The sequence below is a fragment of the Acinetobacter sp. YH12227 genome, from assembly GCF_013417785.1.
GTDB lineage: Bacteria > Pseudomonadota > Gammaproteobacteria > Pseudomonadales > Moraxellaceae > Acinetobacter > Acinetobacter gandensis.
Genome location: NZ_VPDH01000019.1, coordinates 1 through 52,570 on the forward strand (window position 1 = coordinate 1; position 52,570 = coordinate 52,570).

Sequence of the window (52,570 nt, forward strand, 5' to 3'; positions counted from 1 at the left end):
TAAAGACCTTTAGAATTCTTGCTGAACGTTATCGCAATCGGCGTAAACGCATGGGTTTACGCCTTAATTTGATTGCTGCAATTTACAACATGGAATTGATTAAAAAATGATTTTTGCAAGAGGTCTACTGTGAATATAAGCTTGTTAAAATATGCTTATGTACAGATTTTAGGTAATGTCCCATTTCTATATATTTTTACAGATATGCAACATTATATATCGACAGAGTTGCTCGGCTTTGATTTGATATATCGTGAATTATCAAATATTTATAATTTTGATGATAAAGCATTTTTTGAGGCAAGTAAGGCCAATGTAGACGATACTAAAGTAAAAATTTGGGCAAAAAAGATTGGTCGAAACTATACAATTTTGGATGAGTATTTGGCTGATGGTGATTTAGGTTATGAAGTATATTCTGAACCTAAGCAGATGATATCTTGGGATACAACGTACGAGCAGTTAGAAAAACTAGGTTTGGTTGAAGCTTATTTTACTGAATATGGAACTCAATATTTACGGTTTATTTATAAAGTGAGAATAGAAGGAATTGTGGTTGATCAATTAGAGTTATATGCAGAAAATGTAATTTCTAATAGGCCAGTGCAAGAATTCTTTGTTGATTTATATGATAAAACTAATACCGATGCTAGTTATAAGGAACTACGTGAATTGTGGTTAGACGAGGATATTGATGTTGATCAGTATGGTTGGGAAAGGCAAGATCAATGTTATTTGAGATTTGTTTTTGCCAATGGTATCGATGCTTCAATTTGTTACACCTATGATGAAGAGTCTGGAGATGATGATGGCAGTACATCACTCCATTTTTACAATAATCGAACATATGAATATTTTTTAGAAAACAACGAATATGAAGAAAATATTGAGATTACTAAATTTATATTATTTAAAAAGAAAATTGATTTGAATGTGAATCATATTGAGCATGATGGAGTTAAGTATATTCCTAAGAAAGTAAAGGAGTTAATGGGTGAGAATAGTGGAATTTGGTTAGACTATTTGAATAAAAAAATAGGTTTTGTTGGTGTAGAACGTGCATTAATTTTAGATATTAATCAGATTAAAAACTTTTCATTTCAAAATATTTTACCAGCAAGAGGGCCTGGTTATTCTGATTTTATGGTCCAACTTAAAAAGGGTGATTATCTAACAGTTTTTATAGATGATACTTTTTATTTTGATCAATTTTCAGAGCAATTGAAAAAAATGACACAAAAAAACGTTCAAATACCGGAGGCATATCCTAACTGCTAGGCTAGGTTGTTTTATTGCATATTTTTTATATTTAAAGCTCACCTGTTCATCGAAAAGTCATGAACTCAGCAAAGTCATAAATACAATATGGTCGCAACGAATTGGATTAATCTATGTATTGGGTAATGGTGTAGATCTAGATTTAAAGATGGCAAAAAGGTGGTATCACTAGGCTGCAAATGCATTTAATGTCGATGCTCAAATACGCTTAGATAAATTAATCGAAGCTTTAAAAGCTTAAATTATTCACTTGAACAGAATGTATTCAAGAATTTGATTGTTCAGTTTTTTAGCTAATAGCATCATAGATATACGTATTAAAAGTAATGCTTAACAATGTAAAAATTCATAGCCTTGATGTAAGATAAAATCCATTACAGATTATACGTATTTCGAATGCCTCTCCTGAATTCGAATACAACATAAAAAAGGATCAAAGCATGCAGCAAGAAGTCATCATTGTGGGTGGTGGAATGGTCGGACTGAGTCTGGCTCTGATGTTGGCAAAAGCAAAGATTGGCGTAAAGCTACTCGAAGCAATCAAATACCCCAATTATGATGATGCAAACCTTGCCCCATATCACTCAAGTTTCGATGCGCGAAACAGTGCATTGTCACGCCGTACCGTGCAAATCTACCAAGAACTTGGCTTGTGGAGCGCTTTGCAAGAACATGCAACGCCTATTTTAGAAGTTAACATTACTGAACAGGGCAGCTTTGGTAAGGCGCGTTTAAAATCAGATCAAGAAAAAGTCGAAAGCTTTGGGCAAGTGATTGAAAACGCATGGCTCGGTCGCGTATTGCTCACGGAAGTCAAAAAACAAACACTCATCGAGTTGATAGATGGTGTGCAAGTCACATCACTTACGCAAGATGCAGACCATGCCTATATCGAAGCACAGCGCGGTGAAGAACAACTCAAACTACAAGCAAAAATTGTGATTGCTGCAGATGGTCGTGATTCATTCTGCCGCAAAGCCTTAGGCATTGGCGCATCTGTGCATGACTATGACCAAGTTGCTATTGTGACCACAGTCCAAACCTCTAAACCGCATAATCATGTAGGTTTTGAACGCTTTAGCCATTTAGGGCCTCTGGCACTATTACCTTTACCGGGTGAATACCGTCGTTCTGTTGTTTGGCCTGTTGCTAAAGGGACTGAAGGAGAATGGTTGGGTGATGAAAATGATCAACATTTCCTTGATGCATTACAACAAACCTATGGCGACCGTGCAGGTAAGTTTCAAAAAACTGGTAAACGCTTTAGCTTTCCATTGTCACAAGTGCTTGCTGAGAAACAAGCAGTTGGACGTGTAGTGTTGATGGGTAATGCAGCACATACCATTCATCCAGTGGCAGGTCAGGGCTTCAATCTTTGTATGCGTGATGCCCATGTATTATTACGTTATTTAACAGAACAAGTGAGCAACAATGCAGATTTAGGCGATGCCGCAATGTTGTTAGATTACGAAAGATCACGTCTAACCGATCAACAGCGTGTGATCAAATTCTGTGATTCTGTCGTACGTGGTTTTAGCAATCGCAATCCATTGTTGAAGTTTATCCGTAATACTGGATTGGTGGCCTTTGATACCATTCCGGGCGTTAAACCACTGGTTGCTAACTACGCAATGGGGTTAAAAGCATGAGTGTAAATCAGTCTGATGTTTTAGATGTCGTAATTGTCGGTGGTGGCCTTGTTGGTGGTTTAACGGCTCTATTACTCGCTCAAGGTGGTGTGCAAGCGACGGTACTTGATGCAGCACCCATTTTAGATGCTGAAAAAACCAAAAGCGTCGCCAATCCACGTGTACTTGCTTTAAGCCAAGCGACGATTCACTTATTAAAAACAGTGCAAGTATGGGAAAAACTTGCACGTCAGCAGCCGTATACGGGTATGCAAGTTTGGAATAAAAATGGCTACGGTGAAATTAACTTTGGGCATGTTTCGGAGCAAACACCGAGTGTCGAGCAAGCTTTAGGCTCAATGGTCGAACCGAGTCTATTGAACTTGGCGATTCAACAACAATTGCTCGAACAATTGCAAGATTATCGTACCCAAGTCAAAGTGAATCGCGTTGAGCAAGGTGTAGGTGTGTGGATCATTCATCTTGCTGATGGCACGCAGCTGAAAACTAAATTAGTCATCGGTGCAGATGGCGCAAACTCCTTTGTACGTGAACAGGCTTTTATTGATTTAGATGTCCTAGATTACAAACAAGCAGGGGTGAGTTGTGCCATAAAAACCGCCCAACCGCATCAGCATGTGGCACGTCAAATTTTCTTGGAAACTGGGCCTTTGGCATTCTTGCCGATGGCAAGTTTAAAGCCGGAAGAAAGTGGTTATTGGCAGTCTATCGTTTGGACTTTGCCAGATGATTATGCCGATGAATATGTGGCTTTAAATGACACTGAATTCACTCAATTATTGACACGTGAAAGCCATCACATGTTAGGCGAAGTACTAGAAGCAACACCGCGTGCTAAGTTTCCGCTCAAAGCGCGTGCTGCACAGCAATACGTGCGTGATGGCTTGGCTTTAATTGGCGATGCTGCACATGTGATTCATCCATTAGCGGGGCAAGGTGTGAATATTGGTTGCTTAGATGCTGCGGTGTTATGTGATGTGCTCTTGAAGGATAAAAAGCGTGGTGTTTGGGCACATGAGCAAACTTTGAAACGTTATGAGCATCGTCGTAAAGGCCAAAATGATGCCATGATGCATAGCATGTCAGCAATTGGTTGGTTGGAAACCACGACTTTATCACCTGTGGTTTGGGCGCGTAATATTGGTCTCAAACAAGTTGAAAATCAGGCAGTTCTGAAAGATGCCTTCATGGCTCAGGCGAATGGCTTAAGTATTCTCAAAGACACGATCTATGCTTGATAATCGAAAAATAGATAATTTTTAAGCAATCGTTTATACAAGGTTACGATTTTGATTAAAAAAGATACGATTTTTTGATCTTAGGCACTATGCGAAAAGCTCAGAGATTGTTAAATTTCTTTTAATTTAAAACCAGCCATCCACTGGCAAACATAAGTCATTAGCGGGGAGAACACGATGACTGATATGAACGATTATGATGATGCTGAAGACTCAGTAGTCGACGAAGACGAAGCGCAAGCTGCTGAAAAAGGCGCGGGTGATGCAGCTGATTCTGCAACGGATGGCGACACTGCAGAAGCAGAAACGCTAACAGTGACTGCAAAGCTTAAACAGCGTCAAGCACTTGAAGATGAAGTTGCGGCATTCTTAGCTCGTGGTGGGCGTATTACTGAAGTACCTCCAGACGAGTCTGCAAAAGATTAAAATAAAAAACACCACATCAAGTGGTGTTTTTTTTGTGTTTTGCCCAAGAACTTGTTGTGACAGTTATTCTATTTTTGAGCGTTCTCAATTTACTTATACAACTTTAATTTTTTTGCGGTTTCATATATTTTCGACTAATCGCATAGATTGGATAAAACACAAAATGTAGTAATAGTAGAAACATAGAATTGATAATAAATGCTGCCCAGTATGGCGGTGAATGCATAGCACCAATAAATGCAACAAAGCTTTGAAACATTAAAACAGTACTCAGAATCAAATAAGACAGGTAACGACGGCGCGGCCAGAATCCAGTGTACTTCATCATATTGCCAGCAATGAAATACAATGAAAGCAAGATCATGGTCATCAATACAGCATGCGGGTCAGCGCTGATCAGCTCTTCAAAGCGATAGTGACGATAAGGTTTTAGACCATAATAAAGAATATGCGCAAGCATGATGAACCAAACTAGATTAAATACAATCCACACAGCATTATTTTTGAGAGATTGTTTTATCGACATTTTATTCATCACTATTACATATTGTTTTTGAAGTTGTTTATTTAATTATATCGTTTATGGAATCCGAAGATTCCATAAGTTTATAAAGATGAAATAAATGTAAATTTAGTCGTTTGCTTGCGTTAACTCTAAAGCGCGTTGGTAAGCCACTTTCTTTTTAATACCTGTTAAATCTGCGGCCAATTGTGATGCAGCTTTGACTGATAAATCTTGAAGTAAGCGAGTTAATAATTTATCTAGCTTTTCCTGGTCTAAGTCTTTTTCAACCGTAGCACCACCAATCACCAGTACGATTTCACCTTTTTGTTGGTTGTGATCAGACTCTACAAACTGTACCAATTCACCCAAAGCCATTTTTTTAATGGTTTCAAATGTTTTGGTGATCTCACGTGCAAAACCGACAGGACGATCCGCACCAAAAACCTCAACCATATCTTTTAAGCTATCGACAATACGATGTGGCGCTTCATAGATAATCATGGTTTGAGTTTCATCTTTAAGTTTTTCTAGTGCCAATAAACGTTGTGATTGTTTAGAAGGTAAGAAACCTTCAAAACTAAAACGGTCACTAGGTAAGCCTACAGCACTCAGTGCGGCAATTGCGGCACATGCACCTGGAACTGGAATAACACGGATATTTTTTTCTTGTGCAGCACGGACTAATTTAAATCCTGGATCACTGATTAATGGCGTACCAGCATCACTGATTAACGCCATATTCTCACCATTTTCAATACGTTCAATCAGTTGATCAATTTTGTTATTTTCGTTGTGATCATGACATGCAGTTAAGGGGGTTGAGATACCAAAATGCTTAAGTAATTGTGCAGAAGTTCGTGTATCCTCAGCGGCAATAATTTTAACCGACTTCAAAACATCAATTGCACGATAACTAATATCATCTAAGTGCCCGATTGGAGTCGCAACAACAAATAACTGAGCACTCATAGGTTTCTCCATGTTGGATAATAAGAAAAAAATAATGGTTTTTTGCTTGCTAAGCAGTTTAATTTCAGCAGCACAAGCAAATGTATTGGTCATTCTACCCGAATCTGGCCCTATGGCGCGAGCCGCATCCAGTATTAAGCAAGGTTTCAACAGCGCATATAATTCATCCGACTATAAAGTACACGTAAAATTTATTAATTCGGATCAAAAGCAGATAGCAGCTTTATTAAAAAAACACGTCAATAAAAAAACACAACTGGTCATTGGACCACTTGCACGTCAAGACGTCGAAGCCTTGGTCAAGGCCAAACCGAAAGTCCGTGTACTTGCATTAAATGAATCTTCAAATCAAATGGCCAATGTTTGGCAATATAGTTTGGCCAAACGTGATGATGCTGTAGCTTTAAAAAATGTTTTTGAAAAAGATCAATTAAAAGAAGTGATGGTGTTCAGGCAGCCAGGGACAGAGGATGAGCATGAACTGATGTTAATGGTGCTCATGAGTCAAACACCTCTGCCATTACATGTTATTGATCAATTGCCTGCAAAAATAAAGAAATATCAGGGGGTGTTATTGCTCGGTAATAATCAGTGGTTAAATAGTCAAAATAATTTACCTAAAAAGCAAATTTACACGTTGGCCAATGCAATTGAGGCCGATCAACCAGTACCAATGGGGGTGAAGTTTTGTGATGCACCAGCATTGTATGATGCGAAGTGGTCAGATGTAATGCGGGCTTATGAACATAATCCTGTTGCGATGCCATATCAACGTTTAATGGCTTTCGGTGGTGACGCGTGGCATATCGCGAAGCAATATTTACAAGAGCCCAAATTAAAAAGTTTAGAATTTCAGGGCAGGACAGGATTAATTAAAATCAGTGACAATCAAATTCACCGTATTCCACATTGCTATCAACGAACTAAAAAGGGTATTGAGCCGATTTCAATTTAATAGGAAAAGTTAGATTGAGGGTGTGGATATGATGAACTTAGGCCAGTGGGCAGAGCAGCAAGCGCTAACATGGGCAGAGCAGCAAAATTATGTCTTGGTACAACGTAATTTACATAGTCGTTATGGCGAAATTGATTTGATCGTAGCTCGAGAAAAAGACTTGGTTTTTATTGAAGTTAAAGCGCGTTCAAATACCCAATATGCACAAGCGATAGAAACAATCTCGATTCACAAACAACGTAAAATGATGAAGACCGCGTTGCATTTTTTAAATGAACAGTCACATTTTTATGATTATTATTGTCGCTTTGATGTGATTTGTTTTGATTTTTATCAACACTTTGCAAAAACACTACAGCAAGACTTTTCAAAATACCCGTATGATCAGCAATGGATTGAAAATGCTTTTACTTTTGATCAAGAGTTGATTAATCTCTGATAAAAGAAACTGTGTAAATGCATAGAAAAATACCGGTGTAAAAATTTTAGGAGTTGTGCTGAGTGGTTAAGCGTATTGCAATGACGATGCTTTGTGTCGCGAGTTTATCAGGATGTGCGAGTTTTATTTCAAATGGTACAGGCTCAGCACCTGTAGGAACGGAAAGTGGTGCACGCTCTTTGGGGCAAGTATTTATTGACTCATCTATTGTTCGTACTGCAAAAATTAATTTATATAAATTAGATAGTCGTTTTAAACAATCTCGTGTCAATATTGAAAGCTTTCATGGCAATGTGTTGTTAACAGGCCAAGTGCCTGATAATCACTTAAAAGAATTGGCTGAAGAAAATGTTCGTTCAATGAGTGATGTTAAAACCGTACATAATTATATTACTGTGGGCAACCAAATTAGCTACAGCACTATTATGCAAGATACAGCTGTAACAGCTAATACCCGTGGGCTAATTATGAAAGCGCCTGTGGTATCTGACAGCAAAGTACACATTCATACTGAAGATGCTGTTCTTTATGTGATGGGCCGTTTAAACAGTGCGGAAATCACAGACTTAAATCAAATCTTGCAACAAGTGGGTAATGTAACGCGAATTGTCACTTTAATTGACAATGTTGAACAAAGCTCAAATCCACAAGAGCGTAGTATCAACTCGAGCTTTACCACACCAACTGTTAGTGATGTGCAACCTGAAGTACAAACGCCCGTTGCCATTGACCCAGATGCAGTTGATCCAAATTACGCACAATAAATCTCAATTATTTAGTATCGAAAATCTATGTCGAGCAAGTTTCAGCTTTGGTCACAACAGCTTCAACAAAAGGTGGAGCTGGCAAAATCACTTTATCGAGACTTTAGAATCTATGATTTTGGTAGTCTTGCACTCAATCGGCTCACACCTAAAAAAGGTTATAGCATCCAAAGTAATATTGCGTATGGCTTAAAAGCCCGTCATCGTTTGGATTTATATCGTACTGAGCAACCACGTCAAAAGCGCCCACTGATTGTATTTGTACATGGTGGCGCATGGATGCATGGTGATAAAAAAGACTATGGTTTTATTGGTGAAGCCTTTGCTAAAGAAGGTTTTGATGTTGCGGTTATAAACTATCAACTTGCACCAGAACATATTTTTCCTGCATCAATTGATGATTTGAGTCTAGCATTAAACTATTTGACGCAATCACAGCATAAGTTGCAGATCGAACTAGAAGATTTGGTGTTGATGGGGCATTCAGCAGGGGCATTTAATGTCATGTCTGCGCTGTACCATCCTCAGCCATATCAATTACAAATCCGTGAAAACATTCGTGCCATTGTCGGCTTGGCTGGGCCTTATCATTTTGACTATAAAGGTGACCCAATTTGTGCTGAGGCTTTCGATCAAGATGTCCCATATCAGCAAGTGATGCCGTATTATTTTGTTGAATCTAACAAAGTAAAACACTACTTATTTACTGCCGCGAATGACGATATTGTTGGGGTAAATAATAGTGAAGATTTAGACCGTCAATTAAAGGCATTGGGAAATCACAGTCAGTTAATAGAAATTCCTCGTGTCGGTCATATCACGATGATTGGGTCAGTATCGAGCTTATTTAGTCGTTTCTTTAAAACCAAAGCTGAAATTATGCGTGTTTTAGATGAAATTAGCCCGAAGGTTTAGAGAGCTGTTATTGGTATGAATAAACCGCAAATCTATTGCGGTTTATTTTTTTGTAAATACCTTTTGCTGCTTGATTAAAGCCAAGCCTCTGTATCATCAGCTACCGCTGTTCCATGTATCGCATGCATAATCATGGCGTGGGCAATACTACCTTTAAAGGGGATTTCTGGCAGATGATCAAACTTGAAAAATGCGGCATCCGCAATTTCTTCTTCTTGTAACTGTAATTCACCAGCTGCATATTCGGCTTTAAAAGCAATCATTAAATTACTCGGGAAAGGCCAAGGTTGGCTAGCTAAGTACTGGATATTTTTAACCTGTATGCCAACTTCTTCCAAGGTTTCGCGACGTACAGCTTCCTCTAAAGTTTCGCCAACTTCAACAAAACCGGCAATTAAGCCATACATTTGCCGTGCGTTACGCGCATTTTTTGCTAAGAGGATTTCGTCCTTGCCACGTGTAATAACGGTAATGACGCAGGGATTGACCCGTGGATATTGGTGATAGCCACAGGCAGGGCATACCATTGCATATTCAGTCGCGTGAACTTCAGTTGCTGTACCGCAATGGCTACAAAATTTATGATTACGACGCCATTCTAAAAGTTGAATTGCACGACTAGCTTGTTCAAACTCTTTGACATTCCAGAGTTGCAAAAGCTGACGTATTGGAATGAGTTGTAAGCCTTGAGGAATAGGCTCATCTTCGAGGAGGTCACGGGCAATCACTTGATCACCCGTACCTATATTTAAATCACTTGCGAGTTGCTCAACTTCTGGAAGTTGAAAGTTTTCATCGACCAACAATTGCTGTTGTTTAAAGATATAGGCAAGTGACAATTTAGACATTAGGCTGCTGCAGATTTCAGTTTTTCGCTACTGTCCAATGCTACCTTAAACATCGTGTGTAATACAGGTTGTTTGTTCTTTAAATTGTCAATGAGCATGTCAGCACTTGCGAGTGAATCGAGCGCTTGATTGATTTCCACTGCATTGATTGCAGTAGCTGTATCAACTCGAGCTTGAATAAATTTCGCTGTGGTATTTAATGCATTTTGTGCAGCATCCGCATTTAAGAACAACATTGCACCACCAATTTCACGTACTTGTGTCGCTGTGGTTGCAATATTTGTTACATCACCATCTTTCAAGTACTGCGCCAAAGATTGGCTGGCTGTATCAATTAAGACTTTGGTTTCGTTCAGCAATGCAGCATGGGCTTCATCTAAGCGATCAAGCGAGATGTTCATGTTATTCACACGCAGCTGCAGGCGGCTTGAGGTATGGTGACGCTCTAATACACCAATTGAGTTCATTGCTGAAAGAATGGTATTCATCAATTGCTGAGCAAAGTTTTCATCTTGCAGAATTGCAGTATTACCGAGAGAAGCTGCTTGACGTGATAAATCGTTATGCGCTTCATTCAGGTTGAGTACTTTGAAGATGTTCGCTAACTCATTCAATTTGGTTTGTAGTTCCTGAGTCTTTTCAGGTGTCATGTTTTGGTAGTTGAACTCAATGTCATTGCGAATTTGGGCCATCTCACTCGTCACTAACTCACCAATGGTATGCATGGTGTCAAAGTCAGGGCCATATAAATGACGGCTAAATACTTGTAGCTGTGTATCAGTTAATAGATCTTCGCCAATGTTGAGCTTGCCACGAATATGATGCGATATGACATCTTCTTGACTGATGCAAAGGCTCAGGACGTTGGCAAGATCTGCAATACTCGCTTTATAACGTTCTGGTGCATCAAAAAATTGAGCCATGTTGCGTTCAATGCTGATTAGCGTGCGTAAACGCGCATCGGTAATTAATAGTTGATCAATTTGATTGAGTGCAACAAAAACCAAGTTCCAATATTGTTTACTTGGGTGCTTTTCAGATAATCCAGCTAAATAAGCACCGACCAATTTCATCGCTTGTAGGTCAAGTTCGCTTTCTTCTTGCTTTATCAATTTATTCAGCGTGAGTTTGTATAAGCGATGAACATATTTAGATTTTTCTAAAGCAGGTGCTTGAGGTAATTCAAAATCAGGTGTAATGCAGTCGAGTAGTGACTCAATATGCTGACCTTCAGTTGTTACCGGCTTACCTAAAGCAAGTTCTAAGCGGTTTAAGCTGTCGAGCAGGAATTGTGGGATTTTAACTTCACGCAGACAGATAAATTCAATATAGCGTTTTAGCATGGTGGTGCCTTCGCTCAATGCGATGACATCTTGAGTATTAATTTGCGCTGGATTCCCCATGATCTTGCGCATTAATTCTGCTGAATATTGGGCAATCTTTGCCAAACTTGGCATATCGACCAATGCTAAAACTTGTGCACACTGTTCAAATTGAGTCAGTGCATCATCAATCCCGAAAGGTAATGTTTGATCTTCAACTAGGGTGCTGACTGCTGATTCGACTAATTTGATCGAGTTATCAACTTCATTTTTTATTATCAGCAAAGCCGTTGGATCAAAATGAATAGAGGTTTGGTAAGACATGTATCTGCACCTTTCCTTGATGTTATATCTTGTTTATAAACCGCCGGTTAAGGCGGTTCATGTTTATGGTTTTACTATAACGTATGTATGAATTGTTTAAATACAAAAAGTAACACGAAATTTAGTTTTTATTTGGCAAAAAGGCAAGGTGATCCATGTTTTTCTTCATATTGTTTGATCCATGTCTCATGTGCCTCAAGTTCATCTGCTGAAGGTAGAATGACAGGAAGTTCAATTTCTACTGCAGTTCGGGTTTGTGAACCATCAGCATTTTGGCTGTGGGTCAAGGCATCCATATCAAATGAAACCTGACCACCAGTCATCGCTAAGTAAACATCAGATAAAATTTCAGCATCGAGTAAGGCACCATGGAAGGTACGATCACGTTGTGGAATTTCATAACGACGCACTAAAGCATCAAGAGAGTTTTTCTGGCCAGGGTGTTTGGCTTTCGCCATTGCCAAGGTGTCAGTTACTTCACACACGTCCGAAAGCGCAACAAATCCTGCACGCTTGAACTCCATATTGAGGAAGTTCATATCGAAGGTAGCATTATGCGCAATAATTTCTGCCCCTTTTAAATAATCAAACAGCACATCGGCAATTTCACTATATAAAGGTTGATCTTTTAGAAAGTCATCGCTGATACCATGGATATTTTCAGATTCACCGACGGGTTTTTGTGGATTGATATAAATGTGAATTGAGCTACCCGTCAATTTACGGTTAATCATTTCCACAGCGCCGACTTCAATAATGCGGTCACCATCTTGGAAATAGAAACCTGTCGTTTCTGTATCGAGAATCAGCTGACGTGGGCCAGTGACATCAACAGTCGCAGGCGTGATCACGATTTTAGGATGAATCACTTTATTTGTTAAATCGGCACTCTGTTTTAAATGATCTGCTTTTTTATTTTTCGTTTCTGGGCTGAATACTTTTTCAACGGCAACATCGGTATCTGTTACAGCTGTATTTGATACGATGACAGGAATTTCAGTTGTATCATCATGAATGACTTCGGCTGTAACTGTAGATGTATCTTCCGGTGGTTCTTCATCGTCTTCATCACCAGCAAACTCAAGTCCAAATGGATCATTGAGCAACCAGTCTAATTCAGCTTTTTTTTTAGGGGCTTCAGCTACAGTAGCTGGGGCTTGCTTGAGTGCTTCTAAAGTTTTGTCGGCACCAAGATTGGCCAATTGATCGGCCATTTCATTGCCAGGATGTCCCGCATGACCTTTGATCCAGTTCCACTCAATATCACGACCCTGACATGCAGCATCAAGGAGCTTCCAAAGGTCAGGATTTTTAACATCTTTCCAATTTTTCTTTTTCCAACCATGAATCCATTCAGTGATGCCTTGTTTCACATAGTTGGAGTCAGTCCAAATAATTAACTTATCATCGGCTGAACAATGCTTAATGCCTTCTATGGCAGCAGTCAGTTCCATGCGGTTATTGGTGGTATTTTCTTCACCACCACAGATTTTCTCTTCGCCGGATTCACTGATGATATAAGCTCCCCAGCCACCCAAACCAGGGTTGCCGCGACATGCACCATCAACATAAAGCGTGATTGTTTGAGACATAAATCAAATCCGGACAAAAATTATCAATCTGAGTTGTATATTGTATATCGCAAATGCGGCTGATAAAGCCATATCGCGCGTTTTTTTTAATTTCTTGTAACATTTATACTGAAATAGCGTTAAATTAACGCCTTGTGTCTGAAGCCTGCTTCACTACAATGGCATATCTAAAAAATAAATTTTATACGAGTTGTCTGGATTTTTTTATGTATAAATCAACTGCGACTGAATGGCAGCCTACTTTACCTCAACTATTTAAATTTACAGTGTTAGGTTCGGCACTTGCAGCACTGGGTCTCACGGGCTGTGCATCGTCGCAAACAACAACTCAAAAAGCGGGCTCGAAGCAGGCGGGTTCTAATTTTCTTGATGCCAACAGTTTAGACTCGCTAGAAGATTTACTGTCTGCAACAGATATGCGTGCAGTAGAAGGCGATCGTTTATTGGTTCTAAAACATGGTGATGTTTGGAAGCGTATGACGGTTGGTTTTAAGATGGATTTAAACCATTGGGATAGCCGTATTGAAGCGCAACGAGGTTGGTTTATTTCGCGTCAACCTTATATCGATCGTTTAAGTGCACGTGCATCGCGTTATTTATATCACACCGTAAAAGAAGCAGAGCGTCGTGGTTTGCCGACAGAATTGGCTTTGCTCCCTGTGATTGAAAGTTCTTATGATCCAGCAGCAACCAGTAGTGCAGCAGCAGCAGGTTTATGGCAGTTTATCCCTAGTACAGGTCGTATCTACGGTTTAAAACAAACTTCTTTATATGACGGTCGTCGTGATGTAGTTGAATCAACACGTGCTGCTTATGAGTTTTTGGGTGCATTACATAACCAATTTGGTTCTTGGGAATTGGCATTGGCTTCTTATAACGCAGGGCCTGGTCGGATTCAACAAGCCATTAACCGCAACCGCGCAGCAGGCCTACCAACAGATTATTGGTCGTTAAAATTACCGCAAGAAACCATGAATTATGTGCCACGTTTCTTAGCTGTTGCGCAAATAATTAAAAACCCGGGTGCATATGGTGTAAGTTTACCGCCAATTGCAAACCGTCCGCATTTCCGTGAAGTTGCAGTTGGTCCTGTCAATCTAAATGAAATTGCATCAATTACTGGTTTGAGTCGTGCTGAATTGTATTCATTAAACCCCGGTCATCGCGGTGATGTGATTGATAGCAGCAGTCCAATGCGTATTTTGATTCCAGCAGATGTGAGTCCTTCTGTTGATGTGCGTTTGAAAAAATTACAGGCAGGTGGATCTTCAGGTTATTGGGCAAGTAATTCAAACTTACCGAAAAATAATGTTGAAATTACGCCTTCACGTGTGACTCCGCCTGAGTTAAATACCAAAACGATTCAACCTACGAAAGTCACGCCGCCACCTTTAAAAAATCAGCCATCAGTTGCAGCTGTCGTAACACCACCAGCTAAAACAGTTACTACACCTGCGACAACGACAGTTACATCTACAGCAAGTCAAGTAAAAGTGAAAACGCCTGTGGGTTCTTCTGCATTGGCTGCTTTCGCTTCAAATACGGATATTCCTAGTGCGCCGCGTATTCCTGTTGCAGTTTCACCAAGTACACAAGTGAAACCTGTTTCTGTCGAGCCGCCATTATCTGCTAATGAACGTGAACAAATCATGGCAGCGATTAAGGCGGATGGTGAAAATAAAACAGTTGATGAAGTCTTAAAACCGGTTGCAACCAAAGCAGAACAAGAAGAAGTTGTAGAAGAAATTAAAGCCCTTGCACCTAAAGGTACTGAAATTGTCGATCCATACGATGGCAAGATTAAGCTGACTGCAATTCAGACCAGCCAGTCTGTTGCAGAGCAGCAAGGTAAAGAGTTAACAAAAGGCTTTTCTTATCCGAAAAGTGTCGCTGAAAATACCAGCTTAGATTCTGAAGAGGCTAAACGTAACCAAGGCAAAAATGTGATCCGTACGGATTCAGAAATCGTGGTGGTACCACCGAAAGGTAAACGTAGTACTTATACGGTTTTGTCGGGTGATACGTTGGCATTGATTGCGATGAAAAATGGTGTCAACTGGCGTGATATTGCACAGTGGAACCAAATTTCCCCAGATTCAACTTTATATGTAGGGACAACAATTTATTTGTACGATGCTAAGCCGATTGTACAAAATAATGAAGAATCGAAAGCGAAAACAACGCCAGATCAATATGTGGTTAAAGCCAATGACAGTCTAACCGCAGTTGCGAGCCAGTTTGGATTAACAACTAAGCAACTTGCTGACTACAATGGTTTAACTACAACAAGTGGTCTATTTGTCGGTCAAAAACTTTCATTGAAAGAAACGGCTGCATCCAAAGCAAAACTTGAGGCTGATAAAAAAGCGATAGCGAGCCAGACGGCTGAAAAAGTGCAAAAAATTCAGACCAAGTCTTATGTGGTTAAACGTGGTGAATATCTAAAAGTTATTGCAGACCGTTATGCACTGTCAAATCAGGAGTTAGCCGACTTAACACCGGGTCTAACTTCAAATAGTAGCTTGATGGCGGGTCAAAAAATCAATGTGCCTGTAAATACTGTTGAGACTGATGAAAAAGTTGAAAAGTTAGACAGTAAAGTCGTTAGCCGTATTGAAAATGTCAAAGTTGATCCTGCTTATAAAGTTGAAACTTATAAAGTTCAACGCGGTGACACGCTTTACAGTATTGCATCACAATCAAAAATTAGTCTGTCTGAATTAGCAAATCTGAATAATCTAAATAGTAATAGTGGATTGCAAGTTGGACAAAGTTTGAAAGTGCCAGCAGGAAATTCAGTACCTGATACCTATGTTGTTCAGTCAGGTGATACCCTAACAGGTATTGCAAGCCGTTATAATTTGGGCATGGATTATGTTGCTAATATCAATGGTATTGAACGCAGTTCTGGGCTTCGCGTTGGACAAAAGTTAAAACTCACCGGTGATGAGTCAACAAAAGTTGAATCTAAAAATGAGTCTAAGGCTGTGAGTCGTGTATCAAATGAAATGAGCGACACACATGTAGTTAAATCCGGTGAAAGCTTAGGTCAAATCGCGAATAAATATAAACTTCAATTAAGTTATTTGGCAGCCTTGAATGGGCTCAGTACCAATAGTGCTATACGTGTTGGTCAAAAACTTAAAATTGATGGTGAGATCCCATCTGACCTTAGCAATAAAACTTTAGACACTAAAAAGTCAGCAGTTAAAACTTCGACAAATTCAGTTAAAACGAATAATACGGAAAGCTACAGTGTGAAATCTGGTGAATCCCTAAATTCGATTGCGAATCGTGTAGGCGTTAGCGTTTCTGATTTGGCGGAATTGAATAATTTGAGCCCTCGCGCAGGTTTACGAGTTGGGCAGAGCTTACAAGTTCCTAAAACAATTTCGGAATATCGTATTAAACGTGGTGATACTTTAATTGGTTTAGCGAGTCGTTACGGTATGGAGAGCTCAGCTTTAGCTGAAATGAATGACCTGAAACCATCGGCTCAGTTAAGAATTGGTGATGTAATTAAGGTGCCGAACTGAGTCGTACTAAACAGGAGTTAAGTTGAATGTCATATGCTTCAACTTCAATCTGGTTAGCCGTATCTAGTTTAACTTTAGTAACACAAGGGGCGTGGGCTGCATTGCAGACCACGCCTTTTCTTGCGATACATAGTCAGCCTAAATATAGCCAACTATCAGCAATGCCTTATGCCAATGTTTATGCCGCAAAAGGAGGTTATTTAACTACATCAGTTATAGGTGGTTTTGATAATTTAAATAGCATGAATGGCAAAGGAAGCTCAGTCGAAGGTGTGAATTATTTATTTGATACCCTGATGAGTTCATCTTTAGATGAACCCGGCGTGTTATATCCATTAATTGCTGAAAAAATTACTTTTGACCCTGAGCATACTAACTTTGCAGTTTTTCATCTTAATCCTAAGGCACGTTTTAGTGATGGCTCGGAACTGACTGCTGAAGATGTGAAATTTAGTTTTGACACTTATCAAACGAAATCTAATCCTGGACTACAAATGTATCTAGCAGATTTGGATAAAACTGAAGTGTTGTCAAAATATCAGGTCAAAATGACATTTAAATCAGGCAATAATTCGGATATGCCACTGATATTGGCGCAGATGCCAATTTACTCAAAAATGGATTGGGCAAAAAAAGATTTCACTCAAATTACCATGCAACCTATTTTAGGTTCTGGCCCTTATTTGATTCATCAGATTAATTCTGGACGCAGTATTAGTTATAAACGAAACTTGAAGTATTGGGCAAAAGAGCTTCCGGTGAATAGAGGCCGATATAATTTTGATATTCTCAAGTTTACTTATTATCGAAGCGCAGATATTGCTTTTGAAGGATTTAAAGCTGGGCAATCAAGTTTATATGAAGAAAAAATAGCACGAAAATGGGTAAGTGATTACCAATTTCCAGCCGTTAAAGCGGGTTTGGTGGTACAAAAACGTATCGCACATGAGCGACCAATACCCACAAAAAGCATGGTATTTAATACGCGCCGAATGCCATTTCAGGATATTCGCTTTCGTCAAGCATTAACCTATGCCTACGATTTTGAGTGGCAAAATAAAGCCTTGTTTTATGGACAATATCAGCGCTTACAGAGTTATTTTTCAAATAGCGTATTGGAAGCCAAAGGTTTGCCAACGACTGCAGAAATGGAAGTTTTAAAACCATTATTAAATGAAATGAGTCCTTTAGAGCTTAAAGGCGTATTGGCCAATTGGAAATATCCTGTGTCAGATGCGAGTGGTTTTAATCGTAGCAATCTACTGACTGCACGTCAGCTATTATTAAACTCAGGTTATCGGTATCACAATGGTGTGCTTGTTGATCAAAATTTAAGACCAGTACATTTTGAGTTTTTAATTCACCAAAGTGAAATGCAAAGAATAATCTTACCCTATATTCGAAATTTGAAACGATTGGGGATTACGGTCACTATCCGTAAAGTCGATGATGCGCAATATACAGAAAGATTACGTCACACTGATTTCGATATGATTATTGATGAAATGCCACAATCCCTGATTCCATCTAGTGAACAAGCACAATTTTGGGGGAGTGAAGCCGCTGATCAGGTTGGAAATTATAATTATGCAGGCATTAAAAGTGCTGTGATTGATAACGTGATTCAACAAGTGATTGATGCGCCGAATCGTGATCAACTTATTGTTCGTACTCGGGTACTAGATCGGCTTTTACGGGCAGGTTATTACCAAATTCCAACTTATGGAAAAGGGGAAAATTGGTTTGCCTATTGGAACATGTATCAACAACCAAATATAAAACCAAAGTTATCCACGGGTATTGATTACTGGTGGAGCAATGCAGTTGAAGCAAAAAAAGTTACGCAATATTTGCGTCAACAATAACGACAACTGAATTACAAGGAAAGTCATCTTAAACATGGGCACATATATATTAAAGCGTTTGCTCCTGATTATTCCGACGTTGTTTTTCATTTTATTGATTAACTTTGTGGTAATTCAGATTGCTCCGGGTGGGCCAGTTGAGCAAGCAATTCAGCAAGCCGAAGCTTTTCAGGGTATTGGGACAACGAGCGGTGGCGAAACAGCAACGTCTAGCATCAAATATCAAGGTGCCAAAGGCTTAAGTGAAGAAATGGTCGCAAAAATTGAAGCGCAATATGGTTTTGATAAACCGCTGTTGGAGCGTTTTTGGTTAATGTTGAAAGGTTATTTAACCCTCGATTTTGGTACCAGTTATTTTAAAGATAAGGCGGTGACACAATTGCTTTGGGAAAAATTGCCGGTGTCCTTGTCTTTGGGGTTGTGGAGTACATTGCTGATTTATTTGGTTTCCATACCATTAGGGATTAAAAAAGCTCGTCAACATGGCATGTTGTTTGATAAAAGCACCTCTATTTTATTGGCGATTGGTTATGCCATTCCGGCGTTTGCTTTTGCGATTTTGCTCATTGTATTTTTTGCCGGTGGTTCTTATTTTCAATGGTTCCCGTTACAAGGCTTAGTTTCTGAAAACTTTGCCGAACTGAGTGTGTTGGGCAAAATTGTGGATTATTTTTGGCATATGGCGTTGCCTTTATTTGCCATGGTGATTGGTAGTTTTGCGAGTTTAACCTATCTGACCAAATATTCTTTTATGGACGAATTGAATAAACAATATGTCTTGGCGGCGCGATCTAAAGGCTTAACCGAATCAAGAGTGTTGTATGGGCATGTATTTCGCAATGCCATGTTGATTGTGATTGCTGGCTTACCTGAAGCGCTGATTGGCATTTTCTTTGTTGGTAACCTGTTTATTGAGATTATTTTTAACTTAGATGGTTTGGGTTTATTGGGCTTTGAAGCAATTGTACAACGTGATTATCCTGTTATTTTTGGCACATTATTCATCTTTACGTTAATGGGGCTGATCCTGCGTTTAATCAGTGATGTGATGTATCAAATTATTGATCCGCGTATTAACTTTGATTCACAGGGGGCAAAATAATGTCTCCAATTATGCAAGCACGTTTACAACGATTTAAAGAAAATAAACTTGGGTTTGGCTGCTTTATTGTTTTTGCCCTGATTTTTGTTTTGTCCTTGGCAGCAGAATTGATTGCTAATGATAAGCCTTTGTTAGTCAAGTACGATCAATCCCTCTATATGCCGGTTCTCAAGACCTATCCAGAAACCACGTTTGGTGGAGTGTTTGAAACCGAAGCAGATTATAAAGATCCAGTCGTTCAACAGCTGATTAACGATAAAGGTTGGGCGGTCTGGCCGCTGATTAAATTTTCCTACCAAACCCCAAATTTAGAATTGGCAGTACCTGTGCCATCTGCACCGACTGCACAAAACTGGTTGGGTACGGATGACCAAGGACGCGATGTGTTGGCGCGTATTCTTTATGGTTTACGGGTGTCTTTATTATTTGGTTTTACATTGACAATGGCCTCAGCTCTATTGGGCATCATGGTCGGTGCTGTGCAAGGCTATTACGGCGGTTGGGTGGATCTGATTGGACAGCGCATATTGGAAGTCTGGGGCGGTTTGCCGATGTTGTTCATGGTGATGATTTTGGTCAGCATGTTTACTCCAAGCGTATATTGGCTTTTTGTGATTATGCTGCTTTTTGGCTGGCCGACCTTGGTGGGATTGGTGCGTGCGGAATTTTTGCGTGCGCGAAATTTTGATTATGTCCGTGCAGCCCGCAGTTTGGGGGTGACCGATCGCACCATCATGTTCAGGCATATTTTACCAAATGCCATGAGTTCCAGTTTGTCTCAATTACCATTTATGTTAACTGCAAATATTACTGCACTGACTGCTTTGGATTTCTTGGGATATGGCTTACCGCCAGATGCGGCATCTTTAGGTGAATTATTACTTCAAGGTAAAAATAACTTGAATGCGCCTTGGCTAGCTTTATCGGGTTTCTTTACTTTAACCATAGTGCTGTCTTTATTGATTTATGTTGGGGAGGCGACTCGAGATGCATTCGATCCAAGACGCCAATAATAAGAATGATGCATATCAAGAAGTACTCTGTGTTGAGCATTTAAACATTGCACATCAGCAGCAGGTTTTGGTGCAAGATCTGAACTTTCGTTTGCATGCCGGTGAAACGCTAGCGATTGTCGGGGAAAGTGGTTCCGGGAAATCCATCAGCAGCCTCGCTATTTTAGGCTTGCTGCCGCGCAATTTAAGTATTCAAGGCAATGTGCAATTTGAGGGTCAGGCATTGCTTGGTCTGAGTAGTGCACAGCATCGCAAGATTCGGGGGCAAAAGATTGCCATGATTTTTCAGGAGCCGATGACCGCGCTGAATCCCTTGCATCGAGTGGAAAAAATCATTGGTGAAACTTTGCTGTTGCAAGGGTGGTCTAGAGCTAAAACGCGACAACGAGTCATCGAATTATTAACAGATGTTGGTATTCCTGAACCTGAAGAAAAAATGCGTCGATATCCACACGAACTTTCAGGTGGGCAGCGTCAACGGGTGATGATTGCGATGGCATTGGCACTTGATCCCGAGATATTAATTGCTGATGAGCCAACCACGGCTTTAGATGTCACTTTGCAAGCGCAAATCTTAAATTTATTAAAGTCGCTACAACAGCAGCGCAATATGGCGATGATATTAATTAGCCATGACCTGAATTTGGTCAAGCGCTATGCCGAACATGTGATTGTGATGAATCGTGGACAAGTGGTGGAACAAGGAGATGTACAGGAAATTTTTGAGCAACCGACGCAGGCGTATACCAAAAATCTATTAGACCATGATTTTGGTAAAGCAATACAGGTTTCGCAAACTCAAACACTTTTAGAATTACGCCAGTTAGTAGTGAAGTTCCCAGTCAAACAAGGCTTATTGAACCGCATCAAAGATTATGTCATTGCGGTAGAAGCTTTGGATTTAACAGTGGCTGAAGGTGAGTCGATCGGTATTGTTGGAGAGAGTGGTTCTGGGAAAAGCTCCCTAGCATTGGCTATTGCTCGGCTCATAGAAAGTGATGGTGATATCTTCCTTCAAGGCCAATCCATAAATCATTTGTCTGAAAAACAATTGCGACCTTTACGCAGTAAATTTCAAATTGTCTTCCAAGATCCATTTAGTAATCTGAATCCACGTTTAAATGTTGAACAAATCATTGGTGAGGGTCTGGCGTTAAAGCAGTTATCGGCAGTTGAAATTGGTCAATGTATTGATGAAGCTTTAGAAAAAGTGGAGCTGCCAATTTCGTTTAAACAGCGTTATCCGCATGAACTTTCAGGTGGGCAACGGCAACGTATTGCCTTGGCGCGCGCATTGGTGCTACGACCTAAGCTGCTGATTTTAGATGAACCGACTTCGGCGTTGGATCGAACCACACAGCGTTCGATTGTTAAACTGCTGCGACGTTTACAGCAAGAATTTAACATCAGCTATTTATTTATCAGTCATGATTTGCAAGTGGTCAAAGCCTTGTGTCAAAAAGTGTTGGTACTACGTCATGCCAAAGTCATGGAATTTCAAGACACTGTAGATCTATTTGCGAGACCACAAACGGACTATACCCGTAAATTAATTGAAGCCAGCCAATACTAAAATCAAACTTATGGATATTTTGACAAGTGTCATTGTCAAAATATCCTTGACCTTTAGAAAATAATAATTAGAGTAAATACTCAGGACTTATTATTTCATTTTGGACATTGCCATGAGCCATTTAGCTGAAAGCTTTAAAATTCGTAATACCACATTTAAAAATCGCATCATCAAAGGTGCAATGAGTGAAGCATTGGCCAATACCGCAGGCCAACCCAATCACTTACATTTTGGGTTATATGAAGCTTGGGCGAAGGGTGGTTTAGGCTGTGCCATTACGGGTAATGTCATGGTGGATTTTCGTGCTAAAAATGAGCCTGGGGTTGTTGTCGCTGAAACTGAGCGAGATTTAGTACAGTTAACACAGTGGGCTGAGCTAGGCAAGAAGCACGGCATGGTGCAATTGGTTCAACTGTCGCATCCAGGTCGTCAATGTCCGAAAGGATTAAATCGAGAAACTGTAGCACCATCAGCGGTACCATTTAGTCCGATGTTGGCAACGACTTTTGGTACACCGCGTGAATTACGTGAGGATGAAATTCTCGATATTATCCAACGTTTTGCTACAGCAGCACAGCTATGTGAAAAAGCCGGATTTGAAGGCGTTCAACTGCATGGTGCACATGGTTATTTGATTAGTCAGTTCCTCTCACCTTTAACCAATAAACGTCAAGATCAGTGGGGTGGTTCAAATGAAAATCGCATGCGCTTTTTGCTTGAAATCTATAAAGCAGTTCGTGCAGCGACGACCGATGATTTTATCATTTCGGTCAAACTAAATTCTGCTGATTTCCAACGCGGCGGAATTAGCGAAGCAGATGTGATTGAGGTCTTTAAAGCAATAGATGCCGCAGGGATTGATATGATTGAAATCTCGGGCGGTTCCTATGAAGCGCCAGCGATGGCGGGTGCTAAAGAAGAAAAACGTAAAGCCAGTACCATTGCTCGTGAAGCTTATTTCCTCGATTTTGCGGACAATATCCGTAAAGAGGTAAAGTGTGCATTGATGGTTACAGGTGGGTTTAGAACCGTCCAAGGCATGAATGCTGCATTAGACAGTGGGGCTTGTGATTTTATTGGTATTGCACGTCCATTCGCTGTAGAAGTCGATTTGGCTGATCGTTTATTGGCGGGTCAAGATGTTCGTTACGGTGTGGACAAAATTAAAACTGGCATACCGATGATTGATAAAATGGCGATTATGGAAATTATTTGGTATGCCGCTCAGTTTAAATCGATTGGTGAAGGAAAACAGCCAAATCCTAAACTTTCACCCTTAAAAGTGTTTTTTAAATATCTCAAAGGCAATTTAACCGCGGTCATTAAAGGGCAAGTCAATTCACGTAAGTCGGCTTAATCAATCATTGAATTTTTAGAATCAGGGCAACCGACATATATTCATGTTATGGTTGCCTTCATTCATATCAATATTGCTTACAATAAAAATGTCTAGAATTTTAATATTAACGGTCATTCTTTCGGGGCTCAGTTCTGCCCTCTATGCTCAGTCTACATTTCAGACGGGAGATATTATTTTTCATATCTCAAAGTCACAGCAAAGTTTAAGCATTCAAAAGGCCACACATTCGCCCTATAGTCACATGGGCATGATCGTAAATAAAAATAACCAAACGTGGGTGCTTGAAGCCATTCAACCTGTGCAATACACCACTTTAAATCAATGGATCGCACGTGGGGAAAATGCTCACTATGTGGTGAAAAGGCTCAAACAACCCTTAAATGTGCCGCAGAAAACGAAGCTGGTACAAAATGCAGAAAAGTACTTGGGCAAACCCTATGATATTTATTTTGAATGGGATGACCGTGCAATTTACTGTTCTGAAATTGTTTGGAAAGCTTATCAGCATGCTTTAGGAATCGAACTTTCGCCGTTACAACAACTTAAACAATTTGATTTAAAACAAAATGAAGTGCAGCGTCTAATGCGGCAGCGCTATGGTCAAAATATTCCGCTAAATGAGCAGGTGATTGCCCCTAAGGCAATTTATGATTCAAAACTTTTAAAAGAAATATTTAGAAATTAAGACAATAAAAAAGCCCAAGTCGCGATGCTTGAGCTTTTCAATGAGTGGTTGAAACCATCTCGAATATGGCGTCCCTACGGGGATTCGAACCCCGGTTACCGCCGTGAAAGGGCGATGTCCTAGGCCTCTAGACGATAGGGACAGTACAGAAAATAAATTTTAAACCGTTACTTTTAGTTTGAAGTAATGGCGTCCCTACGGGGATTCGAACCCCGGTTACCGCCGTGAAAGGGCGATGTCCTAGGCCTCTAGACGATAGGGACTTAAAAAATCTACTTCTGAAAATTGGCGTCCCTACGGGGATTCGAACCCCGGTTACCGCCGTGAAAGGGCGATGTCCTAGGCCTCTAGACGATAGGGACGTTTCAGAGGTGGGCGTATATTAGGTTGAAAATCAGGGGGTGTCAAACGCTTTTCCACAAATAATTTAGCTTTTCCGTGTTGAGTGCATAAATTTAAAACAATTTGATAAATTTGTTTGAAAAATACAGATTTTATGCTGAATTTTTAATCGTATCTAAGAGTGCTTGGATCACTTCAGGATGTTGTAAATAATTTTGAATATCATGTGGATGATGAATATCTGTCCGAATTTGATGGTTGATAATTGCGGGTTTAAAATCAAAAGTTGGTTTTATGAGTGGGAAGCTGCTGAGAAAATCATCATGTGAATAAAAATTTATCCAATCGCCTAAAATTGCATCAGGATGTTGAAGCGGCTGTGGAAAATACGTTTGGATCACGCGAAAAGCTAAAGGTGAGCCTAAACTTATAAAACGTTGAATTTTAAGTTCAGGATGAAGCAGTAAAAAATGATATGCAATGACCGAACCTAGGGAATGAGCCACAATCACTGATGTTTTATGATTGTGTAATTGCTCATGGATACGTGTATGCACCGCATGAATAAAATGTGGGTTGGATAAATATAAATATGTTTCAACTAAAAATTTGTGCAGTAAGCTCGCATGAAGTTTGGGAAAGTAATTCAGCACAAATGAAAAATCATGCAGTACTAAGTCTTTGCTTTGGGCTGAGAAAGTTTTTAAGGTCGGGCTAAATTTTAAAGCATCAAAGATTTTTGAGTAGAAAATGCTCTTTTTAATATTTTCATTATTGTTAATTATCTTGGTTTGTTTTAGTGGATGCGTAGGATGGAAAAAGGGCAAATGAGACCAGACCTGAGGCATAAGCGTACTTGCATTTAATGTGTTTTCTAAATGATAGCGCGTGAGTAAGTCTCCATAAAAAGGCATGTGAGCATGTTTTTTGAAGTATGGAAATGCTGCCTGCTGATGCGCTTGAATTAAACCTTGTTCTAAAATGTCTAGCCAATGTTGTTGTAACGATGCGGCTGTCTGCTGTTGCTGATTCATGCCATGGATAAAGATAACATTCATAGTGCACCTCATGGGATGCTTAATGTATTGATGTTTCCCTTGCAATATAGAGATAAAAAAAGAGCAACCGAAGTTGCTCTTTGTAAAACTCAAATCAAATTAAGATTTGTTGTGGTAGAAAGCATAATAACTGGCATAACACACAGCAATAAATGCCAAACAACCAAAGAAGCTAATACGCATACTTGGATCAAAGACCATACTGATACAGGTAATGAAACAGAATACAAAGCCTAAGATTGGAACAATTGGGAAGAGTGGTGCAGCAAAGCCTAGATCTTTGGCAGTTTTGCCTTCCTTATACCATTGGCGACGGAAGTTAAACTGACTTAAGCAAATACTCATCCAAACCACAACCATGGTAAATGCAGCAATACCTAAAAGATTTGTGAAAATCGTTTCAGGGGCAAATTGCTCAGACAATAAACCTGGTAGGCCACCAATCATTGTTACAATCACTGCAACATACGGAATACCACGTGCATTTACACGAGAGAACACGGCTGGTAATTGCTTCTTATAAGACAAAGACCACATCATGCGTGATGCTGCAAATAGTCCTGAGTTCGCAGCAGATAAAAGCGCAGTAATAATGACAAAGCGGATTACATCTTCAGCATAAGGAATACCGATATGTTGGAATACCGCAACAAATGGTGAGCTACTGACGCCATCACCACCAAGACCTGCTTCTTGATGTGGTAATAAGCAAGTAACGACCACAATGGTACCCACAAAGAAAATCAACAAGCGGAAAATTGCTGTGTTAATCGCTTTTGGTACATTTTTAGCAGGGTCTTTGGTTTCACCGGCAGCAACACCAATGAGTTCAGTACCTGAGAAAGCAAAGTTAACAATTAACATGGTCGTGAAAATTGGGAACAAGCCTTCAGGGAACCAACCTTGTGCGGTAAGGTTACTAAAGAGCGGTGCTGTTTCTTGACCTTGATAGCCAATAAAACCAAAGATAGCCATTAAGCCGAGCACGATAAAAGCAACTACGGTGATTACTTTAATCAAAGCTAACCAGAATTCAGATTCAGCAAACCATTTAGTTGAAATCATATTTAAGCTAAATACAAAAGCACCAAAGATTAAAGTCCACATCCACATGGAACTGTCTGGGAACCATTCCTGCATGAGCAGTGCTGCAGCAGTAAATTCAGTTCCTAGGGTAACTGACCATGTCAGCCAATATAACCAAGTGATGGTATAACCTGTGCCTGGACCAATATAGCGTTTAGCATAAGCGCCAAATGAGCCAGATTCAGGCATATGTACAGCGAGCTCACCTAAGCAAAGCATCACCATGTAGGCGATTACACCGCCTAAAAAATACGAAAGAATGGCACCTACAGGCCCCGTTTGTGCAATGACTTCACCCGAACCTAAAAATAGACCAGTACCAATTGCGCCGCCAAGCGAAATCATTACCAGATGTCGAGTACTCATAGCGCGTTTTAACGGCGCAGAATTGCCCTGATGCGAAGCATCATTCGGAGAATGAGATGACTGCATAGAGTAAAAGGAAAAATCAAGAAATGAAGCGAGTAATTGTAGTGAACAATGTTACTGTTCTGCAATCAATTAATATAATTTATAGATAAATAAACTGATTGTTTGTCAAAGCTGACAGAAGAATTGGCGTCCCTACGGGGATTCGAACCCCGGTTACCGCCGTGAAAGGGCGATGTCCTAGGCCTCTAGACGATAGGGACGTTTTTGAGGTGCTTGTATGTTATGGATAAATAGAGACTGAGTCAAAGGAAATTTTGAAAAATACGATTTATTCGTTTGTTATTCATACACATAAACTGAATTTTTAATCTTTAAAAGGTCTAAGTTAGATGTATCAATAAATAATTTTAGCTTTCTCATAAAATGAGAAATATACATCGATCATGTAGTGAATTAAAAAAATAGTACAAACGGAGGATTTGCCATTTAAAAAGTGAACCTGAGATTGGTCAGATTCACTGAATAAAAGCTTAAATAAGATTAATTTTTATTATGGTATAACCAGTAATAACCTGCATAGCATGCTGCCATGAACAGCAAGCAGCCGATGAAACCAGAGAGCATTTCAGGGTCTGCCGCCATACTTAAGCCAGTTGCAGTACAACAAACAAAACCTAAAATAGGTACCAATGGGAACCAAGGTGTACGGAATTTAAGTTCAGATACACGATGACCTTGTTTGAGCCATTGGCGACGGAAGTTGAACTGACTCCAACAAATACTCATCCAAACGATGACCATGGTGAATGCCGCGACACCCATTAAGTTTTTAAAGATCACATCTGCGCCAAATTGCTCTGAAAGCAAGCCTGGTAGGCCACCGATCATGGTAACTAATACAGCAACGTAAGGCACACCCGATTTGCTCAATTTACCAAATACGGGTGGCAATTGTTTTTGCGCAGACAGTGCCCACATCATGCGTGAAGCAGCATAAAGGCCTGAGTTCGCAGTAGAAAGTAAGGCTGTAATAATGACGAATCGAATAAAGTCTTCAGCGTATGGAATCCCCATCAGGTTGAAAACTGATACAAAAGGACTGCTACTTAAACCTCCATGACCACCTACATTTAAGCCAGCATCGGTATAGGTTAACAACGAGCTAATCACAATAATTGTGCCGACAAAGAAAATGATAAGTCGCCAAACGGCCGCATGAATGGCTTTCGGTACATTCTTTTCAGGATTTTCAGTTTCGCCAGCAGCAATACCGATCATTTCTGTACCATTAAAGGCAAAGTTCACAATCAGCAAAGTTGCAAACAGGGGAAATAAACCATTTGGGAGCCAACCGTGTTCAGTTAAATTATGGAACATCGGTGCAGATTCATAACCTTGGAAAGGTACAAAACCGAAGATGCAAGCAAAACCAAGAATAATGAATAGCAGCACAGTTGCGACTTTCACCATCGACAACCAAAACTCTGATTCAGCAAAAGTACGTGTAGAGCTTAAATTTGAGAACAATACCCCTGAAGCAAAAATCAGCGTCCATAACCAAATTGAAGTTTGTGGAAACCACTCCTGCATAAGAATCGCGGCTGCGGTGAATTCTGTTCCAAGCGTCGCAGACCAGCCAAGCCAATACATCCACGAGACCATATATCCTGTACCTGGGCCAATATAGTTCGTTGCAAATGCACCAAAGGAGCCTGAAACAGGTAAATGTACAGCCAATTCACCTAAACAGAGCATAACCATATAGGCAATTAAGCCGCCAATAATATAGGCAAGGACTGCACCGAGTGGGCCGGCTTGTGAAATTACTTCACCTGAACCCATGAATAAGCCAGTACCAATGGCACCGCCAAGAGAAAGCATAACGAGGTGACGAGTCGTCATCGCTCTTTTTAGCGATGGACTATGTCCCTCTGCAGATGAAGACTGCGAAGGTTCTGAGGGAGATTGCATAGTGAAAATAAGTGTTTAGAAAGATGTATTTTATGATTGATTTGAATGAAATATGTGATAAATCGTATTTTTCTTATAATGTGAGAATATTAATCTAAAATCTTGATATTTAAAGCCGATCACTACTTAGTGATCGGGTGTCTGAAACTGTGATTCAGAAGCGGCTTTCGGTTGAGCCTGTTCCGTAGCTGGAGCAGGGGTATTATCACGACTGACAATATAAATATACAGTGCAGATGGAAATAAAATGGCTAAAACCAAGAGCAACTTTTTAAGCATGAGGTTAACTAACATTGAAAAACGTATTGCTTCATTATAAACAAAACGAGTCAGACTGAAAGTAATTAAAGTTTTAGGTTTTCCTGTTCAAGTTTTGAAAGTATGAGTTGGTAAATATCAGGATAATTCAGCTTAAAATTACGTCGTTGCATAATTGTGATGGTTGATGCATTCGGCTGGACACCCAATTTTAAAATTTTTTGTGTTAAAGCGAGTTGTGGGGAGCGATCATCAAAATGTGTATTGAGTAAGTTGCCATCTGTATTTTTTACGGTGAGTCCCATATTCACTAGATAATCCAAAACATTGGGTAAACCAAAACCTGCAGCTTTGTAGAGTAAATTATATGTTTGAGCACGATAGCCACGACCATATGTTTGCTGTGTTTTTAATAATCCTAAGGCATTATAAAATTCTAATTTGGCAATAATTGCTTGCTCATTAATAGAACCATCGCCATTTTTTAAGCTCTTATTGATTGTGTTATAAGTCACATCGTTTGAGCTTGGTTTGCAATCAGCAGCAATCAGTCGCTTAATATCTGGTAGTGGAAGTACAATGTGTGCAGTGTCACACATTTTTTTAACTTCTTTATTTTTCATTTTACTGTTTTGAATATTTTTATTTTCAAACTCTGAAACCAGTGCAGACCAACCATATAGACTCGTAAATCTATAATAACGTGATGCATCTTTAGTAAGGCCTTTAATGTTCTTAAAATCTTGAATCTGATCAATGGATGGAGCATTCGTAGCATAATTTAGCGACTTTGGGTCATCAGCAATACAAAAGCTACTCATCAAGAGACATGTAAAAATAATGAGATTTTTCATGGCTTATTTTTTTCTAATAACGCATAAATTTCAGGATGTTTGGTTGCAAAACCTTTTTGTTCTAATTGTCTATAAACTTCAGCATTTGGCTGAATACGAGCATTGATTAGTTTTTGAATCAGGCGAGCAGACGGATTACGTCCTTTAACATTGCCTAAAATTAAATTGCCACCCACACCGCTATAATCGTCACCAATATCTAATAAATAGTCAGATACTTCTTCAAGTCCCCAACCTATTGCTTGAGACTGCAATGTACTTTTTTCTTCATATGGGCCAATTTTATAAGTAACCTTTGTTTGTAATACATTTTCGGATTTATAGAATTTTAATTTTTCAATGATTTCATTTTGATCAATTTCACCTTCAGCATTTGTTAATTTTGCATTAATGATCATGAAAGATGATTGGCCATTCAGCGGTTTGCAATTTGCTTTGAACAAACGTTTGGTTTGATCTACTTTAGAATAACTCAGTGCAATTTCACAAAGTTTATTTTTTTCTTCTTGAGGCATTTTGCTCTTGGGAATTGTACCATTTTCAAAATCGCGAACGATAGATTCCCAACCGTAGCGGAGCGCATGTGTATAATATGCAGATGCTTCTGCACTCAATTTTTTAGGTTTTTTATTTTGTAGCTGAGCTTCACTTTTATTTGTATCAGAATAGGTCGCGCTTTGATCTACATTTGAAATATTTTGATTGTCAGCTACTGTGAAATTTTTAGCAGTGTCTAGATTATTTAACTTTAGGGGAGCTGTAGGGCGTAATATATAGACAAAGATACCTATAAAGAATATACAAAATGTGATGAGAAGTATTATTTTTTTCACTTTGTGTCTCTGTAAAATAAAACAAGAGCACTTGTGGCGCTCTTGAATAATGAATATTAAAATTTAAACGTGATGTCCGCAATGAACTGGCGGCCTATTTCGGAATAGAGTTTGCTACCACTTACATACAGGTTATTACGGTTAGTAATATTATTTATTGTTAGTCCTAATATAGCTGAATAATCTTTTGAAATATTCCAGTCATATGTTGTACGCATATCCCATGTAAAACGAGGTTTTACATCTTCGAGTGTGTACGTATCAAGTTTTACACCATTATGAACAACTTTATCCGCAGAACTTGCAGTGAGCATTTGTTCATATGTTCCTTTATAGCTAAAGAAGTTAGAAATTTTTACAGGAACACGATCAAAGCCAATATCCCAAGAGATACGTGCCGTAAGTGGTTGATTATAATTTGAAGCTGGTCGGTCGCCAAACTCCATGATTTTTCCATCATACGAAATTAGTTTACGAATTTCTTCCTCTTTATAATCACTGGTATAGTCTGGGGTACTACGATAAGAGTCAGTGTAGTTAACTGCTAAAGCCAACTGATGCTCTGTGTTGTAAAGTTTTAATGGGTTTAGGGTATTTATTTCAAAAGTTATGGTGTCATTTTCACCATAACCATTGTTGCCATATTGAAAGTAACGATTAACACCAGTACCAATTTGATCACGTGAAATTTCGTCTTTATATTGGCGATTTACCCATTTTAGACTTAGATTTGTATTTTTAAATTGACTATTGAGTCCAACGACTATTTCATCCGCATAAGGTGTTTTTAAATCTTTTCGCTTTGTATCTACATACGAAGTTTTTTCTTCTTCCTCCCATGCTGAATTTTGATCATTACGCATTAGATAGGCATCTAAAGAAGTTAAATGCTGACGTAAATCAGTCATATAAGTTGGAGCACTGTAGTAACGGTTCCAGCCCGATGTTAGTGTTAATAAATTGTTGCTAAAAGGTTGATAGTTGATACTGCTGCGTGGGGCAAAGTTTAAATTATTATTTGCTTCGTCGTAATCAGCACGGACACCTAAGCGAGCATTGAAGTTTTTCCAGTGAATATCATCTTGTATATAAAGCGAGGCTTGTTGGTACTGCCCATCAAATGTACCTGCTTTAAATAAGTTACCTCGCTTAAAATACTGACCGTTATATACAGTATTGACTTTATTGTTGATGAATTCGGTGGTTGTATTTTCATCACAAAGCGGATCATTGATTTGGCACTTACCACCTTCTAGGTCATATAAGTTTTGAGAGTTGCCTGAGGTAACACCATAGAAAGTTAAGAAATCTTTCGTTCGTTCCCATTGAACATCGTCATAATGATAGGCAAATCCTGCACTGATCTGATGTTGCGTGTCTACAAGTTTAAATTGATTAAAAATACCATCAAGTTCGTAGTTGATTGTTAATTGTTTTAAATCAATATTTGCAGCGGATGAGCCTTCCCATACTTTTTCGGTGTTGTTCCAGTCTTTACTTCCTTCAGCATATAGCCAGTTAATTCCTGTATCAGAATCCGTTTCACGTTGGTTGTCGATACTTTGATAATTTAATTTTTGTTTGAGCTTGCCCCAAGCATTTTTCTGCTCTATTTCTGCAAAAATTAAAGCAGACTTATTATTGCTAGTAGCGTGTGAATTTCGACGCTTATTCAGATAGGTATTATCTTCTAAGTTACCTAAAGAGAAACCAAATTTCATCTTAGTTTCTTCATTCGGATTTGCGAATAAGGTTGCACCAATATTGGTATTTAATTTCTTTTGGTCGATCTGTTTTGGTGAAGGTAAACCACTTTCTACAGGAATTTTAGAGCCTCGTTGAGAGGCATAAAAATCAATACCATAGACTTCGGAAAGTTTGCTATAGACATTGGCACTAATACCTTGACGGACATATTCTTTTTGGTTTTCTTGTGTTGACTCGCCATCGAATAAGCCTTTATCAGCATCAGTTTTCAGGTGATAACGATTCCAATCACTCTCAGTATAATCATAACTGATACTACCGTGGATTTTACCAATTTCGGTATTAGGAGCGCATGTGTCAGCACTAATTACACCGCCAGCAAAACTACCATATTTTGCACTAACATTACTGTCTAAAACTTCTAGGCTACAAAGTAGGTCGGTATTAATAGCAATACCTTGAGAACCCACATCAGTAATACCGTATTCACCAGCATTTGACCCTGAACCAAGCGGATCAAGAATGTTTGTATTACTTACGCCATTCACAATAAATTTATTTTGAAATGATTGTGCGCCATGAATAGATATTTCATTGGGTTTTAAATTCCCTTGCGTACCTGCAGCCATTTGATCATTTGAAAACTGTACATTCGGATTAACTTTTAAAAAGTCAGTGATGTTTTTAGAGCTATTCGGCGTTTTTTCTAAATCTTCTTTGCTATAAACAATTTTACCAACTTCTTGTTTGGCTTTAACTTCAACCTCAATAGGTGTCATCGACACCGTATTGGTTTTGATTTCTTCAGTGACCTGGCTTTCATTTGCATACGCATGAGATGCTAAAGCAGTCAAAATTGCGATATTAAGGGGAGAATAGGCAAAGCGCATGGCTGGCAACAATTATGCAGATAAAAACGATAGCGATTATCATTAACTTTACAAAAATAATCAATAGAAATGAGAATTATTTGCAATAAATGTTTTTTTAATACACAGAAATTCAGTCAATGAGAATTAAGATAGAAATAGTGATGATTTAAGAATATTCATTCGTTATGAATATTAGAAAAAACAAAGAGCTTGATAAGAAGTATTGGCGTCCCTACGGGGATTCGAACCCCGGTTACCGCCGTGAAAGGGCGATGTCCTAGGCCTCTAGACGATAGGGACGTTTAGAAGATGGCGGTATCTTATTGATCCGCCACCAGAGTGTCAAGTAGGTGAGGGCCGAGTTTGTTCAAAATATAGCAGAACAGTTCAGCAGTCTTTTGAGTGTCGTACAAGGCAGAGTGAGCCTCTTTACCATCAAACTCAATTCCAGCTTGAATACACGATTTAGCAAGTACAGTTTGACCAAACATCACCGCACTTAAAGTTACGGTATCAAATACGGAAAAACTGTGAAAAGGGTTTTGATTTTTTGTACCGGTACGGGCAATTGCTGCTTGTACAAAACCTAAGTCAAAATGCGCGTTATGACCGACTAATACCGCATGTGTGCAGTTTTGTTGACGACGTACTTCATTTACAGATTTAAAAATACGCTTTAACGCAGATTTCTCATCCTCTGCCATCGCCATACGCATTGGGTTAAATGGATCAACACCAATAAAATCTAAAGATCTACGGTCAAGATTCGCACCTTCAAACGGATTAATATGCGCATGGTGAGCTTCACCTGGCACAAATTTCCCTTCTGCATCATACACAATTGGAATGGCTGCAATTTCCAGTAAGGCATCGGTCTGTGAGTTAAAACCTGCTGTCTCGACATCGACAACAACAGGTAAAAAACCACGGAAACGTTGACCAACTACTGGTCGAGTTTCATCTGTCACACTTTTCTCCATTGAATGGTCTTACCCGCATATAACGGAATAATTTTTTCGCCATCCAAATAGTCTAAACTTTCAGGGATCACTTGATCTTCTTTTACCAAAGTAATGGTATTGGTATTACGAGGGAGTCCGTAGAAGTCTGCGCCAAAGTGACTTGCAAAACCTTCTAAGCGGTCGATTTTACCGACTTGATCAAATGCTTGAGCGTAGAGCTCAATTGCTGTAGGCGCACTATAACATCCTGCACAGCCACATGCATTTTCTTTAGCATCTTTTGAGTGCGGCGCGCTGTCTGTACCTAAGAAAAACTTAGGATTTGCACTGGTTGCCACCTCAAGTAAGGTTTGCTGATGTGTTTGACGCTTTAAAATTGGTAAACAGTAGAAATGCGGCTTGATACCACCCACTAACATATCATTACGGTTAAACAATAAATGTTGCGGGGTAATTGTAGCAGCAACGTTACGGTCTTGTTCAAGAACAAAATGCGCGGCTTCACTTGTGGTGATGTGTTCAAGCACCAATTTTAATTTTGGAAATTGTTTAAGTAGTGGAGATAAGACTTCATCTAAGAAGCGTTTTTCACGGTCAAAAATATCCACATGATTATGTGTCACTTCACCATGAAGAAGCAGAGGAACTTGATGTTCTTCTAGTTGCTCAATCACAGCATAGACCTTACTGATGTCGCTGACACCACTGTCTGAGTTTGTGGTTGCACCCGCAGGGTAAAGTTTAATGGCATTGACGTGTGCAGATTCTTTAATTTTTTTCACTTCACTTGGAGATGTATTGTCAGTGAAATACAACACCATGCGTGGGTCAAAGTGTACGCCTTCAGGTACATGAGCCATGATACGTTCACGATAGGCATTCGCTTCTTCCACTGTTTTAACCGGTGGAACAGTATTTGGCATGCAGATCGCACGAGAGAATTGTTTTGCTAAATCGGGAACTGTGCGCTCAAGTGCTAAACCATCACGTAAATGTGCATGCCAATCATCTGGCTGAAGAAGAGTAATCGTATTCACAGCGATCCCGGAACTTTGAAATAATACAAATGATAATGCATATAATGTGAAAATGGTAACGAGAATTCAGGACAAATGGTATTGTGGGTATAAATAAATTTTGAAAACTGTGGTATTTTTAAATCACTAAAAGAATTAGATAAATGCTTGGAAATGGAATACAAGTATAACCTTGCAAAGTTGCAATACGATAAGGAAAAAATAGAAGAACTGATTACACGGCAAACGCGTCGTGTCGGTGAAATTTTTCCGAAAAAACTCGAGCAACAATTTTGGTCGCTCAATTTACAACGCGCCCGTCATAACATCAGCCAATACTTTTGGATGGGTGTACTAACTTATTTTGTTCTCACTGTCCTGATTATTCCTGGGGATTACTGGATTATTCAAAAAGAACATTTTAGCCATGACTTTATTAAATGTTTATTGGGTTTGGTTAATGGCGCACTGTGCTTGCTGACGCTTTATGCCTTCTCGCGTTATAACATTCTCAAAGCTTATTTTGCCCATGCCAGTATGTTCATTGTATTTTGGGCTGTGCTATCGATGACATGGTTGACCATGACTGTATACACCGAAGCCTTAAAGCATCAAGCGATGATGATCATCTGCATGATTTATATTTTGGGATATATTTTGACAGGGGTTAAACCTATACACATGCTAATGGTTGGCATGTTGGCAGCAGTGATTACAATGCTGATGCTGTTTTCAATGTATGTACAATTTGATGCAATGGTTATGGGTCGTGTATTGATGGGTAGCTGTGTGATGGGCTTTGCTGTTAGTAAAATGCTCTGCGCACGTGAACGCATGATTTATTTAAATATGTTACGTGCAGATATCAGTGAGAAAATACATCGTATCCATACCACTGAGCTATTGCATCTTAGTCAGCATGACGAACTAACTAAAATATCCAATCGCCGCACATTAGATGAAATGCTTGATACTTTTTATGAGCAATCTAAACAAAACAATACAGCACTTGCTGTGCTGTTCATCGATGTTGACCACTTTAAAAATTATAATGATTTCTATGGGCATCAGAAGGGTGATGAGGTCATTTCAACGATTGCCAAAACGATTAAAAATGCCATTCGACATATGGATTTTGTCGCACGTTATGGTGGTGAAGAGTTTGTGGTTTTACTGCCTGAAACCGATGCGCATGGTGCTTATGCGGTAGCGTCAAATATTTATAAAGCAATCGATCGTTTAGAAATTCCACATGCCAAATCACAGGTTTCAAATCACGTCACTATTAGTTTGGGTATTACGGTATATCGTGCTGAAAATATGACGAAGGATGAACTGTTAAATATTGCCGATCAGGCGTTGTATCGTGCGAAACAATTAGGCCGGAATCAAATTTATTACCAATCGATACGTGCAATCAATGTCGCTTAAAGGTAGGTTTAAGTGATGCTTTTATAAAGCTTGGATAAAAAAAACCGCGCAAATTGCGCGGTTTTTTTTGACTCAACAAATCTTATTTGTTTTTGTCTTTTAATTGAGGCACTGCAGAACCTGTACCCACTGCAAGCAAGCCAGCACCAGTGTAGATGCCAAGTTTTGCACGTGTATCAGTGATGTCAAGGTTACGCATAGTCAATTGGCCAATACGGTCAGCAGGACTAAACATAGAATCACCTTTCTCCATGGTTAAACGCTCAGCTTCATAAGTGAGGTTAGGAGATTCAGTGTTCATGATGGTGTAGTCATTACCGCGACGAAGTTCAATAGTAACTGTACCTGTAATCGCTTTAGCAACCCAACGCTGTGCAGTTTCACGAAGCATTAAAGATTGAGAATCGAACCAACGACCTTGGTAAAGAAGACGACCTAAACGAAGACCGTTAATGCGGTATTGTTCGATGGTGTCTTCGTTATGAATACCAGTCACAAGACGCTCGTAAGCGATGTGAAGAAGAGCCATACCCGGAGCTTCGTAGATACCACGAGATTTTGCTTCAATGATACGGTTTTCGATTTGGTCAGACATACCTAGACCATGACGACCACCGATACGGTTGGCTTCAAGAATGAACTCAACTGGGTTTTCGATGCGTTTGCCATTTAATGCAACAGGGAAGCCTTCTTCGAAAGTTACAGAAACTTCTTCAGCTTTTACTTCTACGTCATCTTTCCAGAACGCAACGCCCATGATTGGGTCTACGATTTTGATACCCGCATTCAGGTATTCAAGATCTTTTGCTTCGTGAGTCGCACCTAACATGTTTGAATCAGTTGAGTATGCTTTCTCTTTTGACATTTTGTAGTCAAAACCGTTGTCGATTAGGAACTGTGACATTTCTGCACGGCCACCTAATTCGTCAATAAAGGTTTGGTCTAACCACGGTTTGTAAATTTTTAGCGATGGGTTAGTCAATAGACCATAGCGGTAGAAACGTTCAATGTCGTTACCTTTATAAGTCGAACCGTCACCCCAGATGTTTACGTCATCTTCTTTCATTGCTGTTACAAGCATTGTACCTGTAACTGCACGACCAAGAGGAGTCGTGTTGAAGTAAGGCATACCACCAGTTGAAATATGGAAAGCGCCACATTGAATAGCCGCAATACCTTCTAATGCAAGTTGTAAACGACAATCAACTAAGCGAGCTTTAACTGCGCCATACGCTTCCGCTTTTTTTGGAATCGCATCGTAGTCGTCTTCATCAGGTTGACCTAAGTTTGCTGTGTAAGCATAAGGTTCTGCACCTTTTTGTTTCATCCACAAAAGCGCAGCTGAAGTATCTAGACCACCAGAGAAGGCAATACCAACTTTTTTGCCAACTGGGACATTCTGCAAGATAGTTGCATTATCAGTCATTGTTAATCCTAACGATATAAATATAGGCACCGAGAATGGGTGGCCTGAAAGAATACATATATGTGCGCGATTGTAGCACTTTTCTGCACGGTTTTTCTAAAAAATCATGAGATACAAGCGATGAGGTGGAAAAAAATGATCGTTGAAATCTATTGGTGAATACTTCATCCAGTTTTTGCGGGCGGAAAATGCGTTTTCTGAATGGAATAGGATGCAAATATAAATAAATCTATTTGATTTAAATAAATGGTCATACCAATATTGAGTTGATTTGGTTTTTATCCTTTTCGTTGAAATGAGACTGAAGTCAAACAAAGCTTGGTTATTAGACTAAAGTATATTTTATAAAGTTTATTCATAAATAATAAATATAAAACATATATTTAAAAAAGGATTGTTAAAAATTTAAACTGGAAAATAATGTTTTCGCATTGAATATTGGTCATACCAAAAATAAGAAAAGCTTGAATGGTTGAGTTGAAATAATTAAAAATTGCGGAGTATTTCAGCAATAGTATGAGTTTTTATGTCTTTAATATTCATATTGGTAATACCAATATGAAAAGACCACATGCTGATATTGCTCAATAATTAAATCTTAGTAAGCATTTCAAGGAGATGACAATGCTTCAATGGCAGCAAATATATGACCCAATGGGGAATATATGGATATCAAGTTTAATTGCGCTCATTCCGATTATCTTTTTTTTCTTGGCGCTTGCTGTATTTCGTTTAAAAGGCAGTGTGGCAGGTACGATCACCGTTGTACTGGCACTTTTGGTGTCTTTATTTGCCTATGACATGCCTGCGCTCATGGCATTGGCTTCGATGGTCTACGGTTTCTTCTACGGTTTATGGCCGATTGCATGGATCATTATTGGTGCGGTGTTCCTGTATAAAATTTCTGTCAAAACAGGGCAGTTTGACATTATCCGTTCTTCGATTCTTTCCATTACTGAAGATCAACGATTACAGATGCTGTTAGTTGGCTTTGCTTTCGGTACTTTCCTAGAAGGTGCGGCGGGCTTTGGTGCCCCTGTGGCGATTACTGCAGCACTATTGGTAGGTTTAGGCTTTAAGCCTTTATATGCGGCAGGTCTTTGTCTGATCGTAAATACAGCGCCAGTAGCTTTCGGTGCGATGGGTATTCCAATTATCGTTGCTGGACAAGTGTCTGGTGTTGATACGATGGAAATCAGTCAGATGGTTGGTCGACAGCTGCCATTTATGGTGCCGATTGTACTGTTTTGGATTATGGCGATTATGGATGGCTGGCGCGGTGTGAAGGAAACTTGGCCTGCGGTTGTAGTTGGGGCGAGTAGCTTTGCGATTGCACAGTACCTAACCTCGAACTTTGTCGGTCCTGAATTACCAGATATTACCGCGGCGATTGCCTCTTTAGTGTCATTAACGATTTTATTTAAATATTGGCAGCCTAAACATATTTTCCGCTTTGCAGATCAAGATGCGACGATGAGTGAAGATGTTGCTGCACAAAAACAGCAAAAATATAGCTTGGGTCAAATTGCAAAAGCGTGGTCGCCATTTGCGATCTTAACGGTGATGGTCACGATCTGGAGTATTAAACCGTTTAAAGATTTATTTACTAAAGACGGTGCCTTACATGATTTAGTTATTTCGATCAAAGTGCCATTTTTACATCAATTGGTTCAAAAGATGCCGCCAGTCGTACCTGAAATGAAGGACTACGATGCTATCTATAAATTTGATTGGTTTTCGGCAACAGGTACAGCAATTGTTATCGCTGCGATCATTACCATTATTTTCTTAAAAATGAAGCCGAAAGACGCGATTGTGACCTTTGGTGAAACCATTAATGAATTAAAAATTCCAATTTATTCAATTGGGATGGTCTTGGCTTTTGCATTTATCGCCAATTATTCAGGGATGTCAGCAACATTGGCATTAGCACTTGCACATACTGGTCAAGCCTTTACCTTCTTCTCACCATTTTTAGGATGGCTTGGTGTCTTCCTTACGGGTTCAGATACGTCAGCCAATGCGCTATTTGCTGCATTACAGGCAACCACTGCACAGCAAATCGGTGTACCAGAAGTATTACTCGTTGCTGCCAATACCAGTGGTGGTGTGACAGGAAAAATGATTTCACCCCAGTCCATTGCAATTGCATGTGCGGCAGTTGGCTTGGTAGGTAAAGAGTCTGATTTATTCCGTTTTACCGTAAAACACAGTATAACGTTCACAATCATGATGGGGATTTTAATCACCCTACAAGCTTATGTGTTCCCTTGGATGATTCCATAACACGCATTGTGTAACAACGTTAAGGAAAGCAGATGAAAGTCTCTGATAAAACTGTTCAAAGTCTTCGCGTATTGATTGAAGAAAGCAATATGCAAGTTGGAGATCGTCTGCCTGCAGAACGGAAACTGTGTGAACAACTTGGCGTCTCACGCACTTCTTTACGCGAAGCGATTTCTCAATTGACCAGCATGGGCGTGTTGGTCAGTAAAGTCGGTGCGGGGACTTTTTTAAAGCAATTACCAGCGACTTGGTCGAGTTATCAAATTGTGCAGCCCATCAGCAGTTTGATTAGTGAAGACCCTGCCTACCGGTTTGATGTGCAAGAGGCGCGCATTATTTTGGAAGGTGGTACTGCATGGTATGCGGCACAACGTGCTACAGCAGAGGACTTGGCACATATCCGACATTATTATGATCAGATCAATCATTTTCAGGCTTTAGGCAATGACGATGAAGCAGCGCGTGCAGATGCCAAATTTCATTTGGCGATTGCTGAAGCATCACATAATTTAGTGTTGATTCAGATGATGCGTGGTCTATTTGATCTGTTGCAATTTAATGTCGTTTTAGGTCGTCGAAAAGTTTATAGCGAAGCACACCGATTTGATCAATTGCATGATCAGCATTTTCAAGTCATGAATGCAATTGAACGTCGTGATCCTGAAGCTGCACGTAGAGCAGTCTGTGGACACATTGAGTTTGTAGTACAACAGGTGCGTATGATTGATGAAGAAGAAGCTCGTCGTCAGCGTGCCAGTCGATTAAACAGGATATAAGCATGATTATTTCTTCTGCCAATGACTACCGTGAAGCGGCACGACGTCGTTTACCGCCATTTTTATTCCATTACATCGATGGTGGTGCGTATGCAGAATATACCCTGAAGCGTAATGTAGAAGATCTATCAAAAATTGCTTTGCGCCAGCGTGTACTGAACGACATGTCACAGTTAAGTTTAGAGACCAAACTGTTTGATGAGACTTTGTCGATGCCAGTTGCATTATCGCCTGTAGGTTTAACAGGCATGTATGCACGCCGCGGCGAAGTTCAAGCTGCGGTCGCTGCAGATAAAAAGGGTATTCCATTTACACTGTCTACAGTTTCAGTATGTCCAATTGAAGAAGTGGCACCTGCGATTCAACGTCCAATGTGGTTCCAGCTCTATGTACTACGTGACCGTGGTTTCATGAAAAATGCTTTGGAGCGTGCTAAAGCGGCAGGCTGTTCAACCTTGGTGTTTACTGTGGATATGCCTGTTCCGGGCGCGCGTTACCGTGATGCCCACTCGGGTATGAGTGGCCCAAATGCAGCAATGCGCCGTTATATGCAGTCATGTTTCCACCCACATTGGGCGTGGAATGTCGGCATGATGGGACGTCCGCATGACTTGGGCAATATTTCCAAATACTTAGGTAAGCCTACAGGTCTAGAAGATTATATTGGTTGGTTAGGTTCTAACTTCGATCCGTCTATTTCGTGGAAAGACCTTGAGTGGATTCGTGAGTTTTGGGATGGGCCAATGGTCATTAAAGGAATTCTGGACCCTGAAGACGCCAAAGATGCAGTGCGTTTCGGTGCAGATGGGATTGTGGTTTCAAACCATGGTGGTCGTCAGTTGGATGGTGTTTTATCTTCTGCACGTGCGCTTCCACCAATTGCAGATGCAGTCAAGGGTGATATTAAAATCCTTGCAGATTCGGGTATTCGTAATGGTCTAGATGTTGTACGTATGCTGGCGTTGGGTGCGGACACGTGTATGCTCGGTCGTGCTTTTGTTTACGCATTAGGTGCTGCGGGTGGAGCGGGCGTTTCAAATCTTTTAGAACTGATTGATAAAGAAATGCGTGTGGCAATGACTTTAACAGGTGCAAAAACCATTGCTGATATTACTTCAGATTGTTTGGTACGTTTAGAGCGAGAGTTGGCTTAGCCGTTAACTTTTAAATGTCAAATTCGAGTTGTTTCTTAACTTTGATACGCGTAAATGTCATCTGCAATTGTTCGAGGCAGGCTTACATATTTAAAGTGATGTTTCTGCGAAGATAATATTTATCAGAAAGTATTTGACGAGTTTTGCGGATGACAATGGTTTTGCCTACTTTTCCCAAAAGGAAAGTAGGTCGAACCGAAGGTTAATTCCTAAATATAAACAAAACTGAAATTACTCCGCCGTTATGAATCCTTTAAAGCCTGAACTGTATAAGCATTCATCCATAGGATAACCAATATGCAATCCCATTCAGATTCACAGCAAACCATTCAAAAACTCATCGAGATTGTTGGTAAACAACACGTTTTAACTGACGATAAAGACACACGTTTATACCGCCAAGGTCGTCGTTACGGTGCAGGGAAAGTACTGGCTGTTGTTGCACCAGGGTCATTACTGGAACAGTGGCAAGTACTACAAGCGGCTGTTGATGCAGATTGTATTGTGATTATGCAAGCAGCCAATACAGGTTTGACCGGTGGTTCAACGCCTTTTGGCGATGACTATGACCGTCCTGTGGTTCTGATCAGCACGCGTCGTTTGATTGGCATTCAGGTCATTAATGACGGTCAACAAGTGATTTGTCTACCTGGTGCAACACTAGATCGACTTGAAAAAGAATTGGTGCCATTTAATCGGGAGCCACACTCGGTGATTGGTTCATCGTGTATTGGAGCTTCAGTTTTAGGTGGCGTCTGTAATAACTCAGGCGGTGCTTTGGTGCGCCGTGGTCCTGCTTATACTGAGCTGGCATTGTATGCTCGTGTCAATGATGATGGTCAGTTAGAGTTGGTGAATCATTTAGGGGTAAATCTCGGAGAAACACCTGAAGAAATTCTAAGCAAGCTTGAAACGAAAAATTATCAAATCGGCGACATTATTAATAACTCAGGCTGCTGCGCATCGGACCATCGTTATGGACATGATGTTAAACAAGTTGATGAAAATACGCCTGCACGTTTTAATGCCGATCCGTCTCGTTTATATGAAGCATCGGGTTCGGCAGGTAAAGTGTGTGTTTTTGCCGTACGTTTGGATACCTTTGAAAAAATTCCAAGTCAGGTATTTTACGTCGGTACAAATTCACATGATGATTTGACTGAAATCCGCCGTTTTTTACTAAAAGATTTGCCGCGATTGCCGATTGCAGGGGAATATATCCACCGCGTGGCTTATGATATTGGGGCAGAGTACGGTAAAGACACCTTCATGTTCATTGAAAAACTCGGCACAGCCAAAGTACCTGCTGCATTTGCAATGAAAGATAAGGTCGATGCGTACTTAGAAAAATTTGGTATGAAAGGACTGTCAGATAAAGTTTTACAGTTGGTGACCAAATTCATGCCCAATCATTTACCGAAACGGATGAATGCCTTCCGTGATCTGTATGAACACCATTTGGTTATTCGGATTGAAAATCAAGATGTCGAGCAAGTTGAAAGCTTTTTAAAACGGTACTTCCAAGATAAAGCCTCAGGTGATTTTTTCCACTGTAGCGAGGAAGAAGGACGTAAAGCATTTTTACATCGTTTTGCCGTTGCAGGTGCAGCAATTCGTTATCGGGATACGCACCGTTCAGAAGTTGAAGATATTGTAGCTCTGGATATCGCATTGCGTCGTAATGATCGCGAGTGGGTGGAAACCTTACCCAAAGCCATGGATGAGCAAATTATCCATAAACTCTATTATGGACATTTTCTCTGTCATGTTTTTCATCAAGATTATATTGTGAAAAAAGGTGTAGATCCTTTGGCAATGGAACATGCAATGTGGCATTTACTCGATGATCGTGGCGCTGAATATCCTGCAGAACACAATGTTGGACATTTATATGTGGCGAAGCCTGCATTAAAAAATCATTATCAAAAGCTGGATCCAACCAATAGCTTTAATGTCGGGATTGGACAAACCAGTAAGCTGAAACATTGGAAATAATGCTTTTAAAAACGACACGCCGTGATGTGATATATCACGGCTTTTTTATGAGTGAATAATTTATGCGTTACACGGTATTGACCATAAAAGCGAAGAATATTTTCTAAATTGTCATCCCAAAATATAAAAAAACCGCTAAAGTGTTATGCAACAAGTTGCAAAGCCAAAATAAGGATTCAGCATGACAACGACTAGCTATGCAAATATTTTAAAACCGCTGCATTTAGGTTTTACCACCATTAAAAACCGTGTGGTCATGGGTTCCATGCATAGTGGTTTAGAAGATCGTTTTTATAATTATCCAAAACTTGCTGCATATTTTGGCGAGCGCGCAAAAGGTGGTGTTGGCCTCATCATTACAGGCGGTATTTCGCCGAACCGTCAAGGCTGGTTGTTACCAGCCGGGGGAACAATGAATACCTTAGGCGATGTGGCGCCACATCGTTTAGTTACACACGCCGTGCATAAGCATGGTGCTAAAATTTTAATGCAAATTCTGCATGCGGGTCGTTATGGCTATCAACCATTTGTGGTGTCATCGAGTCCGATTAAATCACCGATTTCACCTTTTAAACCACGTCAGCTGAGTGATAAACAAATTTTATCGACCATAGATGACTATGTGAAATCCGCAAGCCTTGCACACAAAGCTGGCTATGATGGCGTAGAAATCATGGGTTCTGAAGGCTATTTGCTGAATCAATTCCTAAGTCGCCATGTGAACCAACGTACAGACCGTTGGGGGGGTGACATTGAAAATCGTATGCGCCTCGCAGTGGAAATTGTTAAAAAGATTCGTGCTGAAGTGGGTGAAAAATTTATTATTTGCTTCCGTTTGTCCTTATTAGATTTGGTGCATGACGGCAACACGATGGCAGAAGTCATTGCTGTTGCGAAAGCATTAGAACAAGCGGGTGTTACATTATTGAATACAGGGATTGGTTGGCATGAAGCGCGAATTCCCACCATTGTGACTTCTGTACCACGTGCCGCATTTGTCGATTACACAGCAGAAGTGAAAAAGCATGTATCAATACCAGTCATTGCATCCAATCGTATTAATATGCCAAATACCGCTGAAGAAATTTTAGCAAGTGGTAAAGCTGATATGGTGCAAATGGCACGTCCTTTATTGGCAGATGCTTTTTGGGTAAATAAAACGGCAACTAACCGTGTCGATGAAATTAATACCTGCATTGCATGTAACCAAGCATGTTTAGACCATACTTTTAAAAATCAACGCGTGAGTTGCTTGGTGAACCCACGTGCGGCACATGAAACTGAGCTGGTTTATTTAAAGGCCAAAAAACCAAAACGAATTGCTGTTGTGGGTGGTGGTGTGGCAGGTATGTCAGCTGCCACTGTTGCTGCGAGTCGTGGGCATGATGTCACTTTATTTGAAGCCAATGATGAGGTTGGTGGTCAATTTAACTTGGCAAAAGTTGTACCTGGTAAAGAGGAATTTCATGAAACCATTCGCTACTTTAAAGTTCAAATTGAAAAAACTGGTGTTGAACTGCGTTTAAATACGCGCGTTAACCGCGAACAACTTGAACGTGAAGGTTTTGAAGAGGTGATCATTGCTACAGGTGTTGTACCACGTCATTTGAAGATTGCTGGCAGTGATGCGCCAAATGTACTGTCTTATGCTGAGGTGCTAAAAGGTGCAGCAGTAGGTGATAAAGTTGCAGTGATTGGTGCTGGGGGGATTGGTTTTGATGTCTCTGAATTTTTATTAAAGCCACCACATCAGCCGCAGCCTCAACCATTGGTAGATTGGCAGCGTGAATGGGGCATTGACCCAAATCCGAACTATATCACCGAAGGTGGAATGCAAGCATCAGAAATTGAAATGCCTGTGCGTGAAATTTACCTGTTACAACGTAAAACGACACCGTTAGGTGCTGGTTTAGGAAAAACCTCTGGTTGGGTGCATCGTGCACAATTAAAGAAAAATGGTGTACGGATGTTACGTGGTGTGCAATACAAAGCCATTACTGTAGAAGGTTTGTGGGTAGAAACAGCGGGGCATGATCAATTACTTCGAGTAGATACAATTGTCGTTTGCGCGGGTCAGGAATCAGTTAAGCATTTGATGCCAGAACCAGGTGAGAAAACGCTCGCAAATTACCATATTATTGGCGGCGCTAAACTGGCAGCAGAACTTGATGCTAAACGTGCAATCCGTGAAGGGGCTGAACTAGCGGCAAAACTTTAATGCAGTGGTGAAACAATATTCATTTGAAAGGTTTAGTTGTATTTTTTACTTGTCAGATGGATAAAACCTCCGTATTATGGCGCACATGGAAGCGTGGCAGAGCGGTTTAATGCACCGGTCTTGAAAACCGACGAGGGCGCGAGTCCTCCGTGAGTTCGAATCTCACCGCTTCCGCCAAATTCAAGTTTCTGACACTGTTTAACAATATATAAGTTTTTGATTTATAAGGTTAAAGTTGGAAATATACGATATAACAAGCCGTGACGCACTACGCCAATCGGTAGTTATAAAGTAGTAAAAAATGCAGTAAGATTATTTCTTACTGCATTTTTTTATGTCTGAATGGCTTTGTTGCACAAAGATTTGAAATGCAAAGCGCCCCTAATTGAGCCAAATTTAAGGCGTAACTTGGGTAAGTGGTCGACCTAATTCCGTAAATCTGTTAAGAACTGCTACACGTGCATGGATCTCATTCACTTGGCTATCAAAACTCCTTGCACTGAGTTTATCTCCTAATAATTTGATGCAATGCATCTTAGTTTCAACCAAACTTCGCCGATGATAGCCTGACCATTTTTTCCATAGTGTCCTGCCTAAACGCTTAACTGTTCGAAGTAATTCATTTCGCTCTAGCGAGCTACTCTTTGTATCTTTCCATGGTTTCGCATTTTTTCTAGGTGGAATCACCGCATGCCCTTGCCGATCTGCAATGACCTGACGGCATTGCTTGGTGTCATAAGCTCCATCGGTATAAACAGAGTCAATCTGCTCATCTTGTGGAATCTGATTAAGTAAATCACCAAGCACCTGTGAATCACTGACATTATTGGTTGTAAGCTGAATAGCGCGTATTTGTAGGGTTTTGGCATCTATACCAATATGTAGTTTACGCCATTGGCGACGATATTCAGCTCGATGTTTCTTGCGTTTCCATTCGCCCTCACCTAGAAACTTCATCCCTGTAGAGTCTACGAGTAGATGCAGCCCATCGCTACTTTTTTGGTAGCTGATTGCAATATCAATATGCTTTTGTCTTCTACAAAGCGTGGTGTAATCTGGTGCGGTCCAATTTAATCCGCAAAGTTCAATCAGACTTTGCACAAAGCCAGTGACCATACGTAAAGATAGACGGAATAAGGATTTAATCATTAAGCAGCATTGGATAGCTGCGTCGGAGTAGGTTTGATTTCGCCCTTGTTTGCCTTTTGATGGAGCATACCATTGCGTAGCAGGATCAAACCAAATGGCAATATTTCCGCGACTCATGAGTACTCGGTTATATGCGGGCCAATTGGTTGTGCGGTAGATTTTATGTGTAGGCTTCTTCATTTGAAAATTATATCGCTGAAAAAGCCTTTACAGATAGGTTTGTGCAACAAAGCCAAGATAAGATATAACTCATTGAGATGTGTCATAGTATTCGTCGTTAGAAAACAATTATTGTGACATTATTTCAATGAGTTATCTATTTTTGTCGTGTACAGAGGAAAATAGATTAAATTGCTGTTTTATATTGGTTTATTTTAGTTGTAGTGTGTGCATGAGCATTATAGGGTGCGTTTAAAATAGATTTTAAAAGTTTGGAATAAAGTACTCGGACATTGCATTGTCACCTCAGAGAAGGTGAAAAGCTGTACGGGATCAGCAACAAGCAAAAGGGAGAATCAGCAATGTCGAAAAAAACTTGTGCTGTAATGACGTTATCAACTTTCATATCAATGGGGATTCTACTGAGTGCATGCGGTGGCGGTGGTGGAAGTAGTAGCGGTGGAAATAACAATGCTGGAGGTAATCCACAGCCCTCTCTAGATATTGCAAAGCAACGCACGATCAGCAAAGATGATCTTGCATTTACTGTATTGCCAAGCCTTAAGGAAAATAATGTCTATGCCTCACATGAGATCATGACTTTCAACTTTCCAAATACTCAACCTTATTATCAGCTCGACGTGAAAGTAGATGGTCAAACTGTAGAATATGGGTTAGTCGATCAAAGCTTATATATTTTGCTACCTGAACTTACTGTTGGACAACATCAAATAGAAATTCAAGTGGATAATCAGCGTATTACACATCAATTTGAAACTGGTCAACGTATGACTGCGATTGCCAATGCTGATCAATTTCTTCAAGATTACTTCAATGAACTTTATATGCAGCTAGAGAATCCTGAAGAAGGGGCGAGCCTTGAAGATGAAGCTCAACGTCAAGAGTGGCTTATGTTATTCTCGCGTATAGAGATAGCATTAAGCGAAATGACAGCATCGGATAAACAAAAGCTGGCACAAATTTTACAAGCTAATCAATATAGTGAAGTCCAGCAGGTCATGCACATGCGAACGTTCAGTGCATTGAGCGATGAATGTTCTTCTTTGATCTGGACCAAAGCGAATATTGCACCTGCTTTTGGTGCAGCAATGGCTGGAATTGGTTATATGTTGGCACAAAAAGGTGATCCAATGGGGATAGCCCTGTTGATTGGTGGTGGTGTAGTTCTACATAAGAAAAAGAATCAAGTGGTCAACTTGATGAAAAATATCATCGAAAACTGTGAAATTGGTAAAACCTTTAGGGCATTTGAACAAGATTTTGATGCTGTTTCAAATCGTAGAATGATAATCAGTAGTTTTAGCGTAGCATCAGATGCATCCCTAGCAAGCAGTACAGATATTCTATTTACCCATAATGTGTCAGATTTTAGAAAAGCACAGCTTAAATTGAAACTAAGCGATCAGGTACCTGATGTTTTAATTTCATCTTTCCAAAGTATTTTAACAGGTATGAAGAAGATTCAAACCCTATTAAAAAATGATTATTACAACAATATACCAAAGCAAATTCGACAGTTTAGTCGTTATATTGATCTTGATTTAAATCGACAAGATTTCACAGTAACGAGCAATCATCCAAACATTGTTGGTGATGTGGTGGAATCAAGTTCGGGGTTAAGTTTTAAATTTATCTATAAGGAAAATAATGCAGCGAAAAAGCCTACAAATACCCCAATACCATTTAGTTTTACCATTGTTGATCGTAAGGATAATGTCAGTTTTGGCCCAATTAGTGCCAAGTTAGATGTTGAGTTACCAAATGCATATAGCCAAGCCTTTAACTTGCTTAATAACAATACATTGAATCAGATTTTAGATGCTGAAAATTTTAGTTCGATTCAACTGGTAGAACTTCCTAAACATGGAAAACTGAGTTTAAATAGTGTCACTGGTGAATTCAGCTATTCACCTGATATATTTAAATCGGTTGAAGATCACTTTATCTATATTGCTAAAAATGATTTTGGAGAATCTAAGCCTGCACGAGTGAGTATTAAAGTTGAATCAGATTGCCGTATTACAGATACGAGTTTGACTCGTAATTCATACAGTTTGAATTGTTATTGGCCTAACACAAATATCATGCGTTATACCGAGAATTTGACTTTGTCACCTTTGTCATTTAATTCTGCGGAAAAATATACTTATGGTATTGATCTGAATACATTTCGTGGTTCAGGAAAGACTGTTCAGGCAGGTATGTCTTCCATGTCTTATCAAACAAATAAAGAAGGCACTATGACGATGTCATATATTCTTGATGAAGGAAAAGTAGAAACCATTAATTTTGATGGCTCAGGTAATCTAAGTCAGCGTACTTGTTATTATTCAAGTGATCAGGATACGTTGCTCACCATTTATCGACCCGCTGCAAATCCTGAAGCTGAGCGAATTAATAAGATGGAAGGAAAAAACTTATGTGGCCAACAAAGTGCAGCCCTCGTTGCGCAGTCGACGATTAAAAATTCAATGCTCTACAAATGGGTTGTTCAGCAGGGGCGTATTCATTAAATACCTTTAACACTATATTTAAAAATGCCCAATACTTTGGGCATTTTTTCTTTATACTAATTTATTAAAAAACTTGAGTATTGAAATAACCATTTAATTATAAAATAAAATATTATTAATACTTGTGGGTGTAGTTTTAACTTGTGTATCTCAGATTTTAGTAAATGAATATCTAAGTAGTACAGTGAAAAAACTTTATATCAGTCTTTTAGGTTTAACATTTAGTTTCTCTATTTATGCCAAAACCCCAACATATCAGGATTATCCTGCACAAACTTGTTCTGGCAAATGTCACACACCCCCCACTTTGCATGTCAGTATGTGATAGAAACAGTAGGCTGTAGTGGAGGATGTAGCTTTGCTTTAGTTCATAATGCTAAAACAGGGCAAAGCTTTGTATGATCATAAATTTTTTTCTATTGTTATAGTAAAGAAAGAGGTTTTATCTAAAATGATATTTTCTTTCAAAAAGGTAGCCGTTTAGTGATTGCTGTTAGCAGCTGCAATGGTGATCAGGAAAAGTACGAAACAGTGTATTACAGAATTAAAAATAATACAGTGGTTAAAGTCGGCGTTACAGAATTCAGCCCAATCGCTCATTAATCCTTTACGCTTTTCAAGATAAGTGCCACGTAAGTATGCTACTTCAACTTCATCTGGCAGTTTGTGAGCAAGTACATGCTTACAGACTTTTCTAGGATATTCAGTTTTATCGGCAGACCAGTCACGGAATGTGGATCAAAATCCATGTGTAGTGATTACTCGATTCTATTTAGGTAAGCCATCTTCTTTAGGCTTCTGTCGATGCATACGTTTGATTAATGTGGTTAATGACATATCTGATTGCATTCCATGGCAATTCACGATTTTTAATGTGCAATCAGCAAATCATTAAATAAAAATAAAGTTTGATGATGAAACTCCAAACAAAGAGTTAATTGAAATTTTTTGTAGTAAAAATAGTAGTAAAAAATTAAATATAAAATATTTTATATTTATTTATCAGTAATATATGTGTTTAATTTAACTGCCACCGCTTCCGCCAAATTTGAAAAGCCCTGACAATGTCAGGGCTTTTTTTATGTCTGAAATTATTTTTTAAGCTACACTATCCATTAATTGCTTCGCTCAATTATCTTTAATAATTGTTTGATTCATAATCTTTATTTTAGAATTAGACTGAAAAAAAATGATCTTTTTTTATCTACTTAGATGACGTATCGTCTCCAACAACTATTCTTAAATTATTGCTTTTTAATCCGTCAAAAAGTAAAAGCATCAATAAAATAATTAATCTAAAAAATAGATTGTAAAAATTAAAATTAACAGTTTTACCGATTTAATTCTGATCTGTATATTTCTTCAACATAAAGAGCTTTTAGAGCAGCAAATTCGCTGCAATCTCCCGAAATGAGGAATGTGATCATGATGAAATTAGTTGTGGCTGTAATGACTGTTGGTTTATTAAGTGCATGTGCAACTTTTGATCCTGTACATTATGAAAAACAGCGTCAAATTGAAAATGCACAGCACTTACGTACTATGGGGTAATTTCAACATTTAACGGCTTAAAATAATCTGTTTGATGTGTATATATACGAAGATATAAAAAAGCCCTCAATATTGAGTAATGCCAGTCAGTTAAGCAAAAAAAGTTAAAATGCTGTAAAAAGAGCGTATGTAAATACGCTCTTTTTTTATGAATTTATCTCAGAATCTAGATTTAACATTAAAACAAACCCTACCTTCACTT

Annotated in this window: 40 protein-coding genes, 6 tRNA genes and 2 pseudogenes; 26 read left to right on the forward strand and 22 right to left on the reverse strand. The window is 39.5% G+C overall.

All coding sequences use genetic code 11. The features are described 5' to 3' along the window. The 5 genes and pseudogenes from FTV09_RS05930 to FTV09_RS05950 form a co-directional block, all read left to right on the forward strand. A pseudogene (locus FTV09_RS05930) lies at positions 1–110 on the forward strand (IS5/IS1182 family transposase); the annotation flags it as partial. Positions 111–129: 19 nt separating this feature from the next. Continuing rightward, the gene (locus tag FTV09_RS05935) at positions 130–1,278 is read left to right on the forward strand and encodes a hypothetical protein (protein WP_180057297.1); all 1,149 of its coding nucleotides are present in this window, start codon (positions 130–132) and stop codon (positions 1,276–1,278) included. A gap of 440 nt (positions 1,279–1,718) precedes the next feature. Next, complete coding sequence (gene ubiH, locus FTV09_RS05940) at positions 1,719–2,927, forward strand: 2-octaprenyl-6-methoxyphenyl hydroxylase (protein WP_180057299.1); 1,209 nt, start codon at positions 1,719–1,721, stop codon at positions 2,925–2,927. Further along, a complete protein-coding gene (locus FTV09_RS05945) occupies positions 2,924–4,165 on the forward strand; it encodes an FAD-dependent monooxygenase (protein WP_067766068.1) in 1,242 nt (413 codons plus the stop codon). Before ubiH ends, FTV09_RS05945 begins: the two co-directional genes overlap by 4 nt. Before the next feature lie 177 nt (positions 4,166–4,342). After that, complete coding sequence (locus FTV09_RS05950; protein ID WP_067766065.1) at positions 4,343–4,591, forward strand: hypothetical protein; 249 nt, start codon at positions 4,343–4,345, stop codon at positions 4,589–4,591. Between the two features lie 103 nt (positions 4,592–4,694). Here the strand turns inward: FTV09_RS05950 and FTV09_RS05955 are convergent, their stop codons facing one another. Then, on the reverse strand, positions 4,695–5,117 hold the full coding sequence (locus tag FTV09_RS05955) for a hypothetical protein (RefSeq protein ID WP_180057301.1): 423 nt from the start codon (positions 5,115–5,117) through the stop codon (positions 4,695–4,697). 105 nt (positions 5,118–5,222) lie between these two features. Continuing rightward, a complete protein-coding gene (rsmI, locus tag FTV09_RS05960; RefSeq protein ID WP_180057303.1) occupies positions 5,223–6,065 on the reverse strand; it encodes a 16S rRNA (cytidine(1402)-2'-O)-methyltransferase in 843 nt (280 codons plus the stop codon). 10 nt (positions 6,066–6,075) lie between these two features. Here rsmI and FTV09_RS05965 point away from each other — a divergent pair, with 10 nt between their 5' ends. The 4 genes from FTV09_RS05965 to FTV09_RS05980 all read left to right on the forward strand — a co-directional run bounded on the left by FTV09_RS05965 (position 6,076) and on the right by FTV09_RS05980 (position 9,138). Beyond that, positions 6,076–7,020, forward strand: a complete 945-nt coding sequence (locus FTV09_RS05965) for a penicillin-binding protein activator (protein ID WP_180057305.1) — start codon at positions 6,076–6,078, stop codon at positions 7,018–7,020. A 31-nt stretch (positions 7,021–7,051) separates the two neighbouring features. Then, a complete protein-coding gene (locus FTV09_RS05970) occupies positions 7,052–7,459 on the forward strand; it encodes a YraN family protein (RefSeq protein WP_180057336.1) in 408 nt (135 codons plus the stop codon). A 62-nt stretch (positions 7,460–7,521) separates the two neighbouring features. Then, the gene (locus FTV09_RS05975; protein WP_180057307.1) at positions 7,522–8,223 is read left to right on the forward strand and encodes a BON domain-containing protein; all 702 of its coding nucleotides are present in this window, start codon (positions 7,522–7,524) and stop codon (positions 8,221–8,223) included. 27 nt (positions 8,224–8,250) lie between these two features. Then, complete coding sequence (locus FTV09_RS05980) at positions 8,251–9,138, forward strand: alpha/beta hydrolase (RefSeq protein WP_067766053.1); 888 nt, start codon at positions 8,251–8,253, stop codon at positions 9,136–9,138. 74 nt (positions 9,139–9,212) lie between these two features. Here FTV09_RS05980 and nudC read toward each other — a convergent pair whose 3' ends face one another. From nudC to dnaQ, 3 genes are all read right to left on the reverse strand, one after another. Beyond that, positions 9,213–9,986, reverse strand: coding sequence for an NAD(+) diphosphatase (nudC, locus tag FTV09_RS05985; RefSeq protein ID WP_067766050.1), 774 nt, complete (start codon positions 9,984–9,986; stop codon positions 9,213–9,215). Next, entirely contained in the window at positions 9,986–11,632 is a 1,647-nt protein-coding gene (locus tag FTV09_RS05990; RefSeq protein ID WP_180057309.1) for a chemotaxis protein, read from the reverse strand. The genes nudC and FTV09_RS05990 overlap by 1 nt, the downstream gene beginning before the upstream one ends. Positions 11,633–11,760: 128 nt before the next feature. Continuing rightward, entirely contained in the window at positions 11,761–13,224 is a 1,464-nt protein-coding gene (gene dnaQ / locus FTV09_RS05995) for a DNA polymerase III subunit epsilon (protein ID WP_180057311.1), read from the reverse strand. Between the two features lie 206 nt (positions 13,225–13,430). Here dnaQ and FTV09_RS06000 point away from each other — a divergent pair, with 206 nt between their 5' ends. From FTV09_RS06000 to FTV09_RS06030, 7 genes are all read left to right on the forward strand, one after another. Continuing rightward, positions 13,431–16,760: a LysM peptidoglycan-binding domain-containing protein gene (locus tag FTV09_RS06000; protein ID WP_180057312.1), complete on the forward strand. Its 3,330-nt coding sequence runs from the start codon at positions 13,431–13,433 to the stop codon at positions 16,758–16,760. A gap of 26 nt (positions 16,761–16,786) precedes the next feature. Then, on the forward strand, positions 16,787–18,625 hold the full coding sequence (locus FTV09_RS06005) for an extracellular solute-binding protein (protein ID WP_180057313.1): 1,839 nt from the start codon (positions 16,787–16,789) through the stop codon (positions 18,623–18,625). Between the two features lie 34 nt (positions 18,626–18,659). After that, positions 18,660–19,727, forward strand: a complete 1,068-nt coding sequence (locus FTV09_RS06010; RefSeq protein ID WP_067766035.1) for a microcin C ABC transporter permease YejB — start codon at positions 18,660–18,662, stop codon at positions 19,725–19,727. After that, positions 19,727–20,740, forward strand: coding sequence for an ABC transporter permease (locus tag FTV09_RS06015; protein WP_180057314.1), 1,014 nt, complete (start codon positions 19,727–19,729; stop codon positions 20,738–20,740). Before FTV09_RS06010 ends, FTV09_RS06015 begins: the two co-directional genes overlap by 1 nt. Beyond that, on the forward strand, positions 20,715–22,313 hold the full coding sequence (locus FTV09_RS06020; RefSeq protein WP_180057315.1) for an ABC transporter ATP-binding protein: 1,599 nt from the start codon (positions 20,715–20,717) through the stop codon (positions 22,311–22,313). Before FTV09_RS06015 ends, FTV09_RS06020 begins: the two co-directional genes overlap by 26 nt. 112 nt (positions 22,314–22,425) lie before the next feature. Continuing rightward, on the forward strand, positions 22,426–23,670 hold the full coding sequence (locus FTV09_RS06025; protein WP_180057316.1) for an NADH:flavin oxidoreductase/NADH oxidase family protein: 1,245 nt from the start codon (positions 22,426–22,428) through the stop codon (positions 23,668–23,670). Between the two features lie 88 nt (positions 23,671–23,758). Further along, positions 23,759–24,358 (forward strand): YiiX family permuted papain-like enzyme, encoded by a 600-nt coding sequence (locus tag FTV09_RS06030; protein WP_180057318.1) that lies wholly within the window; start codon positions 23,759–23,761, stop codon positions 24,356–24,358. 66 nt (positions 24,359–24,424) lie between these two features. Here the strand turns inward: FTV09_RS06030 and FTV09_RS06035 are convergent. The 14 genes from FTV09_RS06035 to pyrC form a co-directional block, all read right to left on the reverse strand. Beyond that, positions 24,425–24,500, reverse strand: a tRNA-Glu gene (locus FTV09_RS06035). Positions 24,501–24,545: 45 nt separating this feature from the next. Beyond that, positions 24,546–24,621, reverse strand: a tRNA-Glu gene (locus tag FTV09_RS06040). Between the two features lie 23 nt (positions 24,622–24,644). Continuing rightward, positions 24,645–24,720 (reverse strand) — tRNA-Glu (locus FTV09_RS06045). A 132-nt stretch (positions 24,721–24,852) separates the two neighbouring features. Then, a complete protein-coding gene (locus FTV09_RS06050) occupies positions 24,853–25,758 on the reverse strand; it encodes an alpha/beta fold hydrolase (RefSeq protein WP_180057320.1) in 906 nt (301 codons plus the stop codon). A 99-nt stretch (positions 25,759–25,857) separates the two neighbouring features. Continuing rightward, complete coding sequence (locus FTV09_RS06055) at positions 25,858–27,276, reverse strand: amino acid permease (protein WP_180057322.1); 1,419 nt, start codon at positions 27,274–27,276, stop codon at positions 25,858–25,860. A gap of 124 nt (positions 27,277–27,400) precedes the next feature. After that, positions 27,401–27,476 (reverse strand) — tRNA-Glu (locus FTV09_RS06060). 280 nt (positions 27,477–27,756) lie between these two features. After that, complete coding sequence (locus tag FTV09_RS06065; protein WP_180057324.1) at positions 27,757–29,187, reverse strand: amino acid permease; 1,431 nt, start codon at positions 29,185–29,187, stop codon at positions 27,757–27,759. Positions 29,188–29,313: 126 nt separating this feature from the next. Next, positions 29,314–29,466 (reverse strand): hypothetical protein, encoded by a 153-nt coding sequence (locus tag FTV09_RS06070; RefSeq protein ID WP_180057326.1) that lies wholly within the window; start codon positions 29,464–29,466, stop codon positions 29,314–29,316. 65 nt (positions 29,467–29,531) lie between these two features. Next, positions 29,532–30,266 (reverse strand): hypothetical protein, encoded by a 735-nt coding sequence (locus FTV09_RS06075; protein WP_180057328.1) that lies wholly within the window; start codon positions 30,264–30,266, stop codon positions 29,532–29,534. Between the two features lie 29 nt (positions 30,267–30,295). Further along, positions 30,296–31,132, reverse strand: coding sequence for a hypothetical protein (locus FTV09_RS06080; protein WP_180057329.1), 837 nt, complete (start codon positions 31,130–31,132; stop codon positions 30,296–30,298). Between the two features lie 56 nt (positions 31,133–31,188). Continuing rightward, the gene (locus tag FTV09_RS06085) at positions 31,189–33,729 is read right to left on the reverse strand and encodes a TonB-dependent siderophore receptor (RefSeq protein WP_180057331.1); all 2,541 of its coding nucleotides are present in this window, start codon (positions 33,727–33,729) and stop codon (positions 31,189–31,191) included. Between the two features lie 206 nt (positions 33,730–33,935). Then, a tRNA-Glu gene (locus FTV09_RS06090) sits at positions 33,936–34,011 on the reverse strand. Positions 34,012–34,031: 20 nt separating this feature from the next. Then, positions 34,032–34,691, reverse strand: a complete 660-nt coding sequence (gene rnt, locus FTV09_RS06095; RefSeq protein WP_067766008.1) for a ribonuclease T — start codon at positions 34,689–34,691, stop codon at positions 34,032–34,034. After that, on the reverse strand, positions 34,676–35,710 hold the full coding sequence (gene pyrC / locus FTV09_RS06100) for a dihydroorotase (protein WP_067766005.1): 1,035 nt from the start codon (positions 35,708–35,710) through the stop codon (positions 34,676–34,678). Before pyrC ends, rnt begins: the two co-directional genes overlap by 16 nt. Positions 35,711–35,863: 153 nt before the next feature. On the opposite strand from pyrC, the gene FTV09_RS06105 reads away from it, so the two are divergent. Continuing rightward, positions 35,864–37,120, forward strand: a complete 1,257-nt coding sequence (locus FTV09_RS06105; protein WP_067766002.1) for a GGDEF domain-containing protein — start codon at positions 35,864–35,866, stop codon at positions 37,118–37,120. Positions 37,121–37,202: 82 nt separating this feature from the next. On the opposite strand, the gene argG is transcribed toward FTV09_RS06105, so the two are convergent. After that, positions 37,203–38,546 carry an argininosuccinate synthase gene (gene argG / locus FTV09_RS06110; protein ID WP_067765999.1) on the reverse strand — a complete coding sequence of 448 codons (1,344 nt, stop codon included), beginning with the start codon at positions 38,544–38,546 and terminating at the stop codon, positions 37,203–37,205. A gap of 618 nt (positions 38,547–39,164) precedes the next feature. On the opposite strand from argG, the gene lldP reads away from it, so the two are divergent. From lldP to FTV09_RS06140, 6 genes are all read left to right on the forward strand, one after another. Further along, positions 39,165–40,832 (forward strand): L-lactate permease, encoded by a 1,668-nt coding sequence (lldP, locus tag FTV09_RS06115; RefSeq protein ID WP_171256696.1) that lies wholly within the window; start codon positions 39,165–39,167, stop codon positions 40,830–40,832. A 32-nt stretch (positions 40,833–40,864) separates the two neighbouring features. Beyond that, positions 40,865–41,608, forward strand: coding sequence for a transcriptional regulator LldR (lldR, locus tag FTV09_RS06120; protein ID WP_067765996.1), 744 nt, complete (start codon positions 40,865–40,867; stop codon positions 41,606–41,608). A 2-nt stretch (positions 41,609–41,610) separates the two neighbouring features. After that, positions 41,611–42,762, forward strand: coding sequence for an FMN-dependent L-lactate dehydrogenase LldD (gene lldD, locus FTV09_RS06125; RefSeq protein WP_067765993.1), 1,152 nt, complete (start codon positions 41,611–41,613; stop codon positions 42,760–42,762). 297 nt (positions 42,763–43,059) lie between these two features. Continuing rightward, on the forward strand, positions 43,060–44,757 hold the full coding sequence (gene dld, locus FTV09_RS06130; protein ID WP_180057332.1) for a D-lactate dehydrogenase: 1,698 nt from the start codon (positions 43,060–43,062) through the stop codon (positions 44,755–44,757). A gap of 181 nt (positions 44,758–44,938) precedes the next feature. Then, complete coding sequence (locus FTV09_RS06135; RefSeq protein WP_067765987.1) at positions 44,939–46,975, forward strand: NADPH-dependent 2,4-dienoyl-CoA reductase; 2,037 nt, start codon at positions 44,939–44,941, stop codon at positions 46,973–46,975. 87 nt (positions 46,976–47,062) lie between these two features. Next, positions 47,063–47,152 (forward strand) — tRNA-Ser (locus FTV09_RS06140). A gap of 219 nt (positions 47,153–47,371) precedes the next feature. On the opposite strand, the gene FTV09_RS06145 is transcribed toward FTV09_RS06140, so the two are convergent. Further along, positions 47,372–48,304 (reverse strand): IS5 family transposase, encoded by a 933-nt coding sequence (locus FTV09_RS06145; protein ID WP_180057334.1) that lies wholly within the window; start codon positions 48,302–48,304, stop codon positions 47,372–47,374. Positions 48,305–48,598: 294 nt separating this feature from the next. Here FTV09_RS06145 and FTV09_RS18290 point away from each other — a divergent pair, with 294 nt between their 5' ends. Then, complete coding sequence (locus tag FTV09_RS18290) at positions 48,599–48,670, forward strand: hypothetical protein (protein WP_350312041.1); 72 nt, start codon at positions 48,599–48,601, stop codon at positions 48,668–48,670. Next, positions 48,646–50,817 carry a hypothetical protein gene (locus FTV09_RS06150; protein ID WP_168394156.1) on the forward strand — a complete coding sequence of 724 codons (2,172 nt, stop codon included), beginning with the start codon at positions 48,646–48,648 and terminating at the stop codon, positions 50,815–50,817. The genes FTV09_RS18290 and FTV09_RS06150 overlap by 25 nt, the downstream gene beginning before the upstream one ends. 480 nt (positions 50,818–51,297) lie before the next feature. Here FTV09_RS06150 and FTV09_RS18055 read toward each other — a convergent pair. Beyond that, positions 51,298–51,666: pseudogene (locus FTV09_RS18055) on the reverse strand (hypothetical protein); the annotation flags it as partial. Between the two features lie 576 nt (positions 51,667–52,242). On the opposite strand from FTV09_RS18055, the gene FTV09_RS18060 reads away from it, so the two are divergent. Beyond that, entirely contained in the window at positions 52,243–52,368 is a 126-nt protein-coding gene (locus FTV09_RS18060; protein WP_257222836.1) for a hypothetical protein, read from the forward strand. Positions 52,369–52,570: the final 202 nt, after the last annotated feature.

What these genes read in the sequence shown, in the direction of transcription:
- FTV09_RS06050 (WP_180057320.1), bottom strand. Translation starts at nt 25,758, where the DNA reads ATGAATGTTATCTTTATCCATGGCATGAATCAGCAACAGCAGACAGCC.
- lldR (WP_067765996.1), top strand. Translation starts at nt 40,865, where the DNA reads ATGAAAGTCTCTGATAAAACTGTTCAAAGTCTTCGCGTATTGATTGAA.
- FTV09_RS18060 (WP_257222836.1), top strand. Translation starts at nt 52,243, where the DNA reads ATGATGAAATTAGTTGTGGCTGTAATGACTGTTGGTTTATTAAGTGCA.
- rnt (WP_067766008.1), bottom strand. Translation starts at nt 34,691, where the DNA reads ATGGAGAAAAGTGTGACAGATGAAACTCGACCAGTAGTTGGTCAACGT.
- FTV09_RS06000 (WP_180057312.1), top strand. Translation starts at nt 13,431, where the DNA reads ATGTATAAATCAACTGCGACTGAATGGCAGCCTACTTTACCTCAACTA.
- FTV09_RS06145 (WP_180057334.1), bottom strand. Translation starts at nt 48,304, where the DNA reads ATGAAGAAGCCTACACATAAAATCTACCGCACAACCAATTGGCCCGCA.
- FTV09_RS05950 (WP_067766065.1), top strand. Translation starts at nt 4,343, where the DNA reads ATGACTGATATGAACGATTATGATGATGCTGAAGACTCAGTAGTCGAC.
- dld (WP_180057332.1), top strand. Translation starts at nt 43,060, where the DNA reads ATGCAATCCCATTCAGATTCACAGCAAACCATTCAAAAACTCATCGAG.
- FTV09_RS05990 (WP_180057309.1), bottom strand. Translation starts at nt 11,632, where the DNA reads ATGTCTTACCAAACCTCTATTCATTTTGATCCAACGGCTTTGCTGATA.
- FTV09_RS05970 (WP_180057336.1), top strand. Translation starts at nt 7,052, where the DNA reads ATGAACTTAGGCCAGTGGGCAGAGCAGCAAGCGCTAACATGGGCAGAG.
- FTV09_RS05980 (WP_067766053.1), top strand. Translation starts at nt 8,251, where the DNA reads ATGTCGAGCAAGTTTCAGCTTTGGTCACAACAGCTTCAACAAAAGGTG.
- FTV09_RS05955 (WP_180057301.1), bottom strand. Translation starts at nt 5,117, where the DNA reads ATGTCGATAAAACAATCTCTCAAAAATAATGCTGTGTGGATTGTATTT.
- ubiH (WP_180057299.1), top strand. Translation starts at nt 1,719, where the DNA reads ATGCAGCAAGAAGTCATCATTGTGGGTGGTGGAATGGTCGGACTGAGT.
- FTV09_RS06135 (WP_067765987.1), top strand. Translation starts at nt 44,939, where the DNA reads ATGACAACGACTAGCTATGCAAATATTTTAAAACCGCTGCATTTAGGT.
- lldP (WP_171256696.1), top strand. Translation starts at nt 39,165, where the DNA reads ATGACAATGCTTCAATGGCAGCAAATATATGACCCAATGGGGAATATA.
- dnaQ (WP_180057311.1), bottom strand. Translation starts at nt 13,224, where the DNA reads ATGTCTCAAACAATCACGCTTTATGTTGATGGTGCATGTCGCGGCAAC.
- FTV09_RS06025 (WP_180057316.1), top strand. Translation starts at nt 22,426, where the DNA reads ATGAGCCATTTAGCTGAAAGCTTTAAAATTCGTAATACCACATTTAAA.
- nudC (WP_067766050.1), bottom strand. Translation starts at nt 9,986, where the DNA reads ATGTCTAAATTGTCACTTGCCTATATCTTTAAACAACAGCAATTGTTG.
- FTV09_RS05945 (WP_067766068.1), top strand. Translation starts at nt 2,924, where the DNA reads ATGAGTGTAAATCAGTCTGATGTTTTAGATGTCGTAATTGTCGGTGGT.
- FTV09_RS06075 (WP_180057328.1), bottom strand. Translation starts at nt 30,266, where the DNA reads ATGAGTAGCTTTTGTATTGCTGATGACCCAAAGTCGCTAAATTATGCT.
- FTV09_RS06085 (WP_180057331.1), bottom strand. Translation starts at nt 33,729, where the DNA reads ATGCGCTTTGCCTATTCTCCCCTTAATATCGCAATTTTGACTGCTTTA.
- rsmI (WP_180057303.1), bottom strand. Translation starts at nt 6,065, where the DNA reads ATGAGTGCTCAGTTATTTGTTGTTGCGACTCCAATCGGGCACTTAGAT.
- argG (WP_067765999.1), bottom strand. Translation starts at nt 38,546, where the DNA reads ATGACTGATAATGCAACTATCTTGCAGAATGTCCCAGTTGGCAAAAAA.
- FTV09_RS06010 (WP_067766035.1), top strand. Translation starts at nt 18,660, where the DNA reads ATGGGCACATATATATTAAAGCGTTTGCTCCTGATTATTCCGACGTTG.
- lldD (WP_067765993.1), top strand. Translation starts at nt 41,611, where the DNA reads ATGATTATTTCTTCTGCCAATGACTACCGTGAAGCGGCACGACGTCGT.
- FTV09_RS06065 (WP_180057324.1), bottom strand. Translation starts at nt 29,187, where the DNA reads ATGCAATCTCCCTCAGAACCTTCGCAGTCTTCATCTGCAGAGGGACAT.
- FTV09_RS06150 (WP_168394156.1), top strand. Translation starts at nt 48,646, where the DNA reads ATGTCGAAAAAAACTTGTGCTGTAATGACGTTATCAACTTTCATATCA.
- FTV09_RS06015 (WP_180057314.1), top strand. Translation starts at nt 19,727, where the DNA reads ATGTCTCCAATTATGCAAGCACGTTTACAACGATTTAAAGAAAATAAA.
- FTV09_RS06030 (WP_180057318.1), top strand. Translation starts at nt 23,759, where the DNA reads ATGTCTAGAATTTTAATATTAACGGTCATTCTTTCGGGGCTCAGTTCT.
- FTV09_RS05965 (WP_180057305.1), top strand. Translation starts at nt 6,076, where the DNA reads ATGTTGGATAATAAGAAAAAAATAATGGTTTTTTGCTTGCTAAGCAGT.
- FTV09_RS06105 (WP_067766002.1), top strand. Translation starts at nt 35,864, where the DNA reads ATGGAATACAAGTATAACCTTGCAAAGTTGCAATACGATAAGGAAAAA.
- FTV09_RS06070 (WP_180057326.1), bottom strand. Translation starts at nt 29,466, where the DNA reads ATGCTTAAAAAGTTGCTCTTGGTTTTAGCCATTTTATTTCCATCTGCA.
- FTV09_RS06055 (WP_180057322.1), bottom strand. Translation starts at nt 27,276, where the DNA reads ATGCAGTCATCTCATTCTCCGAATGATGCTTCGCATCAGGGCAATTCT.
- FTV09_RS06020 (WP_180057315.1), top strand. Translation starts at nt 20,715, where the DNA reads ATGCATTCGATCCAAGACGCCAATAATAAGAATGATGCATATCAAGAA.
- FTV09_RS06005 (WP_180057313.1), top strand. Translation starts at nt 16,787, where the DNA reads ATGTCATATGCTTCAACTTCAATCTGGTTAGCCGTATCTAGTTTAACT.